Source organism: Bradyrhizobium cytisi, from assembly GCF_008123515.1.
Classification (GTDB): domain Bacteria; phylum Pseudomonadota; class Alphaproteobacteria; order Rhizobiales; family Xanthobacteraceae; genus Bradyrhizobium; species Bradyrhizobium cytisi.
Genome location: NZ_VSSR01000023.1, coordinates 1 through 56410 on the forward strand (window position 1 = coordinate 1; position 56410 = coordinate 56410).

The window sequence follows — 56410 nt, forward strand, 5'->3', positions numbered from 1 at the left end:
AGATGTGTATAAGAGACAGCTATCCGATCTTCAACTTCAAGGGCTTCAAGTACAACCCCGATCTGCTTCAGCTCGTCACCCTGCCGCTCGTCGTGCTCGCTTATCTCAACGCGTTCGAGAAGCGGAGCTGGCAGTCCGGACTCTGGCTCGGGCTTGCCGGCGCGCTGGCGCTGATGACGAAATACTGGGTGCTGACCATGATCGGCGCCATTGGGCTCGCCGCACTGATCCATCCGGAGCGCATGAGATTCCTGCTGTCGCCGGCGCCCTGGGTCGCGATCGTGACGCTGGCGGTGGCGATGATCCCGCACATCGTCTGGCTTGCAGATGCGCATTTCGTGCCGCTGACCTATGCCGGCGACACCTACAGCATCGAGGATGCGGGCCAGGTACGGCAGCTCGTGTTCGGCTATGTCCTGCACAACGCCGCGCTGCTGGCTCTTCCCGTGGCGCTCGCCGCATTCGCGATGGCGCTGGTGCCGCCGTGGTTCTCGCTGCTCATGCGCGCTCCCTTGCGCATCGTCACGCGGGCCTGGGCGCGTGGCGCCAATGTGGGCGTCAATGCTTCCCAGGCGCTGAACATCTGGATCATCCAGATCATCGTCGCGGCCGGTCCGCCGCTCGGCGCGCTCGCGTTCAGCATTTACATCAAGACCGATTGGGGCATCTCGCTGTTCTTCCTGGTGCCGCTTGCACTGGTCGCGATTCCGGCGCTGCGGGTCCAGAGCGCCGTGCTGTTCAACATCGTAGCGATCTGGCTCGTGCTCAGCGTCGCGACGCTCGTCGCTTCACCCTGGATCGCCGCACGCGAGATGGCGGTGAATTCGGACAACACGGCGACCTATGGCGCACGCTCGGAGCTCGCGCGCGAGCTGACGCAAGCCTGGCATTCGCGCTTCGTCTCGCGCTGGGCGATCGTCGCCGGCACGATGGAATCGATCCAGCCGATGGTGTTCTACAGCCCCGATCATCCGGCTGCGTTCACGCCGAACGAGGCGTGGGGGTCCGGGCTGACGACACTCGATGACGTCAAGAAATACGGTTTTGTCGGCGTGTTCGATCCGACCGATGGCCGCTTGCCGGCATTCGAAAAATGGGTGTCCGAGATCGCGCCGAACGCCGAGCGCATGGTGATGACGACGCGCCGCTTCACCCACGGCAAGGCCGGCCCGTCGATGACGTGGAACGTCTACATCGCCCCGCCGGCGAAGTGACCTTCAGGTCGCCTCTTCGTTGAACTTGCTCTCGACGAGTTCCGTGATCGCCGCAAGCGCGGCGTCGGCATCGGCGCCGGCGGCGGCGACCCGGATCGTCGTGCCCGGTCCTGCGGCGAGCATCATCAGGCCCATGATCGAGGTGCCGCCGACGGTCTCGCCGCCGCGCGTGACCCACACCTGCGCGTTGAAGCGCTCGACCGCCTGGACGAATTTCGCCGAGGCGCGGGCGTGCAGGCCGCGCTTGTTGATAATCAGGAGCTCTTTGGAGATCGCGCCTGCGGGCACGCCCGTCCCAGCTTGTGGCGCGTCGTCGCTCATTTGCCGGCGAGCACTCGGCTAGCGATGGTGACGTATTTGCGGCCGGCTTCCTGGGCCATCGCGATCGCGTCGGGCAGCGGACGCTCCTCCCGCACCTTGGCAAGCTTCACCAGCATGGGCAGGTTGATGCCCGCGAGCACTTCGACCTTCGGCCGGCTCATGCAGGAAATCGCGAGGTTCGACGGGGTGCCGCCGAACATGTCGGTGAGGATCGCAACGCCGTCGCCGGAATCGACGCGGTTAACCGCCTCGATGATGTCGCTTCGGCACAGATCGGAATCATCTTCGGCACCGATCGTAATCGCTTCGATTTGCTTTTGTGGGCCCATGACATGTTCAAGCGCTGCCTTGAATTCGTCGGCAAGGCGCCCGTGGGTCACAAGTACTAGACCAATCATCGGAAAACTCCCGCGGGCGCTTTTGGTGCACCGCACGAACGCGCCACTTTGACCATCCAGAGCCCCTGCGCAAGAGGGGATGTTGCGTATCTCCCTGAATCTAGACGGATGGATGAGGGGAGCTGCGCCGGTCTATTCGGTCGCCAGTGTGGGGTTCATATGGTTACCATTTCCCTTCAAACAATCGTCTCAAGGGTTAGCCGCACGTTAACTCTTGGTAGTAGTCAAGGCCGCGACAACCAAGGGGAGGGGCGAATAGCCGCGCCTGACCGGGATTCGCGGTATTTCGACACCCAAAATGGTGGTTTTCAGCGATTCCGGCGGCGGCAGGCGTTCGGCATCGTCAGCGTCCAGATCGACCACGAGGCCGACCGTCGCATGCTCCACGAAGTCGCAGCCGCGGATTCCCAGTCCCCGGATCTCGATCAGCCCGGCCAGAATCGGAGCGGGACGGACCACAATTTCCTGGCCGACTGTCGCCAGATGGACACGGTCATCGCCGACCAGGACGGCGCTTTCGACCACGCCCGAGCGTCCAGCCATGATCAAATCGAAGGCAAGGCGCGATTTGCCGGCCCCCGAGGGGCCGCGGATCAGCACCGCCAGGGGGCCGACCTTGACCGCGGAGGCGTGAACGCTCGGCCCGCCGTCGCTCATAGCGCCGGCAGCCTCACCACGAAGCGCGCGCCGGCAATTGTCGGCGCCCCGTCTTCATCAGCGGGGCCGGCGCGATTCTCCGCCCAGATGCGCCCGCCATGGGCGTCGATGATCTGCTTGGAGATCGACAGTCCGAGGCCGGAATTTTGGCCAAATCCCTGATGCGGCCGGTCGGTGTAGAAGCGCTCGAAGATGCGCTCCAGCGCGTCGTCGCGGATGCCGGGGCCGTCGTCGTCGACCACGATCTCGATCTCGCCGCGGACACGGCGGCAGGTCAAGCGCACCTTGCTGCCGGCTTCCGAGAAGGACTGCGCGTTGGAGAGCAGGTTGGAGACCACCTGCCCGAGCCGCGAATCATGGCCAGTGACCGCGAAAATGTCGGTCGGGCTGCGGCCCTCGAAGCGTGCCTCGACCGCGACGTCGTGGCCGAGCTTGGTTTCATTGGCGACCGCAACCAGCGTGCCCAGGAGCCGCCTGAGATCGACCGGGATCGCATCCTGCCGCTGCAATTCGGCATCGAGCCGGCTCGCATCGGAGATGTCGGAGATCAGGCGGTCGAGCCGCTTGACGTCGTGCTCGATCACCTCGAGCAGGCGGGCGCGGCTGTTCTCGTTGCGCGCCAGCGGCATCGTCTCGACCGCGGAGCGCAGCGAGGTCAGCGGGTTCTTCAGCTCGTGGGCGACGTCGGCGGCGAACATCTCGATCGCCTCGATCCGCTTGTAGAGCGCGTTAGTCATGTCGCGCAGCGCGCCGGAGAGATGGCCGATCTCGTCGCGGCGGCGGGTGAAGTCGGGAATCTCGACGCGAGTCTTGATGCGGCGGCGGACCCGCTCGGCGCTGTCGGCGAGCCGGCGCACAGGACCTGCGATCGTGCTCGCGAGCAGCAGCGACAGCATGATCATGACCGCGGCGGCAACGCCGCCGACTTTCAGGATCGCCAGGCGCTCGGCCGTGACCATCTGATCGATTTCGTCGCCCTGGGTCGACAGCATCAGCGCGCCATGGATGGCGCGTGAGCGCTGCACGGGGACCGCAACCGAGACAATCACCTCGCCGCGCGAATTGACCCGCACCATCGAGCGCTTCTGACCCTGGAGCGCATCGGCCACCTCCACATAGCCCTTGCCGTTTTCGCGCCCGAGCTCGCGATAGAGCGGCAGGTCGCCGCGATTCAGCCAGGTGCGCACCGCGACCATGCCGCGCTCGACCAGGCCCGGCTTTTCCGACAACGGCGGCAGTGGAATGCCCCGCACGCTATCGAGATCGCGGCTGTCGAGCAGCGCGGATCCATTGGGATCGAAAATCCGCGCGCGGGTCTTGGTCGGCGAGATCAGCGTGCTCAACACCGGCGCCACGCGCTCGGGATTGATCGGAAAATCCAGCGAATCGTCCACTCCGCCGTAGCTCTCACCCAGTTTCAGGTCGAGCAGCCGCTCGGGATCGACGGTGATCGCGTTGGTTTGCACCGTCGCCGAGGCGCCGATGGCGCCGGCGATGATTTCGGCCTGCACCAGCAGGCTTTGCGCGCGCGCGTCGATAAGGCCGGCGCGGAACTGCGACAGATACAGGATGCTCGCGACCAGGGCGACAAGCCCCGCGAGGTTGAGCGAGACGATGCGGCGGGTCAGGCTCGAGAAGGACAGCGCAAAGAAGAACTGGCCGGCTCGCTTGAGCCAGTTCAGCGGCCCCCAGCCTCGCGCGACCAGCTTGTCCTCATGCTCCGAGGCGCCGTGGGCGGTAACGTCCTCGGCGTTCGAACTCCGATCAGGCTGCGTTCGGTCAAGCAATGCTTACGCCCGCGTTAGGACAGCTTTTGCGACGGTTCCCGCATCCTAGAGCATGATCCGGAAAAGTGTGCAGCGGTTTTCCGAAAGATCATGCTCAAACGATAACCTGAAGCGCGATCACATCGCGCTTTAGAGCCATCCCGGTTCCGATGGAATCAGAACCGGGCTTGAACTCTGCACTTTGTGAAGGCGCGTGCGCCTCAGGCTTCCTTGAAGCGGTAGCCGACGCCGTAGAGCGTCTCGATCATCTCGAAATCGTTGTCGACCACCTTGAACTTCTTGCGCAGCCGCTTGATGTGGCTGTCGATGGTGCGGTCGTCGACATAGACCTGGTCGTCATAGGCGGCGTCCATCAGCGCGTTGCGGCTCTTGACCACGCCGGGCCGTGTCGCCAGCGCCTGGAGGATCAGGAACTCGGTGACGGTCAGCGTCACCGGCTCGTTTTTCCAGGTGCAGGTATGCCGTTCCGGATCCATGCGCAGCAGGCCGCGGTCGAGTGCCTTGGCGTCGTTCTCCTTCGGCGCGACGGTCGGATCCTTCGGCGCCGAGCGGCGCAGCACCGCCTTGACGCGTTCGACTAAGAGACGCTGCGAGAACGGTTTGCGGATGAAATCGTCCGCGCCCATCTTGAGGCCGAACAGCTCGTCGATCTCCTCGTCCTTGGAGGTCAGGAAGATCACCGGCAGGTCGGACTTCTGCCTGAGGCGGCGCAGCGTCTCCATGCCGTCCATGCGCGGCATCTTGATGTCGAGGATGGCAAGATCGGGCTGGGTGGTGCGGAAACCGTCCAGCGCGGAGGCGCCGTCGGTGTAAGTCATGATGCGGTAGCCTTCGGCTTCCAGCGCGATCGAGACGGATGTGAGAATGTTGCGGTCGTCGTCGACCAAAGCGATTGTGGGCATGAGCCTCTCTGCTTTCTGCTTTCCGTTTGGGTCGTGGCTTAAACGGCGAGCAATCCAGTGATGCGCCGCATACATGGGTCCCGAACTTGGAATTCGAACTTTGTCACCGAGCAATGCAAGCTGGGCTGAAGTGTGACCAAGTTCCGCGAAACACGGCAGATTCGCCGCATGTCGACCCATACCCCGGCCCTCGTTTACCCGAAAAAAGGCCCTCCTTGCAACCACCTGAGCCGAGAAAGCCGATGCAACCGACCCCCGATTTCGACCCCGGAATGCTCGCCAAATCGCTGCTGAGGCGGTCGCGGCAGGGCGCACTTGCAACGTTGATGGCGGGCAGCGGCGATCCCTATTGTTCCCTGGTCAATCTGGCGAGCCATCCCGACGGTTCCCCGATCCTGCTGATCTCGGGATTGGCCGTGCACACCAGGAATATCATGGCGGATAGCCGGGTCTCGCTGATGCTGGACCAGCGCGCGGCGGGCGATCCGCTGGAAGGCGCCCGGATCATGCTGTCTGGCCGGGCCGAACAGGCCGACGCCGAGAAGGATCTTCTCCAGCGGCGGTATCTCAATGCCCATCCGTCGGCGGAAGTCTTTGTGTCGTTTAAGGATTTTTCGTTCGTCCGGATCCAGCCCACGGCAGCCCATCTGGTCGCCGGCTTTGGCCGGATCGTCGACCTCAAGCCCGGGCAATTCCTTACGGACCTCTCCGGCGCCGAGGAATTGTTGGCGAGCGAGGAAGGCGCGGTCGAGCACATGAATGCCGACCACCGCGACGCCATGGGCCTCTACGCCACAAAGCTCCTCGGTGCGGTCGAGGGCGACTGGCGCTGCACCGGCTGCGACCCTGAGGGCCTCGACATGCAGGATGGCCAGACTGCGCTGCGGCTGGACTTTCCGGAGCGGGTCACTGATGGCACAGCGCTGCGCAAGATGCTGGTCCGTTTGGCCGGCGAAGCGCGGGCAAAGACGAAGTAGCCACAAATTGAACGCCGCTGCCCATCGCCGCGACCCAAGACCGTGATGGTCTTAAGTCTCGCAGCGAGAGGGTTCATGACGCGTTGTCGTTTGGTATGGGTTGCGGGTTTGGCGCTCGCGATCACCGCATCGCTGGCCGCGCCTGGCCTCGCCCAGAAGGGCAATCTCGCCGCGGAGAGTGCCAGGATCAACGAACTCACCAAGGCCGGCAGATATTCGGAAGCGCTTCCTTTGGCGCAGGCGATGGTCGCGAGCCTGGAGAAGAGCGACAACGGTCGCGAACTTGCGGCCGCCTTGAACAATCTCGGTCAGGTCTATGCCGGTCAGGGCCGGGACGACCTCGCCGAGCCGCTCTACAAGCGTTCGATCGCATTGATGGAGCAGTCGCTCGGTCTGGACAACGCATTGGTCGCGGCTGAATTGACCAATCTCGCCGCGCTGTATCAGCGGCAGAGCCGCTTGGAAGAGGCCGAGCCGCTGTTCAAGCGCGCGCTGGCGGTCCGGGAGACGAGCCTGTCACGCGAGCATCCCGATGTCGGCCAGGCTCTCAACAATCTGGCCACGCTCTATGTCAGGCAGCAGCGCCAGGCCGAAGCCGAACCGCTGCTTCAGCGCGCGCTCGCGATCTACCAGAAGGCTGCCGGGCCCGAGCATCCTGCGGTCGCCACGGTCCTGAACAACATTGGCCAGGTCGATCGCGATCTCGGCCGCGACGCCGACGCCGAAGCGCCGATCAAGCGTTCGCTCGCGATCCGCGAAAAAGCGCTGGGACCGGATCATCCCGACGTCGCGCGCTCGCTCAACAATCTCGCCGGCCTCTACGAGCACGAGCAGCGCTATGCCGATGCCGAACCGCTGTATCGCCGCGCGCTCGCCATCCGCGAGCGTGCGCTTGGCCCGGATCATCCTGACGTCGCGACCTCCACCAGCAATCTCGCTTATTTCCTCTTTGTGTCCGGGCGGACCGCGGACGCGTTGCCGCTCGCGGAAAAAACGCTTGCGAACAGCCGCGCGCAGCTGCGCGTGGTGCTGCCGATCCTGTTTGCGGCGCGCCAGCAATCGCTGCTGCCGCAAGACAAGGGGCTGGACGAGGCGCTCGCCGCAATCCAGCGCGGCACGCAATCCTCCGCTGCATCGGCCGTGAGCAAGCTCGCGGTGCGGCTCGCCGCCGGCAGCGACCGGCTCGCCGAGCTGGTGCGCAAGGACCAGGATCTCGCAGCCGAATCCGAGGCGCTGGACAAGGCGATCATCGCGGCCGTGTCGAAGCCCTCCGCGCAGCGCGATGTTGCCTCCGAGCAGCGCAGTCGCGCGCGGATCGCAGCCATCACAGGCGAGCGCGCCGTCTTGCAGAAGACGCTCGCCATTGAATTCCCCGACTACGCCTCGCTATCCAACCCGCTGCCGCTGACGGTCAAGGACGTCCAGCCCCTGCTGTCGGCCGATGAGGCGATGGTGCTCTATTCCGCCGTCGACAACCGCAGCTACGTCATTGCCATCACGCGCGAGGGCGCCGACTGGAAGGAAATTCCGCTTGGCGCAGACGCGCTGGCGCAGAAGGTCACGTCTTTCCGCCGAGGTCTCGATGTCGGCAAGGCGCGCGATGGCTCCGGCAAATCAGGCTTGTTCGACCTCGCGCTCGCCAACGAACTCTATGTGACGCTGCTCGGCCCGGTCGAGGCGCTGACCAGGGACAAGCGCAGCCTGCTCACTGTGCCGTCGGGCGCGCTCACTGCGCTGCCGTTTCATCTGCTCGTCACGGAGCCGCCGCAAGCTGCGATCCCCGAGACGCTCGAAGGCTATCGCAGCGCCGCCTGGCTGCTGCGCCGTCAGGCTGTCTCGGTGCTGCCATCGGTGGCCAGCCTGAAATCGCTGCGCGCTTTTGCGCGCAAGGATCAGGCCGTCAAGCCGATGACCGGCTTTGGCGATCCCGTGTTCAATCCCGCCGAGGGTGGGCTCGGCGATCGTCGCGCTGCGAGCGGCAAGGTTGCCGCGCGCAGCATCGTGACATCAGCCTATACCGATTTCTGGCGCGGCGCCGGCGTCGATCGCGCGCGGCTTGCGCAGGCGCTGCCGCAACTGCCCGATACTGCGGACGAGCTGAGTGCCGTGGCGAAAGATGTCGGTGCGACTGATGCCGACATTCATCTCGGCCGCGATGCCAGCGAAGCGACGCTCAAGCGTGCACCGCTTGCTCAATACAGCATCATTTACTTTGCGACCCACGGCCTCGTCGCCGGCGACATCAAGGGCGTGGGCGAGCCATCGCTTGCGCTCTCGATTCCCGACCAGCCCTCGGAGCTCGACGATGGTCTGCTCACGGCGAGCGAAGTTGCCCAGCTCAAGCTCAATGCCGATTGGGTCGTGCTATCGGCCTGCAACACGATCGCCGGCGACAAGCCGGGCGCCGAGGCCCTGTCGGGACTGGCGCGCGCCTTCTTCTATGCCGGCGCACGCGCGCTCCTGGTTTCGCACTGGGCCGTGGATTCGGAGGCTGCTACCCGCTTGACCATTTCGACCTTCGATCTGCTCAAGAACGAACCAAAAATCGGCAGAGCCGAAGCTCTGCGGCGCGCGATGTTAACGTACGTTGATGACGCCTCGTCGCCCCGCAATGCCTACCCCGCGATGTGGGGGCCGTTCGCGCTGATCGGCGAAGGTGCGGTACGATAGACCGGCGCAGGATTGTGCGTCGCAAAACATTCGACAACGCCGAAACAGGCATTTGGTTGCGCGATCATTTGCGATTCTTTGGCACGGCTGCTCAGGGCTGACATGCGCGACGTTTGGCGCGGTCCTTGAATAAACCAAATCCTGCGGGATCAGCTTGGCAACGTCGGCGTTCATCAGTATTACGTCGTCCAACCGAGGCCGGACGGCTTGTAATTCACGGTGACCGCGATGGCGCCAAGGTTAGGTCGCGCTATGTGTCGCGGGTTCTAGGAGGACTTTTCGTGCAAGAGACGGGTGTGCGCAACGGTGCTTTTGGCGCCGACAAATTCGGCTTAAACAATCTCAAGCAGGTTCACTGGAACCTGGGCGCACCACAGCTCTATCAATACTCGCTCTCAGCGGGCGAGGCGGTGCTGTCCGCGGATGGCGCACTCTGCGCCGACACCGGCGAGTTCACCGGCCGCAGCCCAAAGGACAAGTTCACGGTACGTGACACCACCACCGACAAGAAAATGTGGTGGGCCGGCAACCAGTCGATCACCGCGGAGCAGTTCGAGACGCTGTATCAGGACTTCCTCAAGCACGCCGAAGGCAAGAGCCTGTTTGCGCAGGACCTCTATGGCGGCGCCGATCCGGCCTACCGGATCAAGACCCGCGTCTTCACCGAGCTCGCCTGGCACTCGCTGTTCATCCGCACGCTGCTGATCCGCCCCGAGGCGGTCGAGCTGTCGAGCTTCACGCCCGAGCTCACCATCATCGACATGCCGAGCTTCCGCGCCGATCCGAAGCGCCATGGCTGCAAGTCGGAGAACGTCGTCGCGATCGACTTTGCCCGCAAGATCGTGCTGATCGGCGGCTCCTACTATGCCGGCGAGATGAAGAAGTCGGTCTTCACCACGCTCAACTATTATCTGCCCGAGCGCGGCGTGATGCCGATGCACTGCTCGGCGAACGTCGGCGCCAACGGCGACACCGCGATCTTCTTTGGCCTGTCCGGCACCGGCAAGACCACGCTGTCGGCCGATCCGAACCGTACGCTGATCGGCGACGACGAGCACGGCTGGGGTCCGAATGGCGTCTTCAATTTCGAGGGCGGCTGCTACGCCAAGTGCATCAAGCTCTCGCAGGAAGCCGAGCCCGAGATCTACGCGGCGTCGACCCGCTTCGGTGCGGTGCTAGAGAACTGCGTGCTCGACGTGGACACCCGCGTCGTCGATTTCGACGACGGCTCCAAGACCGAGAACACCCGCTCGGCCTATCCGCTCGACTTCATCCCGAACGCCTCGCGCACCGGCCGTGCGCCGCAGCCGAAGAACGTGGTGATGCTCGCCGCTGACGCCTTCGGCGTGCTGCCGCCGATCGCCAAGCTGTCGCCGGCGCAGGCGATGTACCACTTCCTCTCCGGCTACACCGCCAAGGTCGCCGGTACCGAGCGCGGTCTGGGTAACGAACCTCAGCCGGAATTTTCGACCTGCTTCGGCTCGCCCTTCCTGCCGCTCGACCCCAGCGTCTATGGCAACATGCTGCGTGACCTGATTGCCCAGCACAATGTCGACTGCTGGCTGGTCAACACCGGCTGGACCGGCGGCAAGTACGGCACGGGCTCGCGCATGCCGATCAAGGTGACGCGCGCGTTGCTCACGGCCGCGCTCGACGGCTCGCTTCGCAATGTCGAATTCCGTACCGACAAATATTTCGGCTTCGCGGTCCCGACCGCGCTGCCGGGCGTGCCGAGCGAGATCCTCAACCCGGTCAACACCTGGAAGGACAAGGACGAGTTCGACAAGACTGCGCGTGCGCTGGTCGGCATGTTCCAGAAGAACTTTGCCAAGTTCGAGGCCCAGGTCGACGCCGAAGTGCGCGCGGCCGCTCCGGACGTAAAGCTCGCGGCGGAGTAATCTCGCATCGATTGAAACGCAAAAGGGTGGCCGTGAGGCTCGCCTTTTTTCGCGAGATATCTCCACCGTCATTGCGAGCGCAGCGAAGCAATCCAGGATCCCTCCGCGGAGACAGTCTGGATTGCTTCGCTGCGCTCGCAATGACGAGTTTGTGGAAGCGCCTACGCCTTGAAATACGCAATTTGCGTCGTGGTCGCCAGCAGCCTGCCGTTCGGCGACCACAGCTCGGCGTTCTGGTCGGCGTAGCTCTTGTGCATGATCTTCGAGTCGGCGGTCGCAAGCACACGTGTGATGCCCTCGGCCGCGAGCTCTTCGCTGTCAGTGTGGAAATAGGTCGTCAGCGACACCGTGCCGAACGGCACGAGCTCGCGCCTTGCGTGGAAGATGCGGCCGAAGAAGGCATCCGACATCGACATCAGCGACAGCATGTCGAGCCTGCGCGGCTCGCGATCGCTGATCCAGATTTTCGAATAGGTGCTGGCGAGCTCCACCTGCGGCGGTCCGATCCGCATCTCGCCCTCGACGAAGCGGAATTCGTACTGGTTGGCCCAGGACGCCGAGATTGTTGGAAACGGCAATGTCTGCTCGAATGGCTTTGCGTCCGGGTACTGTGCCACCTTGTGCTCCCAGGACGGCCGGCGCTCGGCGAACACTGCCGTGGCAAGCGTTGCGACCTCGCCGCCGCCCTGCGACAGTTCGACGCTCCAGTGTTGGCTGGAGCGGTTGGCCTTCACCAGCCGGATGTCGAGATCGAACGGGCCCTTGGCGATCGGCGCGCAGTAATTGACGGTCAGCGCCAGCGGATCGCCGGCGGCTTGCGGATGCTCGATCAGCGCACGCAGGATCGTCGCGGCGGTGGCGCCGCCGAACGGTCCGACGAAGGCCCAGTAGTCGTCACTGGTGTGCCCCTGCCAGCTCGAGTCCCCGGCAGTGATGCGGGTGGCGTCGTCGAAGGGATGCGGGAGCTTGGCGTGCATTGTCATGTCCGGGGTTCAATGACGGACGTCATATCACGTCCGTGGCCGGCTTGTGCAATTACCTCTGGGGTAGCCGATTTCACGGTGCAGACAAATCAGCTCGCCGCATCACGCAATTCCTCTGCCGTCTGAAACGGCGGCGTGACCGGATTGACCGGCACGTTCCAGATTTCCTCGGCATATTCGCGGATGGTGCGGTCGGAGGAGAACCACGCCATGCGCGCGACGTTGAGGATAGAAGCACGGGTCCAGGCCGGCGCCACCAGCCAGCGCGCGTCGACGCTGCGCTGCGCCTCGTAGTAGGAATCGAAATCGGCGCTGACCATGTAGTGGTCGAGATAGCGCAGCGCATGCGCGATGGATTCGAAACGGCCGGGATCGCCGGGCGAGAACTCGCCGGTGCCGATCGCGTTGATGGCGCGCTGGAGCTTTGGCGAATTCCGGATCACGTCGGAGGCGTCCAGCCCCTGCTTGCGCTTGATCATCACATCGCCGGCCTCCATGCCGAAGATCGCGATGTTCTCCACGCCGACCTGGTCGCGGATCTCGATATTGGCGCCGTCCAGCGTGCCGATGGTGATGGCGCCGTTGAGTGCCAACTTCATGTTGCCGGTGCCGGAGGCCTCCATGCCGGCGGTCGAGATCTGCTCGGACAGGTCGGCCGCGGGAATGATCACTTCGGCAAGGCTGACATTGTAGTCGGGCAGGAAGACGACCTTCAGCTTGCCGCCGATCGCGGGATCGTTGTTGACGATTTCGGCGACGTCGTTGATCAGCTTGATGATCAGCTTGGCGTAGCGGTAGCTCGCCGCTGCCTTGCCGGCAAAGATCTTCACTCGCGGCACCCAATTGCCGTTGGGATCGTCCTTGATCGACTGATATAGCGCGACCGTCTCGATGACGTTGAGCAGCTGGCGCTTGTATTCGTGAATGCGCTTGATCTGCACGTCGAACAGCGCGTTCGGGTCGACCTTGATGCCGAGCCGCTCGCCGATCAAGCGCGCCAGTGCCGTCTTGTTGTGAAGCTTGACGGCGCGGAATTTCCGCTGGAATTCGACATCGCTGGCGCGCGCCTCGATCAGCGAGAGCTGGGTCGGATCGTCGAGCACGGCCTCGCCGCAGGTCTCGCGCAGGAGATCGGTCAGCTTGGGGTTGGCCAGCATCAGCCAGCGACGGAAGGTGATGCCGTTGGTCTTGTTGGTGATGCGGCCGGGATAGAGATGGTTGAGATCGTGGAACACGGTCTCGCGCATCAGGTCCGAATGCATCGCCGAGACGCCGTTGATGCGGTGCGAGCCGACGAAGGCGAGCTGGCCCATGCGCACGCGGCGGCCGCTCTTCTCGTCGATCAGCGAGACCGAGGCGCGGAAGTCGATGTCGCCGGGGGCGCGTGCTTCGGCGAGCGCCAGATGCTGCACGTTGATGCGATAGATGATCTCGAGATGGCGCGGCAGCAGCTTCTCGAACAGCTCGACCGGCCAGGTCTCCAGCGCTTCCGGCAGCAGCGTGTGGTTGGTATACGACAGCGTTGCGACAGTGATCTTCCAGGCCTCGTCCCAGCGGAAATTGTGGAGGTCGACGAGGATGCGCATCAGCTCGGTGACGGCGAGGCTCGGATGGGTGTCGTTGAGCTGCACCGCGACCTTGGACGACAGGCTGCGCAGCTGGCCGTCGGATGCGAGATGCCGCTTGATGAGGTCCTGCAGCGACGCCGAGACGAAGAAATATTCCTGCCTCAGGCGCAGCTCGCGCCCCGCCGGGCTTTCGTCGTTCGGATAGAGGAATTTGCAGATCGCTTCCGCGCGCGACTGCTCGGCGCTGGCGCTGACATAGTCGCCTTTGTTGAAGGCGTCGAGCTTGAGCGGATCGGGCGAGCGTGCCGACCACAGCCGCAGTGCATTGACGTGCTGACCGCGCCAGCCGACGATCGGGGTGTCATAGGCGATCGCCTGCACGGTCTCGCCCGAATGCCAGATCGCGCGGTCGCGGCCCTTGTCGTCGACATGCTCGACGCCGCCGCCGAAATTGATGTCGTAGATCACTTCCGGCCGCTGCAGTTCCCAAGGGTTGCCGAAGCCGAGCCATTCGTCCGGATATTCCTGCTGCCAGCCCTGATTGATGATCTGGCGGAACAGGCCGTAATCGTAGCGGATGCCGTAGCCGATCGCGGGGATCGACAGCGTCGCCATGCTCTCCATGAAGCAGGCGGCGAGGCGCCCGAGGCCGCCATTGCCGAGCGCCGCATCCGGCTCGCATTTGCGCAGCTCAGGCAACGACACGCCGAGATCGCCGAGCGCGACCTCGAAGATCTTGAGCAGCCCCATATTGTTGAGCGCATCGGTGAAGAGGCGGCCGATCAGGAATTCGAGCGAGAGATAATAGACGCGCTTGCGGCCCGCGTCGTAGCTGCGCTTCTCGGCCGAGAGCCAGCGATGCACGATGCGGTCGCGCAGTGCGAGCGCTGCGGCCTGGTACCAGTCATGCCTGGTCGCCATGCCCGCATCCTTGCCGATGGCAAGGCGGAGCTTCGCCAGGATCGCGCCCTTGATCTCCGATAACGCGAGTTCGTCGATGGGCTGACCGGGGGCGGCGAAATTTGGCTGGAACGATTGATCTTGCAAGGCCGTCACTTCCTGGTCGCGAGAACACCACTGAACCCTACGCGTCTTGCCCCTGCACCGGAACCATCTCTGGCGCGGCCGTGCACTGCGCTGGCGCAAAATTATGCAAGGAACGGGCCGCTTTGGGAACCCGGAGCAGCACGGAGGAACGCCGATTTGGTGCTACATTGACCACAGATTCAGCCATCAGTGTGGAGGAGACGCCCCATGAGACTGCTGATCGAAATCGCCGCTGCAGCGCTTCTTGTCATCTGCATCGCCACTTCGAGCGCTGCCTTCGCCGCCGGCAAGCGCAGCGCCGACGGTCTCAGCTGCGGCTTTGCCGTTCCGCAAAATGCAACTCCCGCCGTGCGTTGCGCCGCCATCAAGCACCAATGCGGTGGGAAGTTTTATGCGAGTGCGTGTGGGGATCGGTTGATGTCGGCGGTGAATTGAGGACGGCTTGTGCAACGAAAACGATGTCGTCCCGGCGAAGGCCGGGACCCATAACCACAGCTGTCAGAGAAGGCGCGAGAGATCGCGCCAATCCGGATTATCCCGCTCAATCAAGCGAATCTTCCAGTCACGCTGCCATTCCTTCAGCGCTTTCTCGCGTGCGATCGCTTCGGACGGCGATGCATACGTCTCGACGTAGACCAGCCGTGTCACGCCATACTTCTTCACGAACTTCGAGCCACGTCCCGAACGATGTAATGCAAGTCGGTTGCTGATGTTGTTGCAGACGCCGATGTACAGCGTGCCGTAGCGCCGGCTCGCGAGAATGTAGACGTAGTATGCGGCTGGTGCATTCATTGCTGGGCACCCATTTCTGAAAACGTCTGGCAGTCGTGGTTATGGGTCCCGGCCTTCGCCGGGACGACGTTGCTCCGCCCTCATTGTTCATCAGAACAAATTAAGAACACTTTAGCAAGTCTTTGATATATCATTGTGATTCGGCGCATTGCCGACACAAGATCTAGGGTCTGACAGCCGTCGCGAGGACTACATGTCCACCATTGCCTTCGATCAATTTGCCCTCACCCGGATCGCCGATTTCGCGCGGTCGCTGTCGCGGCTGCACCAGGCGGCGCGGCGCTATGCCGTCGACGACGACTGGTTCGACCGCGAGTTCAACGCGGTGTGCCAGTCGATCTGGGGCTACACCATCGACGACATCAGCGACGATCTGTTCGCGCCCGAGGATCATCATTTCCTCGACACGCTGGACGAATCGCATGCGCGCATCTTCGCGGCCGAGCAGGGCTACGACCTCGTCAGCGAGACGGGTATGCTGACCGACTGGTGGGGCTTTTGCTGGATGATCCTGGCCGAGAAGCGCGGCCTGCTGACGGTCGAAAACCGTGCTGCCGCGCGCGCGGCGATCGAGGAGAAATATCTGGCGGCGCCGAATGTGATCGGGGTGATCATCGGGAGATAGCGCAGCAATGACGGCTTGGTTTGAAGCCGGGCTCTAATCCAATCCCGCCCGCTTCGCCGATTTCGCTGGCGTCTTCGGCGCCGTCACATCCGGCAGCGTCTCGCGCACGATCTCGGCTGCCGGCGCATCTGCCGCCACCGTCTCAGCGCGAACCGGCGCCACCTTCATCTCGCCGAGCCGGGCGCGGACCTGCGCGGTGAGGCCGGGATAGGAGGCGACGGGGGTGAACTCGGCGGTCTGTTCCATGCCGAGGCGGACGCCGGTATAGGCGACCAGGCCGTCGCTCGTGGCGATGACGTCACCGGCTTTCAGTGACGAGTCCAGCGTCAGGTCGACCGGAGCGAGCCCCGCTGGCTCGCGGCCATTGCAGGTGCAGTCCGCGCGCAACGCCTTGCGGTAGGCGAACGCGTTCTCGCTGTCGGCGTAGCGCTCGCCGGTCTGCGAATAGGCGCCGTCGATCGAGGAGCCGAAGAAGATCTTTGTGGTGCTGGCAGGACAGAAGGCCTGACACATCTGTGCCGGCGAGGCGAGGCCGCGCATCAGCGGAAAATATTTGCCGTCGCAGCTGCGCACGCAGAAGGCCGGGCCGGAGCCCCCGGCCGCCGCCGAGCGGGTTGGCGGCACATATTGCGGCTGAACGGCGGGGTTCTGCTGACTAGAGAAGGGATCGACGTAGGAGTTCGCCTGCGGCACGTCGCGCTGCGGGCGCTGCTGGGCTCCGCCGAAGAAGAAGTCGAACAGGCCTTCGGCCGAAACCGGGGCCGGAGCTGCAAGCAGCGGTGCTGCAACGGTGGCGGCCACTAGCATCGCGCGACGCCGCCGGCGCGCATGGGACAATTCTGTACGCAACGCTTACTCCACCCGACGCTACCGAACCGGCCGGGACCTCTCGGGTCTCAGCACATGATTCACCATAAAGCGGGATGGTAAATGAGCGGTTGAGGGGGCCGTGGCCTCTCGTCAAGCCTTCAAAAATTCCGACGCTGTGTACAGCGAGCGGAACGGCAGGCCGGCCGCACCAAATGTGTCGGTGGCGCCTTCCTCGCGGTCAACCATGGTCAGAACCAGCACCACTTCGGCGCCGGTCTCGCGCACGGATTCCACAGCCTTCATCGCCGAGCCGCCGGTCGTCGTGACGTCCTCGACGATCACGACGCGCTTGCCGTCGAGCGTCTCGCCCTTCGGCAGGCCTTCGATCGCGAGCTTGGCGCCATGCTCCTTCGGCTTCTTGCGCACGAAGAAGGCCGCGATCGGATGGCCCTTGATCCAGGAGATCTGCGCCAGCGCCCCGGCCAGCGGCACCGCGCCCATCTCGAGCCCGCCGATGAAATCGAGCTGGTCGTCCTTCAGCGTCTCATAGGTGAGCTCGGCGAGCAGCGTCGCGCCCTCGGGGTCGAGCATGGTCGGCTTGAGGTTGAAATAGAAATCGCTCTTGCGGCCCGACGCGAGCGTCACCTCGCCCCGGCCGAAGGAGCGGCGGCGAATGATTTCGAACAGGCGGGCGCGGGAGGCTGATTTCGACACGGCGGTCCCTCGGAAGCGTTTTGAGAGTGGCGGAATCTATCCGCGACGGCTGCGACATTCCAGAGGGAGCGTCCCCAGTCAACAGGGATCGGCCATCCCGGTCCGCCGGTTGTGGGGGTGCAACTTTCTGGAGTAGGTGGATGCTCGAGACCTCGGGCAAGAAGCTGGGCCAAGGAAACAGGCAAATGACCATCGAGCTGCACACCTGGAACACGCCGAACGGCCGAAAAATCTCGGTCGCGCTGGAGGAAATGGGCCTGCCCTACAAAGTGATCCCGGTGAACATCACCAAGGGCGAGCAGATGGCGCCGGGGTTCCTCAAGCTCTCGCCGAACAACAAGATTCCTGCGATCCGCGACCCCGAGGGCCCCGAGGGCAAGCCCGTCAGCATCTTCGAGTCCGGCGCGATCCTGCTCTATCTCGGCGAGAAGACCGGCAAATTCCTGCCGAAATCGCTCGCAGGCCGCATCCCCGTCTACGAATGGCTGATGTGGCAGATGGGCGGTTTCGGGCCGATGCCGGGTCAGGTGCACCATTTCATCGCGCTCGAGAACGAGCAGGACCGCGCCTACGGGTTGAAGCGCTTCATGGCCGAGACCCGCCGGCTCTACGGCGTGCTGGACCGCCGCCTCGACGGCCACGATTTCGTCGCCGGCGATCTCTCGGTCGCCGATTTCGCCATTTTGGGCTGGGCCTGGCGGCATCCGCGCCACAAGGTCGAGCTCGCCGACTTCCCCAACGTCAAGCGCTGGTACGACGCCTTGATGGCGCGCCCGGCGGTGAAGCGGGGCATGGACGCGAAGCTGGATTGAGCTGGAGGCTGTCGTCACCCGCGAAGGCGGGTGACCCAGTATTCCAGAGACGGTTGAGTTAGAGCCGAGAAGCCGCGGCGTACTGGATGCCCCGCCTTCGCGGAGCATGACAGCGTTGCGCTCACACCTTCCGTGCCTCGACCGCCATCCTGACCGCAAGCCCGGCGAGCACCGTGCCCATCAGCCAACGCTGCACCAGCATCCAGCTTGGCCGGTTCGCCAGGAATAGTGCGATCGATCCGGCCGCAAGCGCAATGATCGCATTGACGCTGACGCTGAGCGCGATCTGGATCGCGCCCAGCACCACAGACTGCGTCAGCACGCTGCCGGCCGCGGGATCGATGAACTGCGGCAGCAGCGCCAGATACAGCATCGCGATCTTCGGATTGAGCAAATTGGTGACGAGCCCCATCGCAAATAATTTGCGCGGGCTGTCGATTGCGAGCTTCTTCACCTGGAACGGCGAGCGCCCGCCCGGCTTCACGGCCTGCCAGGCGAGCCACAACATGTAGCCGGCGCCGGCGAAGCGCAGCGCGTCATAGGCGAAGGGAATCGCGAGCAGCAGCGCTGTGATGCCGAACGCCGCGCACAGCATGTAGAACACGAAGCCGAGCGCGACGCCGCCGAGCGAGACGATGCCGGCCGCCGGCCCCTGCGTGATCGAGCGCGAGATCAGATAGATCATGTTCGGTCCGGGCGTAAGCACGAGACCGAGGCAGACGAGGGCGAAGCCGAGCAGGGCGGAGGTGTGGGGCATGAGTGAACCGATGCAGGGGATGCACCGGTTCTAATATGCGAAGCGCGGCGGAGCCATCGCGCAATTGTACGGAGGACAATTGAGTGGAAGCGTCTCGCCTCAGCGTCGTCCCGGCCTTCGCCGGAAGACATGGTGCTTGTGGCGCAAACGGGGCGAGGTAAGAAAAGATCAGTGCGCCTCGTCCCAGTTCGTGGCCGCGCGCGCGTCGACATGCAGCGGCACCGACAGCAGCACGGCCGGGAACGGCGCGTCCTGCATGACGTGCTGCACGACGGGGAGCGTCTTTTCGACCTCCGCATCCGGCACCTCGAAGATCAGTTCGTCGTGCACCTGCAAGAGCATCTGCGCCGAGAGCTTCTTCTCGGCCAGTGCGTCCTCCACGCGCGTCATGGCGCGGCGGATGATGTCGGCGGCGGTGCCCTGAAGCCGCGCGTTGATCGCGGCACGTTCGTTGAAGGCGCGCACCGAGGCGTTGGAGGCCTTGATGTCGGGGTAGTGGCACTTGCGGCCGAACAGCGTGGTGACGTAGCCGTGGCTCCGGCAGAAGTCGCGCGTCTCGTCCATATAGGCGCGGATGCCTGGGAAGCGCTCGAAGTACTTCTTGATGTAGGCTGAGGCTTCCTCGCGCGCGATGCCGAGCTGGTTGGCGAGGCCGAACGCCGAGATGCCGTAGATGATGCCGAAATTGATCGCCTTGGCGCGGCGCCGAATCTCGCTCGGCATGCCCTTGATCGGCACGCCGAACATTTCCGACGCGGTCATGGCGTGAATGTCGAGCTCATCGCGGAACGCCTGCTTCAGCACGGGAATGTCGGCGATCTCCGCCAGCAGCCGCAGCTCGATCTGCGAATAGTCGGCGGAGACGAGCTTGTGTCCGGGCGTCGCGATGAAGGCGCGGCGAATCTTGCGGCCGTCCTCGGTGCGCACCGGTATGTTCTGCAGGTTCGGCTCGTTCGAGGACAGCCGGCCTGTCGTGGTTGCGGCCAGTGCGTAGGTCGTGTGCACGCGATGGGTCTGCGGATTGACATAGGTCGGCAGCGCGTCGGTGTAGGTCGATTTCAGCTTCGAAACCTGGCGCCACTCCAGAATCTTCTTCGGAAAATCGTGGCCCTGCTCGGCGAGCTCATCCAGCACCTGCGCGGTGGTCGACCAGGCGCCCGTCTTGGTCTTGGTGCCGCCCGGTAGTCCCATCTTGCCGAACAGGATGTCGCCGATCTGCTTGGGGCTGCCGACATTGACCGGCTCGCCCGCGATCTCCTGGATTTCGGCCTCGACGCGCGCGGCGGTCTGGGCGAATTCGCCGGACAGACGCGACAGCACCTGGCGGTCGATCGAGATGCCGCGCCGCTCCATGCGTGCGAGCACGGAGACCAGCGGCCGCTCCAGCGTCTCGTAGACCGTGGTCATGTGCTCGGCGACGAGGCGCGGCTTCAGCACGCGCCAGACGCGCAACGTCATGTCGGCATCTTCCGCAGACAGCGGCGCGGCCTTGTCGATCGGCACCTGGTCGAAGGTGATCTTGCCCTTGCCGCTGCCGAGCAGCTCGCTCTCTTTCAGCATGGCGAGGCCGAACCAGCGCTCGGACAGCTGCTCCAGCGCATGCGAGCCGCGACCGGCATCGAGCACGTAGGAGATCAGTTGGGCATCGTCGATGTTACGCAGCGTGATGCCGTGCTGCGCCAGCATCACGGCAGTGAATTTGACGTCGAAGCCGATCTTGAGAATGCCTGATGATTCCAGCACCGGCCGCAGCGCCTGGATGGCATCGGCGTGCTTGACCTGATCCGGCGCGAGGCCGGCGTCGAACAGGCCGGCGCCGCCGCCGGATTGCTTGTGCGCGAGCGGCACGTAGCAGGCATCGTTCGGCCCCAGCGCGAGCGCGATGCCGCAGAGATCGGCCTGCATCGGATCGATCGAATTTCCTCGGATCTCGATCGCGACATAGCCGGTATCATGGATGCGCGCGATGAAGGCGTTCAATTCCGCGAGCGTCTTGATGGCCCGGTACTTGCTGCGGTCGACCGGAAGCTTGCGCAAAGCCTCTTCGCGCGCGACTGCGAGAGAAATCGGCGCGCCCTTCGGGCTCGCGGCCTTGTCCTCCTTGGTGGCCGATGCGCTGCGCTGGCCCGACGGAACCTGCGCCGGCGTGCCGGCTCCTGGTGCCGGTACGACGTCCGAAGGCGGCAGCGGCGAGAAAACGCTGGCCCCGCTGGCATAGCCGGGATCGGGATCGACGTTGGCCGGATCAATCTGCGAATAGTCGGCGACGCGACGCGTCAGCGTGGAGAACTCCATCGCCTTCAGGAAGGCAACCAGCTTGCGCGCATCCGGCTCGTGGACGGCGAGATCGTCCAGCGGCACCTCCAGCTCGACCCTGTCGTCGAGCAGCACGAGCTGCCGCGAGATCCGGGCCTTCTCGGCATTCTCGATCAGCGCCTCGCGCCGCTTCGGCTGCTTGATCTCGGTAGCGCGGAACAGGAGTTGCTCGAGATTGCCGTATTCCACGATCAGCTGCGCCGCCGTCTTGATGCCGATGCCGGGGACTCCAGGCACGTTGTCGGTGGAATCGCCGGCCAGCGCCTGCACTTCGACCACCTTCTCCGGCGGCACGCCGAATTTCTCGATCACCTCGGGAATGCCGATGCGGCGATCCTTCATGGTGTCGTACATCGTGACGCAGTCGGTCACGAGCTGCATCAGGTCCTTGTCGGAGGACACGATGGTCGCAGTTGCGCCGCGCTCGCATGCCTCTCGCACATAGGTCGCGATCAGGTCGTCGGCCTCGAAGCCGCTCTGTTCCAGGCAGGGCAGGTCGAAAGCGCGCACGGCCTCACGGATCAGCGCGAATTGCGGGATCAGATCGTCCGGCGCCGGCGGCCGGTGCGCCTTGTATTCGGGATAGATCTTGTTGCGGAAGGTGACTTCCGACTTGTCGAAGATGATCGCAAGATGCGTCGGCCGGTTGTCCTCGGGCATCTCGCGGAGCAGCTTCCACAGCATATTGCAGAAGCCGAGAACGGCATTGACCTGCAAGCCGTCGGACTTGCGGTTGAGCGGCGGCAGCGCGTGATAAGCGCGAAAGATGTAGGAGGAACCGTCCACCAGGAAGACGTGGTCGCCCTTTCCTGCCGCCTTCGCCGCGACCGGTTTGGCAGCAGCTGTCGTAGCAGCGGGTTGGGTGTCAGCTTTGGCGGAGGTCTTCGGGGAGGTTTTTGGCATGGCCGCAATGTATGAATTTTTACGGACTTTGACAGCCTTGGGTGGGGGATTTTTGGGCCGTTGGCGCCAATATCCCCCACCGTCATTCTCCACATCCTCACTGTCATTCCCCGCGAAGGCGGGGAATCCAGTACGTGGTGGCCTGTCGGTATACGACTGCTGTCTCTGGAATACTGGATGCCCCGCCTTCGCGGGGCATGACAGTTACTCCGCCGCCTGCAACACCGGTCCCGCCTTCTTCGGCACGATCCAGAACGCATCGGGCCGCTCGAACAGGAAATCGGCGTGCAGCCGCAACGCAACTTGCCAGATCGCGAGCGACCCCAGGACGCCGACGATGGTGACGATCAGCGACACCGTGCCGATGCTGGAGATGATTCCGGTGTGCAGGAGTAACGTGCGCGTCGCAGCCATCGGCAGGAAGAAGGCGAGATAGATCACGATCGAATGCTCGCCGCAGAAGCGCAAGAAGTTGCACCAATGCGCGCGCGCCAGCAGCGTGCCGATCGTAATGACGGCACATGCGCCGGCGAAGCCGAGCATGAGTGACGCGATCTTCCATTCGCTGGCGCCGAGCGCGACGAGGCCGGTATTGACCAGTGCCCAGGTCGCGAGCGCTGCCAGCGCCAGCGCGGGGTGGCTGCGCGCGCGGTCCGACAGCGCGAACACGTAAGGCGCGAACAGATACCCCGAATAGAAATAGATGAAGCGCGCACAGAACTCGTCGATCGCAGTCCAGCCGGTTGTGATGCGCGCCGTCTCCAGCGCGGCGGCAACAAGCCAGATCGCGAGCGGCGGGATTGGTCGTGTCAGTTTTGTGACGACGAAGAAGATCGGCAGCAGGTAGATGAACCAGAGCGTGCCGAACGGTTCGATGAAGGATTCGACATAGAGCAGGCCAGCGTCGCGCCAGCTGGTTTCGGCCGCAAAAGCAGGGGCCTTGAAGCCGAACTGGATTGTCACCCAGACGACATAGAAATAGGCGAAATGCACCACCTTGCGGTCGAGATAGGTCCGCCAGTCCCGATCGATCACCCGCGGCAGGAACAGGCCCGAAATCAGGAAGAAGTCCGGCATCCGGAACGGCTTTGCGAAGGCCACAACGACATGCATGAAACCGGTCTCGCCGGCGGCGAGCTCGACCCCCAGCACCGAATGCATCATCACGACCATGACGATGCAGATGCCCTTGGCATAGTCGACCCAGTCGACACGCGCGGCAGCCGGGCTTCTTGTGCCCTCGCTCGCGGCGATTGTGCCTGATGATGCCATGGTGTCTCGTTTCGAGGCGTGCTTTGCCCGATCCTGTGTGGGCGTGGGGCAGTGTGGGGCCTGGTGGTTTCCGACTTCTTTACCGGTACAAATCGCGTGCCGGTTTCTGAGCGCAGGCTCTTCCTTCCCGACGGGAAAATGTTAAACCGCCCCCGGATTGGGGTTTCGTTAACCAAGCTGGAACAGGGATTTTCATGCGCATCGCGATGATCGGCACGGGGTATGTCGGACTGGTGTCCGGAGCCTGCTTTGCGGATTTCGGTCACGACGTCACCTGCGTCGACAAGGACGAGAAGAAGATCGCTAGCCTTCATCGCGGCGAGATCCCGATCTACGAGCCGGGCCTCGACGAGCTGGTCGCGACCAATGTGAAGGCCAAGCGGCTCGACTTCACCACCGACCTGTCGAAGCCGGTTGCGGATGCCGATGCCGTGTTCATCGCGGTCGGCACCCCCTCGCGTCGCGGCGACGGCCACGCCGATCTCTCCTACGTCTACGCCGCCGCGAAAGAGATCGCGCGGTCGCTGTCCGGCTTCACCGTCGTGGTGACCAAGTCGACCGTGCCGGTCGGCACCGGTGACGAGGTCGAGCGCATCATCCGCGAGGCCAATCCGCTAGCCGACGTCGTCGTCGCCTCCAATCCTGAGTTCCTGCGCGAGGGCGCCGCGATCCGCGACTTCAAGTTCCCCGATCGCGTCGTGGTCGGCACCTCCGACGAGCGCGGCCGCAAGGTGATGGGCGACATCTATCGTCCGCTGTCGCTGAACCAGGCGCCGTTGATGTTCACGGAACGCCGCACGGCCGAGATGATCAAATACGCTGCCAATGCGTTCCTCGCGACCAAGATCACCTTCATCAACGAGATCGCCGATCTCTCGGAAAAGGTCGGCGCCAACGTTCAGGAGGTCGCACGCGGCATTGGCCTGGACAACCGCATCGGAACCAAGTTCTTGCACGCCGGTCCCGGCTTCGGCGGCTCCTGCTTCCCGAAGGACACCAAGGCGCTGATCAAGATCGCGCAGGATTACGACGTGAGCTTGCGCATCGTCGAATCCGTGCTGGCGGTCAACGAGAACCGCAAGCGCGCGATGGCGCGGAAAGTAAGCCAGGCGCTCGGCGGCTCGCTGCGCGGCAAGACCATCGCCGTGCTCGGTCTCACCTTCAAGCCCGACACCGACGACATGCGCGATGCGCCGTCGATCCCGCTCGTCACCGGCCTGATCGACATGGGTGCGAAGGTGAAGGCGTTCGACCCCGTCGGCATGGAGCAGGCCAAGGGCGAGCTGCCCAGCATCACCTATTGCGAGGACGCGTATTCCTGCGCGCAAGGTGCCGATGCGCTGGTCGTCGTCACCGAATGGGTGCAATTCCGTGGTCTCGATCTCGACCGGCTGAAGAGCGTCATGGCGCAGCCCGTCGTCGTCGACCTCCGCAACATCTTCAGCCCCGAAGACATGGCTGCCGCCGGCTTCACCTATGAGAGCATCGGCCGGCCATCCGTGCAGGGCTGATACTACATATGATTGTCATACCCCGCGAAGGCGGGGTATCCAGTACGGCGAGATCTTCGGAATGGCCGGGATCCGACATGACTGGATCGTCCGCCCCAGCGCGCAGTTGCGCACACGGCGGACGATGACGGACCGAGACTTTTGCCCCGCAACTTCGACACGCCCCTCCCAATCGATGCCGTGCTCGACGACCTCTCGCGCACGCTGGAGGCGCACAACGCGGCCGTGCTGGTGGCGCCGCCGGGCGCCGGCAAGACCACGCGGGTGCCGCTGGCGTTGCTCGATGCGCCCTGGGCCAAGGGCAAGAAGATCATCGTGCTGGAGCCGCGGCGCATTGCGGCCCGCGCCAGCGCCGATCGCATGGCCAAGTCGCTTGGCGAGCGCGCCGGCGAAACGGTCGGCTACCGTGTCCGCTTCGGCTCGAAGATCTCGCGAGCCACACGCATCGAGGTCGTGACCGAAGGCATTTTCACGCGCCAGATCCTCGACGATCCCGAGCTCTCGGGCGTTGCCGCCGTCCTTTTCGATGAATTCCACGAACGCTCACTCGACGCCGACATGGGTCTTGCGCTGGCGCGGGACGCGCAGCTCGGCCTGCGCGAGGATCTGCGTATCCTGGTAATGTCGGCCACGCTCGACGGCGCGCGCGTCGCGAAGCTGCTTGGCGAGGCGCCCGTCGTCGAGAGCGAGGGCCGCGCCTTTCCGGTGGAGACCCGCTATCTCGGCCGCAGGGCCGATGCGCCGATCGAGCGGCAGATGGCGGACGCGATTGCATCCGCGCTGCGCGCTGATGGCGGCTCGGTGCTCGCCTTCCTGCCGGGCGCCGCCGAAATCCGCCGCACCCAGAATTTCCTCGGTGAGCGCGTGCAGGATGCCAGCATCGAGATCGTGCCGCTGTTCGGCGCGCTCGATGCGGCCGTGCAGGACCGCGCCATCGCGCCGGCGCCGAAGGGCACGCGCAAGGTAGTGCTCGCGACCTCGATCGCCGAGACTTCGCTCACGATCGAAGGCGTGCGCATCGTCGTCGATTCCGGTCTCGCGCGCGTGCCGCGCTACGAGCCCGACATCGGCCTGACCCGGCTCGAGACCGTGCGCGCTGCGCGTGCCGCAGTCGACCAGCGCCGCGGCCGCGCCGGCCGTACCGAGCCCGGCGTGTGCTACAGGCTTTGGGACGAGCCGCAGACGGCCTCGCTTGCGCCCTATACGCAGCCGGAAATCCTCAGCGCCGATCTCTCCTCGCTGGTGCTCGATCTCGCGCAATGGGGCGTCGCCGACCCTGCGGCACTGTCGTTCCTCGACCCACCGCCTGCGCCGGCTTGGAAGGAAGCCAAGAGTCTGCTCTCCGAGCTCAATGCGCTCGATGGCGACGGCCGCATCACGGCGGAGGGCAAGAGCCTGCGCGCGCTGGCGCTGCCGCCGCGGCTGGCGCGCATGATCGTGGATTCGCATCGCGCCGGCGCGGGTGAAGAAGCCGCCGAGATCGCGGCCATTCTCACCGAGCGTGGGCTCGGCGGCGACAGCGCCGACCTCGAGCACCGGCGCGACCAGTTCCGCCGCGACCGTTCGCCGCGGGCGGCAAGCGCGCGCGACCTGGCGCGGCGCTGGGCCTCGCAGGTCGCAGCGTCCGAAAAGGCGGGCCCTCAGGAGGATCTCTCGACCGGCCTGATGCTCGCCTATGCCTTCCCGGATCGCGTCGCGCGCAACCGCGGCAACGGCAGTTTCGTGCTCGCCAACGGCCGTGGCGCCGCGGTGGAGCAGACGTCCTCGCTCGCCCGCGCGCCCTATATCGCGATCGGCGAGATGACGGGGACGGCTGCGAGCGGCCGCATCCTGCTCGCCGCGCAGATCGCCGAGGACGACATCGAGCAGCATTTCGCCGAGCATATCGACACGGCCGACGAGATCATCTTCGACCGCGGCGCGATGGCGTTGCGCGCGCGACGCAAACGCGTGCTGCATGCGATCACGCTGTCCGAGGCCACGCTTGCCGTGTCGCCCTCGGAAGACACCGCGCGCATCTTTGCCGACGGGCTGATCGCCGCCGGTCTCGACCGGCTGCCCTGGTCGAAGGCCGCCAAGCAATGGCGCGACCGCGTGATGTTCTTGCGCAAGGCCGAGGGCGAAAGCTGGCCCGATCTCTCCGACGACGGCTTGATCGCGCGGCGTGACGACTGGCTGGTGCCGGCGCTCTACGACAAGATCGCGCTGAAGGACATCTCCGCCGGCGATCTCTCCGATGCGTTGATGGCGCTATTGCCGTGGGAGATGCGCGCGCGGCTCGACCGCGAGGCGCCGACCCATTTCGAGGCGCCGACGGGCAGCGTGCTCGCGATCGACTACGAGGCTGAGCAGGGGCCGACCATCGCGGTGCGCCTCCAGGAATTGTTTGGCCTCAACGCCCATCCGTCGATTGCGGCCGGCAAGGTGCCACTGGTGCTGGAACTGCTGTCGCCGGCGCAGCGCCCGGTGCAGGTGACGCGCGATCTCCCCGGTTTTTGGCGCGGCAGTTACGCCGCAGTTCGCTCCGATCTGCGCGGCCGCTATCCGCGCCATCCCTGGCCCGAAGATCCGGCAAGCGCGCTGCCGACCCGGCGGGTCAAGCCGCGCGGGACGTGAGAAATCACTCCCCGCCATTAACCGTACGCTCATCCTTTTCGTCAAAATGACACCGGCTCTGCCGTGGCTGCGCTCGCGGACGGGCGCGCCGCGTGGTGAACTCGAGCTCTCGGCTCGGAAATGGTGTGATGCGTAACATTATGATCATCGCGGCCATCATGATCGGCCTCGGCACCTTCATGGCGCAGATGGCGGACAGGATGAGCTCGGCGTCCGCCACGTCAACGCCGCATACGACGGTTGCGGTCGCGACCACGGCGCCGGCCGGCGGCCGCAGCCTCAACATTCCCCGCGATGGCCGTGGCCACTTCCAGGCCGACGGCCGCATCGACGGCCAGCGCATCGGCTTCATGGTCGACACCGGCGCCTCCGTGGTGGCGCTGAACGAGACCTCGGCCGCGCGCTTCGGTCTGCGTCCCTCGCGCAGCGACTACAACGCCACCGTCTCCACCGCCAACGGCACCATCAAGGCCGCGCGCACCCGCATCGCCATGCTGGACGTCGGCGGCCTGATCGTACGCGACGTCGATGCCATGGTGCTGCCGGACGAGGCGTTGTCCGAGAACCTGCTCGGCCTCTCCTTCCTGTCCCGCCTGAAGCGCTTTGAGTATGCGAACGGTCAGATGGTGCTGGAGCAGTAGGTCCGGGCGGATGGCTGTCGGACGAATTCAATATTGCCCTGAGCGAGCCTGCTGCAGGTAACGTCTTTCCGTTACCAAACTGCCGCAATTATCGGCCATAAGCCTTCATTCCCGCCTTCCGCTGCGGCCCGGCATTCGCTAAGGCTGCACCAATTCCTGCCTTTTTCATGAGACCGTCTCAATGTTTCCCAAGCCGAAATCCGTCTTGTTGCCCAACACTTACGCCTTCGAATCCGAGCCGATGGTCAAGCCCACCGGTTTTCGCGAGTACGACGCGCGCTGGTTGTTTCAGAAGGAAATCAACCTCATGGGCGTGCAGGCGCTCGGCATGGGGCTGGGCGCGCTGATCGCGGAACTCGGCGTCAAGCAGGAGATCGTGACCGGGCATGATTTCCGCGGCTATTCGGCCTCGATCAAATACGCGTTGATCTCCGGCCTGATGGCGGCCGGGTGCAGAGTGCACGACATCGGCCTTGCGGTGACGCCGATGGCCTATTTCGCGCAGTTCGATCTCGACGTGCCCTGCGTCGCCATGGTCACGGCCTCGCACAACGACAATGGCTGGACCGGCGTGAAGATGGGTGCCAACCGCCCGCTGACTTTCGGCCCCGACGAGATGACGCGGCTGAAGGAGATCGTGCTCAATGCCGATTTCAAGAACAAGGCCGGCGGCTCCTACCAGTTCCACGAGAATTATCCGGCGCGCTACATCGCCGACCTCACCAGCCGGGCGAAGCTCAAGCGCAAGCTCAAGGTCGTCGCAGCCTGCGGCAATGGCACCGCCGGCGCGTTCGCGCCGCAGGTGCTGGACGCTATCGGCTGCGAGGTGATCCCGCTCGACACCGAGCTCGACCATACCTTCCCGAAATACAATCCGAATCCGGAAGACATGGAGATGCTGCACGCGATCCGCGATGCGGTGCTGCATCACAAGGCCGATGTCGGCCTCGGCTTCGACGGCGACGGCGACCGCTGCGGTGTCGTCGACAACACCGGCGAGGAGATCTTTGCCGACAAGGTTGGCGTGATGCTGGCGCGCGACATGTCGGCGATCCACAAGGATGCGCAGTTCATTGTCGACGTGAAGTCGACCGGCCTGTTCATCACCGATCCCGTCTTGCAGAAGCAGGGCGCCAAGACCGCCTACTGGAAGACCGGCCATTCCTACATGAAGCGCCGCACCAACGAGACGGGCGCGCTTGCGGGCTTCGAGAAGTCCGGCCATTTCTTCTTCAACAAGCCGTATGGACGCGGCTATGACGACGGCCTGGTGTCGGCGATCGCGATCTGCGACATGCTCGACCGTGCGCCCGGCAAGTCGATGGCCGATCTGAAGAACGCGCTGCCGAAGACGTGGTCGTCGCCGACCATGTCGCCGCATTGCGCCGACGAAGTGAAGTACGGCGTCATCGACCAGGTGGTGAAGCACTTCGAAGGCTTACAGGCCAAGGGCGCCAAGATCGGTGGCCAGTCGATCCGCGACCTCGTCACCGTCAACGGCGTGCGCGTCACGGTCGAGGACGGCAGCTGGGGCCTGGTGCGGGCGTCCTCCAACAAGCCGGAGCTCGTGGTCGTGGTCGAGAGCCCGGTCTCCGAGCAGCGCATGCACGACATGTTCGAGATGGTGAACAGCGTGCTGCGCACGCATCCCGAAGTCGGCGAGTACAATCAGAAGATCTGAGCGGCGGGGCGCGCGTTCGACACTGTCATCGCCCGGTCAAGCCGGGCGATGACGACCTCCGTGCGGCGAGAGCAAACTTTAAGCCGCGACCACGGCCGGGATCGGCAGTGCCGTGACCGACTTGATCTTCTCCATCGCGAAGCGCGAGGTGACGTTCTTCAGCGGCACGGCGCTGATCAGCTTCTTGTAGAAGATGTCATAGGCCTGCATGTCCGCGACCACGACGCGCAGCATGTAATCGACGTCGCCGGCCATCCGGTAGAATTCCATCACCTCGGGCATGGCGCTGACCGCTTCGGCGAATTTCTTGAGCCAGGCGTCGGAATGATCGGAGCTCTCCACCGACACGAACACGGAGATGCCGAGCCCGATCTTGTTCTGATCGACCAGCGCCACCCGCTTCAGGATCACGCCGTCGGCCTCCAGGCGCTGGATGCGCTTCCAGCAGGGGGTCGAGGACAGCCCGACGCGGTCGCCGATTTCGGCAACGGACAGGGAGGCATCGTCCTGGAGAACCATCAGAATCTTGCGATCGATGGCGTCGAGGCGGCGGCTGGTCTCGGGGAGTTGGACAGCGAGGTCAGTCATTTTGAAGAACTTTGTTCCATTTCAGGGGCTGATTTCACTGATATAGAGAAAATCCTTCCACAGCAAGTCCATATTCTCGGCGTGTCCGTGGAATCGCTCTAGCGCTCGCTTCGCAAAAACTCTTCAACTTCAATGCGTTGCGGGGCGACGAGGCCACCGCCATGGCGCGTGCATTTCAGCGCGGCGGCCGCCGCGGCGAATCGCAGCGCCTCTCGCACGCCGCCGCCCTCGGCAAGCCGAAGCGTGAAGGTGCCGTGGAAGACGTCGCCAGCGCCCAGCGTATCGACGGCCTCAACCGGGAAGGCCGGCGTCTCCTCCAGCGTGCCCGCCGCGTTCAGCCAGATCGTGCCGCGTGGGCCGCGGGTGGCGGCGAGCAAGGCGGACGTCAGCCCGGCCAGCCGCTTCAAGGCCTCGCCGTCGTCAGCGACGCCGGCGGTTTCCTGGACCTGCTTGCTGGAGAACAGCAGATGCGAGGCGGCCGTAAGCAGGCCGTCAGCCGGCGCCATCGCGCGGTCGACGCCGACGATGACCGGAATACCGCGCCGGCGCGCCTCCGTGCAGAGATCGATGCAGAAGGCGCCGCAGCGGCTTTCGACGAGGACAGCCTGACAACCGGCGAGGAGCTCGTCGGCATCCGATAGCTTCACGGTCCACAGCGCGGGATCGCGATAGATCGTCAGCGTTCGTTCGCCGGTCGCGTCGATGATGATCGCAGAGACGGGCGTGGCCACGCCCGGCATGCGCACGATATGCCTGATGTCGATGCCCTCGGCGGTCATCCGCTCGAGGATGAAGCTGCTCGACGTCTCCCGTGCATCGCCCATCGGCCCGGCAAACGCGACACTGCCGCCGAGCCGCGCCATCGCGATGGCGGCATTGAGCGCATTGCCGCCGCAGATCTCGGCAAGATGCGTGGCGTTGGCCTTGCTGCCGTGCTCCGGCACGGCCTCGACCCGAAAGGTGAGGTCGCGCACGGGAATGCCGATGCAGAGGATGCGCGGCGCGATCCCTGATGCAGCCATCGGCGATCAGCTCTTGTTGTGCACCCAGCGGCCGAGCAGATGATGCGCGATGGCGAAAGGGTGCGGGCCGGCGAGCCCGTCGGGATGCGTCCGCGTCAGCATCAGCGCCGCCTCCTCGCGCGTGAACCAGCGCGCGTCTTCCAGTTCGGAACGATCGACGACGACGTCCTCGTTCAAGGCCCGCGCGCTGCAACCGATCATCAGGGATGACGGATAGGGCCAGGGCTGGGTCATGTAATATTGCACGTCGGTGCAGCGGATGCCTGATTCCTCGAGGATCTCGCGGCGCACCGCGTCCTCGATGGTCTCGGCGGCCTCGACGAAACCGGCGAGACAGGAATACATGCCCGGCGGAAACTGCTTCTGACGGCCGAGCAGGCATTTTTCGCCTGACGCGACCAGCATGATCACGACCGGATCGGTGCGCGGAAAGTGCTCGGCCTTGCAGGCCGGGCACTCGCGCTTCCAGCCGCCTTCCTTCATCGCACTGCGCGTGCCGCAATTGGCGCAATAGCCGTGGCGCTGGTGCCAGCTCACCATCGACTTCGCCATCGCGATCGCCGACAGCTCCTCGGGCGGGATTGCGCCTTGCATCGCCATGCCGCGCAGCTCGGTGACGGTAAAGTCCTCGCGGCCGATCAGCTTCTCGGCGGCGGCCTGAGCGAGGCCCATGCCGAAGATCGCCGCGCCGTCACGCAGCCCTAAGAAGATCGTGCCGGGATTGGCCCCGCTTTTCAGCGCCTCGTCGATTCCCAGCAGCGCGCGCGTCTTGTCGCCGTCGCGCTTCACCAGCAGCGAGTCGCGGTAGATGACATAGGCGCGCGACGACGGCTTCTGCTCCATTGCGAACAGTTTTTCGTCATCGCGGCGCAGATGCGCGGCGCGATCGAGGACGTTGGTGACGAAGGCCGGTTGCCCCAGCGGAAACGAGTCGAATGCTGACATTTCTTGTTCTTTCAACCCAACCAGATTTTTCGGCGAAGCGCGCTGATGAAATTCTGTACTTCAGTGGCGTCATGCGCCAGGGGCGGCATCACGCCCCAGACCGGCCGTGGCCAGGCGGCGTCACCGGTGCGGCGTGCAATGATATGAACGTGAAGCTGCGGCACGAGATTGCCGAGCGCTGCGACGTTGAGCTTGTCGCATTTGGTGATCTCCTTCAGCGCGCGCGAGACGCGGGAGATCTCGGTCATCAGCTGTGCCTGCTGGACCTCGTCGAGATCGATGATCTCGACCGCGTCGGCGCGCCGCGGCACCAGCAGCAGCCAGGGATAATGCGCGTCCTTGATAACGAGCACTTTCGACAGCGGCAAATCACCGATGTCGATGGTGTCCTCTTTCAGGCGGGAGTGCAGCGACCAGGCGGGATCTGACATATGCGTTTCCGGAATGCCCGATGGGAGCGGGCGCGTCTGGTTGGACCATACGATACGGGGTCAGTCGAGGGAAGGTTGAGGCTCCGCAGGTCCCACATGCTCTGTTGTCGTCTCGGCGAAGCAGGCTGTGTGAGAAGTCGCGGCTATTGCGCCGGGTAGGCCGGGGCGGATGCGCGGTAAGAATCCCTGTCCAACGACTGAAGAGCCGTATGCGGGAGAACCGCCCGTAAGGTTCGGAGGGGGACGCCAAAAGCCTTCCTTACCCCTGTCAAGTGGAGCTTGAGGCGGTTTGAACCCTACGCGCTGAAGCTCTTACGCCACCTGATGCACGTCGATCACCACGCGGTCGGCATGTCGCGCTGCTGAGCCGACAAAAATGTGCTCCATCAGCCAGCGATACTTCTCGTGTCCCGTCTCGAACTTCGGGACCGTGCGGAAATAGATCAGCTTGGGATCGACCGGCTCGCCGCGCTTGAGCTTTTGCAGCAGGTCGACCGGGCCGAAGCGCATGCCCTTGTTCTCGACATAGACGACGGCGCCGTCGTCGGTCTCGAAGGCGTATTTGGCTTCGAGATCGATCAGCTCGGTGGGGCGGATGGTCTGGAAGTCGGCGCCGAACGGGAGCACCTTGCCGGTGATCGCACCCTTCACCTCGCCGCCGATGATCGGAATGATGCGGCGGACGCCGATGCCGGTTTCGCCGGCGGTGATGACGTCGCCGATTTCAGCGGTGATGGTGAAGACGTATTTCGTCTCGAGCGTCGGTGTGGTCATCGCTTCACCTTCAATGCGCCATCATGCGCGTCGGCAACCAGGTCGCCAGCAACGGGAACGCGATCAAAATCACCAGACGCACCAAGTCGGTCGCCACGAACGGGATCACGCCCTTGAAGATGGTGGAGAATGAGACGTCCTTCACCACGCTCTTGATGACAAAGACGTTCATGCCGACCGGCGGATGGATCAGGCCGAGCTCGACGGTCATGACGATGATGACGCCGAACCAGATCGGATCGAAGCCGAGATGCGTGATGACCGGGAAGATGATCGGCACGGTCAGGATGATCATCGCCATGGCATCCATCAGGCAGCCGAGCACGAGATACATCACCATGATCAGCGCCAGCACGCCGTAGGGGCCCAGGCCCAGGCCGGTGAGGAATTCCGTCACCTTTTGCGGCGTCTGCGTCACCGTGAGGAAATAGCCGAAGATCAGCGCGCCGATCAGTACGGTGAACACGGCCGCCGCCGTGCGCGTCGCCTGGAGCAGCGAGGCCAGAATCTTCTCCCGATCGAGCCGGCCCGTAAGCACGCCGATGATGAAGGCACCGGTGGCCCCGACGCCGCCGGCTTCCGTCGGCGTGAAGCGCGGCAGGAACGGCAGGCCGTAAAGGCCACCGATCACGAACACGAACAACAGCACCGGCGCCCAGATGTCCTTCAGGCCGGCAAAGCGCTCTCGCCAGGGCAGCACTTTGCCCTTGGGCAGGAAGTCGGGGCGGAAATAGCCGATCAGGAAGATCGTGATCATGTACATGGTCATCGCCAGCAGGCCCGGAATGATGCCGGCGATGAAGAGTTTTCCGATGTCCTGCTCGGTGATGATGCCGTAAACCGCGAGCACGGTGGAGGGCGGCAGCATCGCACCCAGCGTGCCGCCGGCCGCGATCACGCCGGTAGCAAAGGACTGCGGATAGCCGAAGCGGCGCATCTCGGGGTAGGCGACCGCGGAGAACGTCGCGGCGGTTGCGACCGACGAGCCGCAGATCGCGGCAAAGCCGCCGCAGGCGCCGACGGTGGCAATGCCGAGGCCGCCGCGCAAGTGCCCGACAAAGCCGTTGGCGGCGCGGAACAACTCGCGGCTCATGCCGGAATTGCTGACGAAGGAGCCCATCAGCAGAAACATCGGGATGACACCGAAAGTGTAGTCGGTGACCGTGCGCATCGAGGTCTGGCCGACCAGCTTCAGCGCCGGCGTTGCGCCGACCAGATAGGAGAAGCCGGAGACGCCGACGAGGCCCATCGCCATGCCGACGGGTACGCGCAGCAGCATCAGCGCGAACAGGGAAACGAAGCCGAGAACGGCGACGGCATCGGTGCTCATGATTACTCCGTCGCCTTCAGCTTGGGGTCGTGCATGTCTTCGGGATGGAAGATCAATCGGTAAGTGCGGATCGCGATCAGCAGCACGGCCGAGACGTCGCCGATCCAGGCGATCGCGAAGAACGGCCATGTCGGCATGTGCATGTCGAAGGTCTGGACGTTGTCCTTGTAGGTGCCGCGCACCTTGTCGAACAATGTCCACGTCTGAACCGTGACCACGAACAGCAGCACCAACGTTGCGAACACGTCGATCCAGCGCTGGTAGCGCGGGCCGACATTGCCCCAGACCAGGTCGACGGTGATGTGCGTGCCGCGATAGGAGGTCGCGGCGATGCCCCAGAAAATGAGGATGCCAAGCAGCATGCGGCCGATGTCGAAACTGTCGGGAATCGAATAGTTCAGCGTGTTGCGCAGCAGCACCGACAGGAAGATGTCGAGCGCGACGATGCCGACGAACGCGGCAGCGATCCATTCGATCGAGTCGATGACGCGATCCATCCAGCGCTTCATGGGTGGAGGGTCCTCAAATTTGCAGGAAAGCGGCGGCGGGAGGATTCCCGCCGCCGCTCTGTTTCGGTGAAAACTACTCCGTCAGCGCGTTGTATTTCTTCAGCGAGGCCTTCAAATCCGCCAGCGCGGCGTCGGGATCGACGCCGGCCTTCTTGGCGCCATCACCCCAGGTCTTGACCAGCGGCTCGGCCGCCTTCTTCCAGGCGGCGGTCTGATCCGCTGTCAGCTTGTAGACCTCGTGACCTTCTTCCGCCTTCACCTTGTCGATGCCGGCATCCTCGAACTTGCCCCAGTGCTCGCCGACAACGCCCGCCATCTCGGTCGAGCAGTTCTTGTCGATCGCGGCCTTCTGCTTGTCGGACATCGCGTCGTACTTGTCCTTGTTCATCACGAACACGAAGGTCGTCGTATAGAGCGGGGCCTCCATATGGTACTTCGTCACCTTGTCGATGCCGAACAGCACCAGCGAGCCCCAGGGGAACGTCACGCCGTCGGCGACGCCGCGCTCGATGATGTCGCGCACTTCAGGTGCCGACGATTGCACGTTGGTGCCGCCGAGCGCGGTGACGAAGTTCGCCATGGTGGCGTGAGCCGGGCGGATCTTCATGCCCTTCACGTCCTCCGGCATCACGATCTTCTTGGTGCGGGAGTGGAAGGAGGAGGGCGAGTGGACGAAGGCGAGGCAGTATTTGACGTCCTTCATCTCCTTCTCGGCATATTTGCGGTACCAGGCGTCAAGCCCCATCGAGCCGCCCTTGGCGTCCGAGATCAGGAACGGCAATTCGCCGGCACCGACGATCGGAAAGCGGCCGGGCTGGTAGCCGGGATTGACGTAGGTGACGTCGGCAATGCCGTCGCGCGCCATGTCGTAATGGTCAAAAGCCTTGCCGAGCTGCTGGGCCGGAAACACCTTGCCCTTGATGGTGCCGCCTGAGTCCTTCTCGACCGCGGCCGCCCAGTCTTCCAGCGATTTCTGCAGCGGATGCGAGGCCGGCACCCAATGCGAGATCTTCAGGTCGAAGGTCTTGTCCTGCGCGAACGCAGGCGTCACGCTTGCTGCCAGCAGCAAAGCCAGACAGGCTTTCCTCATCGGTCGTGTCTCCCTCTTTTCGACGGCGGGCTGCGCTGGCCCAGCCTCATTAATTAACATGTTATCTAATTGGCTGGCGCGTTCAAGCCGGAACTGCCGCCGCGTCATTTACGTCAGCCATATTGCATGGATTTCTCGCCGTTAGCGGCGACAAGCACTCCCTTTTGCCCAACCGTTATATGATATAATTATCGCGCGTGGACGACCGCGACAAGCGCGCCGCGACCAAAGCCTACAGGATCGGAAGGAGCAAGTATTGCGGACAAAAGTCGCAATCATCGGGGCCGGGCCGGCAGGATTGTTGCTTGGGCAACTTCTGCATCGATACGGCATCGACAATTTCATTCTGGAGCGGCAAAGCCCGGATTACGTGCTCGGCCGGATCCGCGCCGGCCTCCTGGAGGGGGGAACTGTCGGGCTGCTCGACCAGATCGGCGCGGGCGCGCGGGCGCATGCCGAAGGCCTCGTGCATGAAGGCATCGAGCTCGCCTTCGCCGGCCGCCGTCATCGCATCGACATGAAGGGCGCGACCGGCAAGACGGTCATGATCTACGGCCAGACCGAAGTCACGCTCGACCTGATGAATGCGCGGAACGCCGCCGGTCTCACTACCGTCTACGAAGCCAGGGATGTGCAGCCGCACGATTTCGACGGAAGTCACCCGCGCGTAACCTGGGTCAAGGACGGCATCACCCACACGCTCGATTGCGACTTCATCGCCGGCTGCGACGGCTTTCACGGTGTTAGCCGCGCCAGTGCCCCGGCCTCGGCGATCGAGGAGTTCGAGCGGGTCTATCCGTTCGGCTGGCTCGGCATTTTGTCCGAGACGCCGCCGGTCAGCCACGAGCTGATCTATTCCAACCATGCACGGGGCTTTGCGCTCTGCACCATGCGCTCGATGAAACGCAGCCGGCATTACCTGCAGTGTTCGCTCGACGACCATGTCGATCAATGGCGGGACGATCGCTTCTGGGACGAATTGAAGCGCCGGCTCGACCAGGAGGCCGCCGACAATCTGATCACAGGCCCGTCGATCGAGAAGAGCATCGCGCCGCTGCGCAGCTTCGTCGCCGAGCCGATGCGCTTCGGCAGGATGTTCCTGTGCGGCGATGCCGCCCACATCGTGCCACCGACGGGCGCCAAGGGGCTGAACCTGGCGGCAAGCGATGCGCATTATCTGTCGAGCGCGCTCCACGAATTTTACGACGAGAAATCCAGCGCCGGCATCGACGCTTATTCGGCGAAGGCCTTGGCGCGGGTCTGGAAGGCAGTGCGCTTCTCCTGGTGGATGACCTCGATGCTGCACAAATTCCCCGACACCGGCACCATCGGCGCGCGCATCCAGCTCGCCGAGCTCGATTACGTCACGCAGTCGCAGGCCGCGATGACGTCGCTGTCGGAGAATTATGTGGGATTGCCGTTTTAGGCGGCGGAGACGGTGGGCACGCTTCGCTTTGCCCACCCTACAGGATCTTCGCTCGCGACGGCGAGCATCATTTAAAACACCCGCGCAAATCTCGTTTAAAACTTTGTAGGCGGTGAAACTGTCATCCACATCGCGTTCAATGGCGGCAATCCACCAACGGACGCGAGACACGCATGACCGACAGCGCCATCCCCGACGGCTTTGAGCCGTTGTCCCGCGAGAGCCCGCTCACAGAACCGTGGAAGCCGCTCTACGCGAAGAAAACCGACAAGGCCGTCATTATCGGCCTTCGTCTGGCAAGGCCGCACACAAACGGCCGTGGCTTGATCCATGGCGGCCTGATTGCCGCGCTCGCCGACAATGCCATGGGCTACAGCTGCGCGCAGGTGACGAACTGGACCACCTCGTTCGTGACGGTCTCGCTGTCGATCGATTTCGTCGGCTCCGCCGAGATCGGCCAATGGTGTTCGATCGAGAGCGATGTCATCAAGACGGGTAAGACGATCTGCTTCGCGCAGTGCCTGATCAAAGCCGACGGCGTCGTGATCGCGCGGGCCAGCGGGACATTCCGGGTGGTGCCGAAGAAGGCGTAAGATCTATCCAAACCTCCACGCCGTCGTCTCCACCACGAGATCGATGAACGCGCGCACCTTGGCCGAGAGCAGGCGCGAGGTCGGGTAGACGATGTGGATCGGCAGCGCCGGCTGCTCGTACTTCGCCAGCACGATTTTCAACCGCCCGCGCTTCAGGCCCTCGGCAGCCTGATAGGCCAGCACGCGCGTGATGCCGCCGCCGACCTCGGCATATTGCAGGGCGGCGTCGGCGCTGTTGCTGATGAAGCGGGGGGATGGCGTCACCTCGATGTCGCGGCCGTCATGCGCAAAGCGCCACGCCGTCGTGGGACCGAACCGGATGGTCTGATGCTCGGTCAGCGCCTCCGGCGTTTTCGGCTCGCCATGGCGCTTCAGATAGCCGGGCGTGGCCACGACGATCCGCCGCATCTCGCCGACCTGGCGCGCAACCAGTGAGGAGTCCGCGAGATGGCCGATGCGGACGGCCGCATCGACAGCGTCCTCGACGAGGTTGACGAGATTATCCGAGAGCCTGAGTTCGCAGGCAACCTCGGGGTAGCGCTTGAGATAGTCGGTCATGACCGGGCCGACGTGCAGCCGGCCGAAGCCGACCGGCGCCGATACTACCAGCCGTCCGCTCGGCCGGTTGCGCTCCTCCCGCGCCGAGCCGTCGGCTTCCTCGACATCGGCAAGGATTCGCCGGGCGCGCTCCAGATAGCGCGTGCCGACGTCGGTCAGCGTCACTTGCCGCGTGGTCCGTTGCAGCAACCTTGCGCCAAGATGATCCTCCAGCGCCGCGATCAGCCGCGTCACCGCCGAGGGCGATAGCCGCAGCTTGCGCGCCGCGGGCGCAAAGCCGCGCAGATCGGCAACGGTGACGAAGACATGCATGGCTTCGAGGCGGTCCATGGGCATTATTGCATATATTGCAACGATGAAGTGTCAAGCAGGCTGATTGTTTTGAACGCCGGAGGAGCCATTTTTAATGCCGGAAAGACGCGGAGATGCGCCGGAATTTTCAGGAGATGTTTCCATGACCGCAGCCCACACCTATGCTAGCGACGTCGCCTTTACCCATGCGGTCAAGGCGATCCAGACGCGCAAGGGCTCCCGCGAGGCCTATGGCCGCGTCGAGCAGCGCGGCTGGCGCACCGAGGTCGATGAAAACCTCGAGGCCTTCCTGGCCGATGCCAACAGCTTCTATTTTGCCACCGCCTCGGCTGACGGCCAGCCCTATATCCAGCACCGCGGCGGCCCGAAGGGGTTTCTCAAGGTGCTGGACAAGCAGACGCTCGCCTTCGCCGATTATGCCGGCAATCAGCAATACCTGACCCAGGGCAATCTCTCCGAGAATGCCAAGGCCTACATCTTCGTGATGGACTACGCCCATCGCCGCCGGGTGAAGATCTGGGGGGAGGCGCGGGTGGTCGAGGATGACGATGCGCTGACGGACGTGCTGATGCCGAAGGGTTATCGCGCCCGGCCCGAGCAGGTGATCGTGTTCAAGATCGCGGCCTGGGACACCAACTGCCCGCAGCACATTCCGCAGAAGTTCGACGCGGCGGATGTCGCGGCGGCATTGGCTGCGAGAGACCAGCGGATTGCAGAGCTCGAGGCGCAGGTTGCGGCGCTGAAGGGGCGGGCAACGGCAGAGGAGAGCTAATCGTCGACGTCGTCCTGCGTGCGGCCGAACAGGTGCACGATGCCCGGCGTCGCGATCGTCACGAACACGAAGCGCGAGAGGTGATGAGCGCCGACGAAGATCGGGTCGATGTGCAGCGTCAGCGCCAGCGCCAGCATCGCGTCCATCGCGCCGGGCGCAAACGCAACGACGACGTCGGAGAATTTCACCTGCGTGGTGAGTGCGATGATGCCGACGAAGATCGAGGAGACGGCGATCGCCACGGCGAACGAGCCTAGGGCGGCGTTGATGTGGCCGGTGAGGGTCTTGATTCGCATCCGGGCAAAGCGACTGCCGATCAGCGCGCCGATGCCGACCAGCGCGACGCCGCGCACCCAGTTCGGCAGGCCGCCCTCGACCCAGCCCGCGCCATGCAGCACGCTGGAGCCGATCATCGCGCCGAACATCCAGCTCGCCGGAAACTTGATCAGCCGCAGCACGAGCGATGCCGCCAGCGAAGCGGCGACCAATTCCAGAAGATCGAGCGGCGAGGCAATCGCCGTCGTCAGCGAGGGTGCCACGGAGGGTGCGACACCCGCGATCGCCAGCACCATCGGCAGTGCTGCGGTGAGGATGATCACGCGCATGGTCTGCACCACTGCGATGCCCGGCAGGTCGGCCCCGCGCTCGACCGCCAATATCGTGATCTGTGACAGCGCGCCCGGGCTGCCGGCGAGGAAGGCAGAGGTGCGGTCCCAGCCATGAATCCGCTGGAGGTAATAGCTCGAGCCGAAGGTCGAGCAGAAGGTCGCGAGCGCCAACAGCCCGATGGTGAGAGGGTAGGCGCTGACCTGCTGGATCAGATGGCGCGAAACCACCGAGCCGAGCGAAATGCCGAGCAGCACCAGCACGGTCTGGGTCAGGAGTGGCGGCACCGAAAGCTGGCGTCCGGCAATCGCAGCGATCCCGACTGCGATCATCGAGCCCGAGATCAACCCGCCCGGAAGGCCCGCGGCCAGGAAGGCCAGACCGCCGGCGGCACCGATGACAAGCGTCTCCGCAGTGCTCAAAACCTTGGCACGGCTCGGCCACTCGAACGACAGGGAGGCGGTGATTTGCTTCACGCCGTCTTATGGCAAATCGGCGAGAGGTGCACAATTGCAGGCTCGTCATGCCGCAATGCGTGCGCCTCTCGCCAGGGGCGAAGGGAGGATTGTGATGGATTTACTTCTTGTCGGCGGCTGCCGGCGCGGCCATGCCGCCCTTGGCGGTCTTGATGCAATCGGAGCGGAATTTCTTGCGCTCCTTGCCATGCAGGCCCTTGGCGTCTGCCTGCTTGGAGCATTCGAGCGATTCGGCCGAATGCTCCTTCGGCGCCTTCTTGTCGGTGGTGGTGGCGGCATCGGTCTTTGCGGCCGGCGCGGCGGTCTGCGCGAAGGCAGTGGCGGTCGCGAACAGGGAGGCGATCGCGACGACGGCGAGACGGGAGGCGAGGGTCATGATGGGCTCTTCTTGCGAGAGTTGCGGAGGAGCGCGAACGTCGGCCCGCCTTGCTGAACGCCACATGAATAACCCTGTACGGCGCGATCACTATATTTTAGCGCCGAGCAGCGTCACTTCCTTGTCGGATGTCCGGAGCACGCTAGGATAGCAGTCCTCGTTTTGCTTTCCTGAGGGAGACCAAGGATGACTATTCAAGCCAAATTACTGTGTGCGATTGCGGTGTCGGGCGTTGCCGCGCTGATGGTGAGCGCGCCGGCGCAGGCGCTGACGTCGCAAGAGTGCAGCGCGAAATATCAGGCCGCCAAGAAGGACGGCTCGCTCGGCACCATGAAGTGGAATGACTTCCGCAAGGCCCAGTGCGGCGCCGATGCAACGCCCGCGGCCGCGCCGACCGCGGCCGCCCCGGCTGCGCCTCCGCCTGCTGCCGAGCCGAAGCAGGCCAAGAAGGAGGCAGCCCCCGCTGCTGCTCCGGCGCCGACCCTACCGGCCGGCCCTGCGATCTTCCCGAACGCGGTCGATGCAAAATACGCCAAGGAGAGCGCCGGCAAGGCCCGCCTCCATACCTGCGTCGACCAGTACAACGCCAACAAGACCACCAACGGCAATGGCGGCATGAAGTGGATCGAGAAGGGCGGCGGCTACTACAGCGAATGCAACAAGAAGCTGAAGGGCGCCGCCTGAGCTTCGATGTGATGCGATGGCCGGAGCAAAGCTCCGGCCATTTTGCTTAGTCCAACAGTTTCTCGGCCGATTTCGCCACGAGCTGTGACCGCTTGCGCGGGCCACGCTCGACGAACAAGAGGCTTTGGCCGAAGATGAAGCAATAGAACAGGAAAGCCTGCGCCTCGGCCTCCTCGGCCTCGAGGCCGGTCGCGCGATAGAGCTCGGCAACGTGCCTGAGCCGCGCCGCATCCACGCTCGCCACCGCCGCCGCAGCGCTCTCGTCGGAGCGGGCCCACTGCCGGATCGCGAGCTCGACCGCCATGCCCTCCGGATTGAGCCGCTCGGAATAGAGCTGGATCACCGCCCTCAGCCGCTCGCGGGGCTCTTGCCCATCCAGGCTGGTCTGCTGTGCAATTGATGCCGAGCGTCCCTCGCGCCAGTGCATCAGCATAGCCTCGAGCAGCGCCGCGCGGTCGGCGAAGCGGCGGTAGAAGCCGCCTTTGGTAACGCCCAAATTCTTGGCGAGCACTTCGACCCGCACCCCCTCGACACCAGCGCGGGCGAGCTCGGTAAACCCTGCCTCGACCCAGACATCGCTCTTGCCGTCGTTCATGAAGGAAGCCTCACCGGTTCTTGATACGGTGCCGTATTGCTAACGCGTCCCGTGTCTGATACGCTACCGTATCAACAATCAAAAACGGCTGGGAAATGCCATGGCTGCGTTCGAGCCGAAAAATCCTGGCTATCGTGCGGCGGCGGTCGCGATGTTCGAGGGGCAGCCGGCGATGCGCACACTCGGTATCGTGATCGTCCGCTTCGCGCCGGGCGAGGTCGAGCTGGCCATGCTGCATTCGCCTGAATTCACGCAGCAGAACGGTTTTGTCCATGCCGGTATCATCACTGCGGGGCTCGACAACGCCTGTGGCGTCGCCGCCCTCACGCTGATGCCGTCCGAAGCCGATATCCTCACGGTCGAGTTCAAGACCACGCTGCTCGCCCCTGCCCGCGGCGAGCGATTTGTGTTCAAGGCCGAGGTGGTCAAGCCTGGCCGTACCTTGACTTTCTGTGAGGCGAAGGCGTTTGCAGAGCACGAGGGCAAAACCACGCTGATCGCCACCATGACCGGAACGCTGATGGCGATGCTGCCCCGTATTGCAGCTTCGCACGAACCGCGCGCGTCCCGGGCTTAGCGGCAATTGACAAGCCGTGCGACGCATTCCTTGATGCGTCATGCTTGCGAGTCTCAGCCTCATTCTGCTCTGCCAATTGATCGGCGAGGCCGTGGTCCGCGGCCTCGCCCTGCCGCTGCCGGGACCCGTGCTTGGCCTGGTGCTGCTTCTCGTCCTGCTGCTCGCACGCGACCGCTTTGCACGGCTCGCGCGCGGACCGCTGCGAAACGACGGCGTGGAGACCGCAAGCAAGGGCCTGCTGGCTCATCTGTCGCTGCTGTTCGTGCCCGCCGGCGTCGGTGTCGTGCAGAAGCTTGATCTGCTCGCCTCCCACGGCATCGCGATCGTCCTGGTGCTCGCGCTCTCGGTGGTCCTCACCTTGCTCGCGACCGTCCTGACCTTCCGCCTGATCAGCCGCCTGTTGAAGCAACAGGACGCCCGATGAAGGACAATCCGTTCTCGCTCTGGGTCTATCTCTCGCAATCTCCGCTGCTCTGGCTGACGGTGACGCTGATGGTCTATGCGACCACGGATGCGGTGTCGCTGGCGACGCGACGCCATCCGCTTGCCAATCCCGTGCTGCATGCGATGTGGATCATCGGCGCGTTCCTGCTCGCGACCGGTACGTCCTACACCACCTATTTCGCCGGCGCCCAATTCGTACACTTCCTGCTTGGGCCCGCCACCGTCGCACTCGCCGTGCCGCTCTACGAGAACCGCAAGCGGGTGGTTAGCTCCATCGTGCCAATGCTGGTGGCGCTGGTTGCAGGTTCGGTGACGGCCGTGGTGTCGGTCGTGTTGCTGGCCGAATTTGCCGGCCTGCCGCGCGACGTGGTGCTGTCGCTGGCGCCGAAATCGGTCACCGCCGGCGTTGCCATGGGCATCGCCGAATCCCTGCACGCGGATCCTTCGCTGGCGGCGGTTGCGGTCATCCTCACCGGCATCATGGGCGCGATCATTGTTTCGCCGCTCATGAACCGCACCGGCGTGACCGATTTCCGCGCCCGCGGCTTTGCTGCCGGCCTTGCCGCGCACGGCATAGGTACGGCACGCGCGTTCCAGGTCGACGAGATCGCCGGCGTCTTCTCCGGCATCGCCATGAGCCTCAATGCTCTGGTGACCTCGTTCCTGGTCCCCATGGTGGTGACCCTGCTGGTGCGATGACATCGTCCTCGCCACACTCTATATGGGGCGTAACACTTCCCGGTCCGGAGCCGTAATTGCGGTGATGGGACCGAAACGGGACGAGATATGGCTGGATTCAGGACTAAGGGCCTTGGGCTGAGCCGCCGCGCGGCGCTGACGCTGATCGGGGCAGGCACTTTCGCGGCTGGCGGTATGACCTTGGCGCGCGCAGGCACTGGTGATGACGAAGTGCTCACCGAAGCCAAGGTGCTGCGCGATCCGGACGTGCCCGTTGCCGGCAATCCCGATGGCAACATCAGCATCATCGAGTGGTCCGACTACAATTGTCCCTATTGCCGAAAGCTCGAGCCCGAATTGCGCCAGGTCATCCAGGACGACGGCAAGGTAAGGCTGGTCTTGAAAGACTGGCCGATCCTCGGGCCCGTCTCGGTGACGGCTGCCCGGATCGCGCTCGCCGCGAAATTCCAGGACAAATACCACCAGGCCCATGACGCCATGATGGGCGTCAGCTCGCGCCTGACCGAGTCGCGCATCAACGAGTTGCTCGCGGCCGCCGGCGTCGACATGGACCGCCTCAAGCGCGACCTCATCGCGCGCTCCAAGGACATCGACGCGATCCTCAAGCGCAACAACGACCAGGCTGAAGCCTTCGGCTTCCGCGGCACGCCGTCCTTTATTGTCGGCAAGTACCGCGTGCCTGGTGTGCTCAGCATGGCCGAGTTCGAGCAGGTCATCGCCGACGCCCGCAAAGCCAAGATGAACTGACGCGCAAGCGGCCGATCGCAGCCAGCACAAAGGCGCCGCCGCGGATCGCGACGGCGCCTTGTTCATATTCGGTCGATCGAGATTACTTCGACGAGATCCTGACCCAGTCCTTATGCGCGCGGTCGCGTAGCGCGTCCCAGTCGGCCTTCGCGACATCCCAGTTCACGATGGTGCGATTGGCAGTCGCGACCTCGCCATTGGCGACTGACGACGTCTGCATGGAGTCATAGACATACACGCCGCAGCCGAGCAGCAGCGCACCCAAAATCATTCCGAAAAAAGTCTGCATGGCGAACCTCCGGTGTCGGGCGGATAACGTCGGGCCCGGAGTGATGGTTCCGCGACAGTGCGGCGCGGTTAAGGACGCTTCGTTCATCACCCGTTCAGCCATTGCAGCAGCTCAGCGTTGATCTCGCGCGGATAGGTATGACTGAGGTCGTCGATCTCGCGGTATGTGACATCGGCGCCGGCGGCGGTGAGTGCCGCTTGCGTCTGCCGTGCGGTCTGCACCGGAAACATCCAGTCGAGCTTGCCGTGGGTGATGAAGATCGGCAGGCCCCGTAGTCGCGTGGCGTCGGTGATCTCCGCCATCAGCGGATGGAAGGTCGCCGACACCGGCGCGAGGTGGGTGAATGGCGAAGCACCGTCGAGACCGCTGACATAGCTGAAGGTGCCGCCGTCGCTCATGCCGGTCAGCAGCAGGCGCGAGGCGTCGATGCTCCAGCGACCGCGCACGGTTTCGAGGATGCGCATGAGATTGGGCGTGTCGCCGTCGTCGCCCGTCAGCGCCCAGGTCGAGCCGGTCGCTGTCGGCGCCACCAGGATCGCGCCAAGACTGCGGGCATCGCGCAACCAGCTCCACAGAAAGCCGCGTCCGTTGCCGCTGCCGCCATGCAGCGCCATCACCAGAGGCCAGCTGCGATCGGGCGTGTAATATTCGGGAACATAGACCGAGAAGCCGCCGCGGCTGCCGGGCTCGTTGTGATCGTGAAAGATGCCGGTGTCCTCGCTGGCGCCGACTTCCAGCCGCGCCAGCAGCTCACCATTCTCGCGACTGGCGCTGTTGAGGAAGAAGTTGCTCACTGGCGGAAATTGCAGCGATAGCGGATACAGCGCCTCCTGTGCGCGCGGCACATGGCGCAACGCGCGGAACACCGCGACGAGATCGCCGTTGCCGCGCTCGACATCGCGGATGGCGGCGAAGGCGGCGAGCGTCTCGTTGCAGGCACGATCGAGCCGCTCGCGCAGTCCGGCGAATTGCTCCGGCCACGCGCCGATTGCTGCATGTGCCGACCGAAGCGCATCGTCCGGCGCGCCGATGGCGTTCATCACCGTGGCGAAGGCCGGCGGATGCAGATGCCGCTGGAAGAAGCCGAGCGCCTCCAGCGCGTTGAGCAACGGCGGCAGCATGGCCACGATGTCGTCCACCACGGCCTCGGTCATTGCCGCTTCCCTTGCTCGGATCAGTGCAGCTTCGGCGCTTTCAGAAGCTTGAAGCGGTCGGTCGACGTCACGGTGACGTCGAAGGTGACGCCTTCATGATGCACGGTGAGCGGCACGTCGACGCCGGCGGCGCCGAGACTCCACATCTTCTTGTAGAACGCCGTTTGGCTCGTGACCTTGTCGCCATCCACCGCAAGAATGATGTCGTCGGTCTTGAGTTCCGCGCGCGCGGCGGGACTGTTGGCGGAGATCCCGATCACCACCACGCGGTTGTCGATCTCGGTCGAATAGAGTCCGAGCCAGGGCCGTGCCGGCTTGTTGACGCGGCCGAACTTGCGGAGATCATCGAGGATCGGCTTCAACAGGTCGATCGGCACGATCATGTTGACGTGCTCGGCCTTGCCGTCGCGTTCTCGCTCGAGCTGGAGCGAGCCGATGCCGATCAGCTCGCCGCGCGCGTTGATCAATCCGGTGCCACCCCAATTCGGATGGGCGGGATAGGTGAACAAGGCCTCGTCGAGCAGATACTCCCAGTAGCCGGCGAATTCCTGCTTGGCGACGATCTGGCTTGCGACCGATCGCGTCCGTCCCCCGGCGCCACCGACCACGACGCGGTCGCCGAGCCGGGTCTCCGCCGACGAGCCGAGCGGCAGCGGCTCGATGTCGAGCCGGCCGAGCGCCTGTACCAGGCCGAAGCCGGTGACGGCATCGAAGCCGAGCACATGCCCCTCCACCACGCGCCCGTCGCCGAGGTGAAGCCAAACGGATTCCGCTTCGGTAATGAGATAGCCGATGGTGAGCACCAGCCCGTCGTCGATGACGACGCCGTTGCCGGCGCGCTCGGTACCGAGCGTTTCGGCGCTGAAGGCATCCGGCGGGATGATGGCGTGCAGGCCAATGACGGAGGCGAGCGCACGGTCGAGATCGAAGCCGTAATCGCTCGCACGCGGTTGATTGGCCGGCGGCACTCTCCATTCGGTCAAGGCGGGCATGGAGTTCTCCTGGCTGAGAGCATCGCTCCGCCGTGGCAGCGGAACGACGCACGAAGCAAGCATAATTTAGGCCGGAGGAGGCCGTCTTGAAAGACTTGACGGCAACTATTCCAGATGCCGCGCCGCCGATTTCCGAAGATGACAGAAATTGTTCGCCCGAATTCGGCCGACAGCCGCCCAATCCGGCATCGGTCGCATGGCTGGTGTCCCGCGGGATGCTAGGCGGAGTTCAATGAAGCTGCTAACCATTGCGGCTTCGTTTGACCAAGAGATCACGGACCAAACCATGGACAATCGCAGCGACATCTGGCGTGGCATCGACACGATCAAGGGACGTTTCATCGACCTCAGCGACAAGGTCTGGGGCATGCCCGAAGTCTGCTACACCGAAGCGCGTTCCGCCGCCGAGCATCTCACCGAGCTGCGCCACCAGGGTTTCCGTATCACAGAGAAGGTGGCGGGCATTCCGACTGCTGTGATGGGCGAATGGGGCGAGGGCGGTCCGGTCATCGCCTTCATGGGCGAATATGACGCGTTGCCAGGCCTCAGCCAGGAGGCCGGCGTTGCCGAGCACCGTCCGGTCGAGACCGGCGGTCACGGCCATGGCTGCGGTCACAATCTGCTCGGTTCCGCGGCGCTGCTCGCTGCCACGGCCGTCAAGGACTGGCTCGCCGAGAACAAGGTGCCCGGCCGCGTGCGCTACTACGGCTGCCCGGCGGAAGAGGGCGGCGCGGCCAAGGCCTTCATGGTGCGCTCCGGCGCGTTCGAGGATGCCGACATCGCCATCACCTGGCATCCGCATAGTTTTTGGGAAGTCGCGGTGACGCCGTCGCTCGCCAACACCCGCGCCGACTTCATCTTCACCGGCCGCACATCGCATGCCGCGGCTTCGCCCCATCTCGGCCGCTCCGCGCTCGACGCGGTGGAGCTGATGAATGTCGGCGTGAACTACATGCGCGAGCACATGCCCAGCGATGCACGCGTGCATTACGCGCTGCTCGACACCGGCGGCATTGCGCCCAACGTGGTGCAGGCGCATGCCCGCGTGCGCTATTCCATTCGCGCCCGTGATCTCCCCGGCATGAACGAGCTGGTCGGGCGCGTGAACAAGATTGCCCAGGGTGCGGCTCTTATGACCGAGACCAAGATGGAGATGAAGATCATCTCCGCGGTCTCCAACATCCTGCCGAATACGCCGCTGGAGCAGGCGCTGCACCGTGTCATGGAAGAGCTCGGACCGCCGCATTTCGACGATGCGGACAAGAGCTTCGCGAGCCAGATCCGCGCGACGCTGACCGACAAGGACATTGCGTCCATCTATTACGCGATCGGCATGGAGCCGACCGATCGGCCGCTGGCGGACTTCCTGGTGCCGCTCGACGCCAAGCGCAACCCGTTGGTTGGCTCGACGGATGTCGGCGATGTGAGCTGGGTGGTGCCGACCGTGCAGGTTCACGCACCAACGGTTGCAATCGGCACGCCGTTCCACACCTGGCAGGTGGTCGCGCAGGGCAAGAGCCCGCATGCCCACAAGGCCATGGTGCAGGCGGCCAAGGCGATGGCTGGCCTCGGCATCAAGGCGTTGACGGAACCGGAACTGATCAAGGCTGCGAAGGCCGATCTTACGAAGCGGACGACCAAGACGCCTTATGTCTGCCCGCTACCGGACCACGTCGCGCCGCCGCTCGATATGTCCGTGGCGTAGAATTCCGTCTCGATACTTCGTCTGATCTCGCGAACAAATTTTTCGCAGTGCAACTTGGTTTCCGGCGGATTTTGACGCGGGAATGCCGAACCGTTGGGCTGCGGAAGGAAGTTTTGCTCAACGGACAGCCAGAAGACCGTTTGCACACACACGGTCGCAGTTGACGCGCGGCCTATTCAGTGTGCCATCTACCGCCAGCCAAAACCCGGCGGCCGCCCCGCGGCCGCCTGCATCCATACGGGAACCAGACGGGGGACAACCATGCTGGATAAAGAACTGCGTTCGATGATCGGTGACGTGAAGGACGGGCGGATGGATCGCCGTGCCTTCATCCAGCGCCTCGCTGCCGTCGGCCTCACCGCGCCCCTGGCAAACCAGATCCTCGCCATCGGCGGCGTCGCCATGGCCCAGAGCCCGTCTCCCTATCCTCCGACCAAGCGCGGCGGTGGTGGCCCGCTCAAGCTGCTGTGGTGGCAGGGACCGACGCTGCTCAATCCGCATTTCGCCACCGGCACCAAGGATCAGGACGGTTCGCGTCTCTTCTATGAGCCGCTCGCAAGCTGGGACGTCGACGGCCACCTCAATCCGATCCTTGCCGCCGAAATCCCGTCGATCAAGAATGGCGGCCTGTCCGCCGATGCGAAGACCGTGATCTGGAAGCTCAAGCCCGGCGTGAAATGGCACGACGGCAAGCCCGTCACGGCCGACGACCTCGTGTTCAACTGGGAATATGCCAGCGACCCCGCCACTGCGGCGGTTTCGAGCGGTCCCTATAGCGACCTCACTGTCGAGAAGATCGACGACCTCACCATCCGCATCACGTTCAAGAATCCGACGCCGTTCTGGGCCAACGCCTTCGTCGGTGCCTATGGCTGCATCATCCCGAAACATCTGTTCGCCGAATACAAGGGCGGCAAGTCGCGCGAGGCCCCGAACAATCTGAAGCCGGTCGGCACCGGTCCCTACAAGTTCGTCGAGTTCAAGCCGGGCGATCTGGTGCGCGGCGAGATCAATCTCGATTACCACATGGCCAACCGGCCGTTCTTCGACAGCATCGAAATGAAGGGCGGCGGTGACGCGGTCTCAGCGGCGCGTGCCGTGATTCAGACCGGCGAATATGATTTCGCCTGGAACATGCAGGTGGAGGACGAGGTCCTGCTGCGCCTGGAGAAGGGCGGCAAGGGCAAGACGCTCTATGCCGTCGGCGGCGACATCGAGTTCATCGCCATCAACTTCACCGATCCCAACACCGAGGTCGACGGCGAGCGTTCGTCGTTGAAGACCAAGCATCCGACCCTGTCGGACCCCGCGGTGCGCCAGGCGCTCGCGCTGCTGGTCGATCGCGACTCGATCAAGAAGGCGATCTACGGCCGCGCCGGCCGCGCCACCGCGAACTACCTTAATGGTCCCGACGACTTCGTGTCCAAGAACACCAAATGGGAATTCAGCGTCGAGAAGGCGATCGCGCTGCTCGAGAAGGCCGGCTGGAAGGCCGGCGCCGACGGCATCCGCGAGAAGGACGGCAAGAAACTGAAGTTCGTCTACCAGACCTCGATCAACGGTCCGCGCCAGAAGACCCAGGCGATCGTCAAGCAGGCCTGCCAGAAGGCCGGCATCGACGTCGAGCTGAAATCGGTCGTCGCCTCGGTGTTCTTCTCCTCCGACGTCGCCAACCCCGACACCTATTCCAAGTTCTACGCCGACATCGAGATGTTCCAGATCCCGATGACGCAGCCCGATCCGGGCCTCCATATGCGCCGCTACCATTCGCGCAACCTGGCCACCAAGGAGAACAAGTGGCAGGGGCAGAACTTCCCGCGCTGGGTCAACAAGGATTTCGATGCCGCGGTTGACGCCGCCGACACCGAGACCGATCCGGTCAAGCGAGCTGCGCTCTACATCAAGTGCAATGATCTGATGTGGCAGGACACCGTCGTCATTCCTGTGATGCACCGTCTCGCGGTGGAGGCTGCGAGCAACACGCTTCGTCCGGCGCTGTCAGGCTGGGCCAACCAAACCGACAATCTGCAGGACTGGTACCGAGAGGGCTGAGGACGGACGTTGAGGCGGATTATTCGCGCATGAGTCAATACGTCCTGCGTCGTCTGATGATCGCGATTCCGAGCCTGCTCGGAATCTCGCTCGTGCTGTTCGTCGTCCTGGCGCTCGCGCCGGGCGATCCCTTCAGCGAGCTTGCGACCAATCCGAACGTGCCGCCCGAAGTGCAACAGGCGCTTCGGGCCAGGTTCGGCCTCGACGATCCGATCTATCTCCGCTATTTGCACTGGCTCAACGCCATGCTGCACGGCGACTGGGGCTTCTCCTTTGTCAGCCGGATGAACGTGGACACGCTCATCCTCCAGCGCCTGCCGGCCACGCTCTACGTGATCGGCTCGGCGCAGATCCTGGCGCTGCTGATTGCGATTCCCGTCGGCGTTTATGCGGCGACGAAGCCCTATTCGCTGTTCGACCAGATCGCGAACACGCTCGCTTTCGTCGGCTTCTCGCTGCCGACCTTCTTCACCGGCATCCTGTTCATCCTGATCTTCTCGGTCACGCTGGATTGGCTGCCCTTCGTCTACACCACCGACATCAAGGCCACGGGCATCCATTATGTGCTCGAAATGATCCGGCAGGCGATCATGCCGGTGGCGGTGCTGGGGCTGTTCCAGGCGGCGTCGATGACGCGCTTCGTGCGCTCGGCGATGCTCGACGTGATCCGGCTCGACTACGTCACCACGGCGCGCGCCAAGGGCCTCGGGCAGGCCAATGTCATCGTCAAGCATGTGATGCGCAACGCCATGATTCCGGTGGTCACGCTGATCGCGCTGCAGATGCCTGCGGTGTTCGGCGGCGCCATCGTCACCGAGCAGATCTTCCGCATTCCCGGCATCGGTTCGCTGCTGATCTCCTCCATTCTCTCCAATGACACCCCGGTCGTGATGGCCGTGACCTTCGTGTTCGCCTGTCTGGTGGTGCTCTTCAATCTCATCGCGGATGTGCTGTATGGCTGGCTTGACCCTCGCATCTCCCTCCGCTGAGCGGGGCGTCTACTCGCCCTGGCGCGAGACGTGGCGGCGCTTCAGCCGGCACAAGCTCGCCGTCGTCAGCGCGTTTCTGCTTCTCATCCTGATTCTTGCGGTGGTGATCGGTCCCTTCATCTGGCGTGTTTCGATCAACGACATCGATATCGTGGCGGGCATGCAAGGCCCGTCGCTGGCTCATCCGTTCGGCACCGACGATCTCGGTCAGGATATTCTGGCGCGCATGATTTATGGCGGCCGCATCTCGCTCGCGGTTGGGCTCGCCGCGATGCTGGTGTCGGTGTTCATCGGCACGCTGGTCGGCGCGCTCGCCGGCATGTCGCGCGGCGCGCTCGGGCACGGATTGATGTGGCTCACCGACCTCTTTCTGTCGCTGCCGCAGCTGCCGCTGCTCCTCCTGCTGATTTATCTGTTCCGCGACGGGTTGAAGCAGGTGTTCGGCCCCGAGGGCGGCATTTTCATCCTGATCGTCCTCGTGATCGGCGGTTTGCGCTGGATGCCGGTGGCGCGCCTGGTGCGTGCGCAGTTCCTGTCGATCCGCGAGAAGGAGTTCGTCGAGGCCGCGCGTGCACTCGGTGCGAGCCCGGTGCGGCAGGTGGTGAAGCACATCCTGCCCAATGCGCTTGGTCCGGTGATCATCGCCGGCACCATCGACGTTGCCGCCGCGATCATCGCGGAATCGACGCTGTCCTTCCTCGGCCTCGGCTTTCCGCCGGATACCCCGACCTGGGGCCGGCTGCTGTACGATGCCAAGGACTTCCTCGACATCGGCCCGCACTGGGCCTTGTTTCCGGGCGGCGCGATCTTCATCACGGTGGTCGCCATCAACTTCATCGGCGACGGTCTGCGTGACGCGCTCGATGCGCGACGGGTGATCTGATGGCGCCGCTGCTCGAGATCAAAGGTCTCAAGACCCACTTCTCCACCGACGACGGCATCCTGCAGGCCGTCGATGGCGTCGACATCACCATCAACAGGGGCGAGACGCTCTGCGTCGTCGGCGAGTCCGGTTGCGGCAAGACCGTCACCGCGATGTCGATCCTGAAGCTGATCGCGATGCCGCCGGGCCGCATCGCGGCCGGCGAGATCATCTTCGAGGGCCGGGATCTGGTGCCGCTGACGAGCAACCAGCTCGACGAGATCCGGGCCAAGGAGATCGGCTTCATCTTCCAGGAGCCGATGACCTCGCTCAATCCGGTGCTGACGGTCGGCGAGCAGATCGCCGAGAGCCTGCGCCGCCACGAGAACGTCACGAGGAAGCAGGCACTCGAGCGCACCATCGAGATGCTGAAGCTGGTCCAGATCCCCAACGCCGAAGGCCGCGTGCACAATTATCCGCACCAGTTCTCGGGCGGCATGCGCCAGCGCGTGATGATCGCGATGGCACTGGCCTGCAAGCCCAAGCTGATCATCGCCGACGAGCCGACCACCGCGCTCGACGTCACCATCCAGGCGCAGATCCTCGACCTGCTCCAGGACATGAAAGAGCGCTTCGGCATGGCGGTGATGCTGATCACCCATGCCATGGGTGTCGTCGCCGAGACGGCGCAGCGTGTCGTCGTGATGTATGCCGGCAAGGTGGTGGAGGAGGCGGATGTCGACGCTCTCTTCGCCGATCCGCGCCATCCCTACACGCAGGGCCTGATCCGCTCGATCCCGCGCATCGATCTCGACAGCGAGCACAAGACGCGGCTCGAGGCGATCGGCGGCTCGGTGCCGATCCTGATCAATCCGCCGGTCGGCTGCCGCTTCGCGCCGCGCTGCAAGTTTGCCATGGACGTCTGCACCGAGAAGGAGCCGCTGCTGCGCCAGATCGCGCCCGGCCATCGCATGGCTTGCCATCTGGGAGATGTGCAGTTGGGAGACGCGGCAGGAGCACTGGCATGAGCGAATCCCTGCTCCGCGTCAGCGGCCTGAAGAAATATTTCCCCGTGCTTGGCGGGCTGTTGTCGCGCCAGGTCGGCACCGTCTATGCGGTCGACGGCGTGTCGTTCTCGGTCAATCGCGGCGAGACGCTCGGTCTCGTCGGCGAATCCGGTTGCGGCAAGTCGACGACCGGGCGTTGCGTGCTGCGCCTGATCGAGCCGACCGATGGTGAGGTCGTGTTCGACGGCCAGGACGTCGGCAAGCTAGGCGGCAACGACCTGCGCGCGATGCGGCGGAACATGCAGCTCGTGTTCCAGGATCCGTTCGCCTCGCTCAATCCGCGCATGACGGTCGGCGCCATTCTCGGCGAAGCCCTCGTTATTCATAAGCTCGGGTCGTCGGCCAAGGAGCGTGAGGATCGCGTCGCAAGCCTGCTCGTGAAGGTCGGCCTCAAGGCCGAGCACATGCGCCGCTACCCGCACGAATTCTCCGGCGGCCAGCGCCAGCGCATCGTGATCGCGCGTGCGCTCGCGGTCGAACCGAAGCTGATCGTCTGCGACGAGCCGGTGTCCGCGCTCGACGTCTCGATTCAGGCGCAGGTCATCAACCTCCTGGAAGATCTCCAGGCCGAGTTGAACCTCACCTATCTCTTCGTCGCGCACGACCTTTCGGTGGTCGAGCACATTTCGGACCGCGTCGCGGTGATGTATCTCGGCCGCATCGTCGAGCTGGCGAAGGCGAGCGACCTCTATCGCAATCCGCAGCATCCCTACACCAAGGCGCTGCTCTCCGCCGTTCCGGTGCCCGATCCCAAGCTCAAGCGCAACCGCATCCGTCTCAAGGGCGACGTGCCGAGCCCGATGAAGCCGCCGGCAGGCTGTCACTTCCACACCCGTTGCCCGATCGCCCAGCCACGCTGCGCGGAAAGCGCGCCGGAACTGAAGGAAGGCGCAGGCGGGCACTTCGTGGCGTGCCATCTGGCCTGAGGTGCGCGGTGCATAGGTCGTCGGAGGCCTTGATCCCAAGGGACCGGCCGGCGTAGGGGAGCGCATGAGCCAGGTACAGGATGTAACTCTCGGCGCGGTTGATACGGACCGTGCGACGGATGCGGAAGCGCGCAGGGCGCTGTGGGGATCGGCGCTCGGCTATGCCATGGATGGGTTCGACCTCCTCATCCTCGGCTTCATGCTGACGGCGATTTCGAAAGACCTTCATTTCACCCAGCCGCAGGCGGCCTCGCTGGTGACGGGAACGCTGGTCGGCGCGGTCGTTGGCGGCTTGGTCTTTGGCATGTTGTCGGACCGGGTCGGCCGCGTGCGGGTTCTGACCTGGAGCATCGTCCTGTTCGCGGTTTTCACCGGCCTGTGTGCGCTGGCCCAGGGCTATTGGGACCTGCTGACCTACCGGGCCATCGCCGGCATCGGCCTCGGCGGCGAATTCGGCATTGGCATGGCCCTGGTGGCCGAGGCCTGGCCCGCGAGCAAGCGGGCGCGGGCAACGTCCTATGTTGGGCTTGGCTGGCAGTTCGGCGTGCTGACGGCGGCGCTGGTGACGCCGGTGCTGTTGCCGATCATTGGCTGGCGCGGGATGTTTGCACTCGGCGTGTTTCCGGCGGTGGTCGCTTACGTCATCCGGCGCAAGCTGCACGAACCGGACGTCTTCATCGCGCACAAGGCGAATGCGGCGAATACCGGCTCGTCACTTCACGCGCTCGTCGCCGATGCGGAGACGATCCGGATCGGCATCGGCATGATCATTCTCTGCTCGGTGCAGAATTTCGGCTATTACGGCATCATGATCTGGCTGCCGAACTATCTCTCGACGCGGTTCGGCTACGGCCTGACACAATCGGCGCTCTGGACATCAGTCACCATCGCCGGCATGGCGCTCGGCATCTTCCTGTTCGGTCATGCGGCTGATCGTTTCGGCCGCCG

The 56410-nt window shown here is 64.2% G+C and carries 53 protein-coding genes and 1 pseudogene (1 of these 54 cut by a window edge); 26 read left to right on the plus strand and 28 right to left on the minus strand.

Annotated features, from left to right (window positions below):
* The coding region (locus tag FXB38_RS14920) for a glycosyltransferase family 39 protein (RefSeq protein ID WP_148751613.1) at nt 1-1214 on the plus strand (1214 nt) is incomplete at its 5' end.
* A 3-nt stretch (nt 1215-1217) separates the two neighbouring features.
* Here FXB38_RS14920 and FXB38_RS14925 read toward each other — a convergent pair.
* From FXB38_RS14925 to FXB38_RS14945, 5 genes and pseudogenes are all read right to left on the minus strand, one after another.
* Nucleotides 1218-1535, minus strand: a complete 318-nt coding sequence (locus FXB38_RS14925) for an HPr family phosphocarrier protein (protein WP_148751614.1) — start codon at nt 1533-1535, stop codon at nt 1218-1220.
* Nucleotides 1532-1933: a PTS sugar transporter subunit IIA gene (locus FXB38_RS14930; protein ID WP_007597752.1), complete on the minus strand. Its 402-nt coding sequence runs from the start codon at nt 1931-1933 to the stop codon at nt 1532-1534. Before FXB38_RS14930 ends, FXB38_RS14925 begins: the two co-directional genes overlap by 4 nt.
* Before the next feature lie 189 nt (nt 1934-2122).
* Nucleotides 2123-2590 (minus strand): annotated as a pseudogene (locus tag FXB38_RS14935) (HPr kinase/phosphorylase).
* Nucleotides 2587-4377, minus strand: a complete 1791-nt coding sequence (locus FXB38_RS14940; RefSeq protein ID WP_148751616.1) for a sensor histidine kinase — start codon at nt 4375-4377, stop codon at nt 2587-2589. Before FXB38_RS14940 ends, FXB38_RS14935 begins: the two are co-directional and overlap by 4 nt.
* A gap of 200 nt (nt 4378-4577) precedes the next feature.
* Nucleotides 4578-5279: a response regulator transcription factor gene (locus FXB38_RS14945; RefSeq protein ID WP_027535781.1), complete on the minus strand. Its 702-nt coding sequence runs from the start codon at nt 5277-5279 to the stop codon at nt 4578-4580.
* 242 nt (nt 5280-5521) lie between these two features.
* Between FXB38_RS14945 and FXB38_RS14950 the strand changes: the two genes are divergently transcribed.
* The 3 genes from FXB38_RS14950 (at nt 5522) to FXB38_RS14960 (ending at nt 10824) form a co-directional block, all read left to right on the plus strand.
* Nucleotides 5522-6256, plus strand: a complete 735-nt coding sequence (locus tag FXB38_RS14950) for a HugZ family pyridoxamine 5'-phosphate oxidase (RefSeq protein WP_148751617.1) — start codon at nt 5522-5524, stop codon at nt 6254-6256.
* Nucleotides 6257-6331: 75 nt separating this feature from the next.
* Entirely contained in the window at nt 6332-8926 is a 2595-nt protein-coding gene (locus FXB38_RS14955; RefSeq protein WP_187434886.1) for a CHAT domain-containing protein, read from the plus strand.
* Between the two features lie 281 nt (nt 8927-9207).
* A complete protein-coding gene (locus FXB38_RS14960; RefSeq protein ID WP_148751618.1) occupies nt 9208-10824 on the plus strand; it encodes a phosphoenolpyruvate carboxykinase in 1617 nt (538 codons plus the stop codon).
* A 161-nt stretch (nt 10825-10985) separates the two neighbouring features.
* Here FXB38_RS14960 and FXB38_RS14965 read toward each other — a convergent pair whose 3' ends face one another.
* Together FXB38_RS14965 and FXB38_RS14970 are read right to left on the minus strand one after the other, a co-directional pair.
* Entirely contained in the window at nt 10986-11801 is an 816-nt protein-coding gene (locus FXB38_RS14965; RefSeq protein ID WP_148751619.1) for an acyl-CoA thioesterase, read from the minus strand.
* 95 nt (nt 11802-11896) lie between these two features.
* Nucleotides 11897-14422, minus strand: coding sequence for a glycogen/starch/alpha-glucan phosphorylase (locus FXB38_RS14970; protein WP_187434887.1), 2526 nt, complete (start codon nt 14420-14422; stop codon nt 11897-11899).
* Between the two features lie 207 nt (nt 14423-14629).
* On the opposite strand from FXB38_RS14970, the gene FXB38_RS14975 reads away from it, so the two are divergent.
* Entirely contained in the window at nt 14630-14857 is a 228-nt protein-coding gene (locus FXB38_RS14975) for a hypothetical protein (protein WP_148751621.1), read from the plus strand.
* A gap of 63 nt (nt 14858-14920) precedes the next feature.
* Here the strand turns inward: FXB38_RS14975 and FXB38_RS14980 are convergent, their stop codons facing one another.
* Nucleotides 14921-15214 carry a GIY-YIG nuclease family protein gene (locus FXB38_RS14980; protein WP_148751622.1) on the minus strand — a complete coding sequence of 98 codons (294 nt, stop codon included), beginning with the start codon at nt 15212-15214 and terminating at the stop codon, nt 14921-14923.
* A 193-nt stretch (nt 15215-15407) separates the two neighbouring features.
* Between FXB38_RS14980 and FXB38_RS14985 the strand changes: the two genes are divergently transcribed.
* Complete coding sequence (locus FXB38_RS14985; RefSeq protein ID WP_148751623.1) at nt 15408-15839, plus strand: hypothetical protein; 432 nt, start codon at nt 15408-15410, stop codon at nt 15837-15839.
* A gap of 33 nt (nt 15840-15872) precedes the next feature.
* Here FXB38_RS14985 and FXB38_RS14990 read toward each other — a convergent pair whose 3' ends face one another.
* Both FXB38_RS14990 and pyrE read right to left on the minus strand, forming a co-directional pair.
* Nucleotides 15873-16646 (minus strand): DUF2865 domain-containing protein, encoded by a 774-nt coding sequence (locus FXB38_RS14990; protein ID WP_187434908.1) that lies wholly within the window; start codon nt 16644-16646, stop codon nt 15873-15875.
* A 153-nt stretch (nt 16647-16799) separates the two neighbouring features.
* A complete protein-coding gene (pyrE, locus tag FXB38_RS14995) occupies nt 16800-17363 on the minus strand; it encodes an orotate phosphoribosyltransferase (RefSeq protein WP_148751624.1) in 564 nt (187 codons plus the stop codon).
* 185 nt (nt 17364-17548) lie between these two features.
* On the opposite strand from pyrE, the gene FXB38_RS15000 reads away from it, so the two are divergent.
* Complete coding sequence (locus tag FXB38_RS15000; protein ID WP_148751813.1) at nt 17549-18175, plus strand: glutathione S-transferase family protein; 627 nt, start codon at nt 17549-17551, stop codon at nt 18173-18175.
* A 121-nt stretch (nt 18176-18296) separates the two neighbouring features.
* Here the strand turns inward: FXB38_RS15000 and FXB38_RS15005 are convergent, their stop codons facing one another.
* The 3 genes from FXB38_RS15005 to FXB38_RS15015 form a co-directional block, all read right to left on the minus strand.
* Entirely contained in the window at nt 18297-18932 is a 636-nt protein-coding gene (locus FXB38_RS15005; RefSeq protein WP_148751625.1) for a LysE family translocator, read from the minus strand.
* A gap of 168 nt (nt 18933-19100) precedes the next feature.
* On the minus strand, nt 19101-22151 hold the full coding sequence (gene polA, locus FXB38_RS15010; protein WP_148751626.1) for a DNA polymerase I: 3051 nt from the start codon (nt 22149-22151) through the stop codon (nt 19101-19103).
* A gap of 204 nt (nt 22152-22355) precedes the next feature.
* Nucleotides 22356-23423, minus strand: a complete 1068-nt coding sequence (locus FXB38_RS15015) for an acyltransferase family protein (RefSeq protein ID WP_148751627.1) — start codon at nt 23421-23423, stop codon at nt 22356-22358.
* Between the two features lie 194 nt (nt 23424-23617).
* Here FXB38_RS15015 and FXB38_RS15020 point away from each other — a divergent pair, with 194 nt between their 5' ends.
* The 4 genes from FXB38_RS15020 (at nt 23618) to FXB38_RS15035 (ending at nt 29872) form a co-directional block, all read left to right on the plus strand.
* Nucleotides 23618-24934, plus strand: a complete 1317-nt coding sequence (locus FXB38_RS15020) for a UDP-glucose dehydrogenase family protein (protein WP_148751628.1) — start codon at nt 23618-23620, stop codon at nt 24932-24934.
* Nucleotides 24935-25075: 141 nt separating this feature from the next.
* Nucleotides 25076-27550: an ATP-dependent helicase HrpB gene (gene hrpB, locus FXB38_RS15025; protein WP_187434888.1), complete on the plus strand. Its 2475-nt coding sequence runs from the start codon at nt 25076-25078 to the stop codon at nt 27548-27550.
* Between the two features lie 128 nt (nt 27551-27678).
* A complete protein-coding gene (locus tag FXB38_RS15030; RefSeq protein WP_187434889.1) occupies nt 27679-28191 on the plus strand; it encodes a TIGR02281 family clan AA aspartic protease in 513 nt (170 codons plus the stop codon).
* Nucleotides 28192-28372: 181 nt separating this feature from the next.
* Nucleotides 28373-29872, plus strand: a complete 1500-nt coding sequence (locus FXB38_RS15035; protein ID WP_148751630.1) for a phosphomannomutase/phosphoglucomutase — start codon at nt 28373-28375, stop codon at nt 29870-29872.
* Nucleotides 29873-29950: 78 nt separating this feature from the next.
* Here the strand turns inward: FXB38_RS15035 and FXB38_RS15040 are convergent, their stop codons facing one another.
* The 8 genes from FXB38_RS15040 to FXB38_RS15075 all read right to left on the minus strand — a co-directional run bounded on the left by FXB38_RS15040 (nt 29951) and on the right by FXB38_RS15075 (nt 36561).
* Entirely contained in the window at nt 29951-30460 is a 510-nt protein-coding gene (locus tag FXB38_RS15040) for an Lrp/AsnC family transcriptional regulator (RefSeq protein WP_148751631.1), read from the minus strand.
* A 98-nt stretch (nt 30461-30558) separates the two neighbouring features.
* Nucleotides 30559-31482, minus strand: coding sequence for a sugar kinase (locus FXB38_RS15045; protein WP_148751633.1), 924 nt, complete (start codon nt 31480-31482; stop codon nt 30559-30561).
* A 6-nt stretch (nt 31483-31488) separates the two neighbouring features.
* Nucleotides 31489-32427 (minus strand): NAD(+) diphosphatase, encoded by a 939-nt coding sequence (nudC, locus tag FXB38_RS15050; RefSeq protein ID WP_148751634.1) that lies wholly within the window; start codon nt 32425-32427, stop codon nt 31489-31491.
* 11 nt (nt 32428-32438) lie between these two features.
* Nucleotides 32439-32858, minus strand: coding sequence for an HIT domain-containing protein (locus FXB38_RS15055; RefSeq protein WP_148751635.1), 420 nt, complete (start codon nt 32856-32858; stop codon nt 32439-32441).
* A 312-nt stretch (nt 32859-33170) separates the two neighbouring features.
* A complete protein-coding gene (locus FXB38_RS15060; RefSeq protein WP_148751636.1) occupies nt 33171-33632 on the minus strand; it encodes a DUF3237 domain-containing protein in 462 nt (153 codons plus the stop codon).
* 10 nt (nt 33633-33642) lie between these two features.
* Nucleotides 33643-34962: a TRAP transporter large permease gene (locus FXB38_RS15065; RefSeq protein ID WP_148751637.1), complete on the minus strand. Its 1320-nt coding sequence runs from the start codon at nt 34960-34962 to the stop codon at nt 33643-33645.
* Between the two features lie 2 nt (nt 34963-34964).
* Nucleotides 34965-35471 (minus strand): TRAP transporter small permease, encoded by a 507-nt coding sequence (locus FXB38_RS15070; RefSeq protein ID WP_148751638.1) that lies wholly within the window; start codon nt 35469-35471, stop codon nt 34965-34967.
* Between the two features lie 73 nt (nt 35472-35544).
* On the minus strand, nt 35545-36561 hold the full coding sequence (locus FXB38_RS15075) for a TRAP transporter substrate-binding protein (RefSeq protein WP_148751640.1): 1017 nt from the start codon (nt 36559-36561) through the stop codon (nt 35545-35547).
* A 256-nt stretch (nt 36562-36817) separates the two neighbouring features.
* Here FXB38_RS15075 and pobA point away from each other — a divergent pair, with 256 nt between their 5' ends.
* Entirely contained in the window at nt 36818-37987 is a 1170-nt protein-coding gene (pobA, locus tag FXB38_RS15080) for a 4-hydroxybenzoate 3-monooxygenase (RefSeq protein WP_148751641.1), read from the plus strand.
* A gap of 173 nt (nt 37988-38160) precedes the next feature.
* Nucleotides 38161-38580, plus strand: a complete 420-nt coding sequence (locus FXB38_RS15085; RefSeq protein WP_148751642.1) for a PaaI family thioesterase — start codon at nt 38161-38163, stop codon at nt 38578-38580.
* A gap of 3 nt (nt 38581-38583) precedes the next feature.
* Here the strand turns inward: FXB38_RS15085 and FXB38_RS15090 are convergent, their stop codons facing one another.
* Entirely contained in the window at nt 38584-39468 is an 885-nt protein-coding gene (locus tag FXB38_RS15090; RefSeq protein ID WP_148751643.1) for a LysR family transcriptional regulator, read from the minus strand.
* A 124-nt stretch (nt 39469-39592) separates the two neighbouring features.
* On the opposite strand from FXB38_RS15090, the gene FXB38_RS15095 reads away from it, so the two are divergent.
* The gene (locus FXB38_RS15095; RefSeq protein ID WP_148751644.1) at nt 39593-40222 is read left to right on the plus strand and encodes a pyridoxamine 5'-phosphate oxidase family protein; all 630 of its coding nucleotides are present in this window, start codon (nt 39593-39595) and stop codon (nt 40220-40222) included.
* On the opposite strand, the gene FXB38_RS15100 is transcribed toward FXB38_RS15095, so the two are convergent.
* Both FXB38_RS15100 and FXB38_RS15105 read right to left on the minus strand, forming a co-directional pair.
* The gene (locus tag FXB38_RS15100; RefSeq protein WP_148751645.1) at nt 40219-41304 is read right to left on the minus strand and encodes an AbrB family transcriptional regulator; all 1086 of its coding nucleotides are present in this window, start codon (nt 41302-41304) and stop codon (nt 40219-40221) included. The genes FXB38_RS15095 and FXB38_RS15100 overlap by 4 nt on opposite strands.
* Nucleotides 41305-41404: 100 nt before the next feature.
* Entirely contained in the window at nt 41405-41680 is a 276-nt protein-coding gene (locus tag FXB38_RS15105) for a PsiF family protein (protein ID WP_148751647.1), read from the minus strand.
* A gap of 186 nt (nt 41681-41866) precedes the next feature.
* On the opposite strand from FXB38_RS15105, the gene FXB38_RS15110 reads away from it, so the two are divergent.
* Nucleotides 41867-42364 carry a hypothetical protein gene (locus FXB38_RS15110; RefSeq protein WP_148751648.1) on the plus strand — a complete coding sequence of 166 codons (498 nt, stop codon included), beginning with the start codon at nt 41867-41869 and terminating at the stop codon, nt 42362-42364.
* A 46-nt stretch (nt 42365-42410) separates the two neighbouring features.
* On the opposite strand, the gene FXB38_RS15115 is transcribed toward FXB38_RS15110, so the two are convergent.
* The gene (locus FXB38_RS15115; protein WP_148751649.1) at nt 42411-42959 is read right to left on the minus strand and encodes a TetR/AcrR family transcriptional regulator; all 549 of its coding nucleotides are present in this window, start codon (nt 42957-42959) and stop codon (nt 42411-42413) included.
* A 100-nt stretch (nt 42960-43059) separates the two neighbouring features.
* Here FXB38_RS15115 and FXB38_RS15120 point away from each other — a divergent pair, with 100 nt between their 5' ends.
* From FXB38_RS15120 to FXB38_RS15135, 4 genes are all read left to right on the plus strand, one after another.
* Nucleotides 43060-43536, plus strand: coding sequence for a PaaI family thioesterase (locus FXB38_RS15120; RefSeq protein WP_148751651.1), 477 nt, complete (start codon nt 43060-43062; stop codon nt 43534-43536).
* A gap of 40 nt (nt 43537-43576) precedes the next feature.
* Nucleotides 43577-43960 carry a CidA/LrgA family protein gene (locus tag FXB38_RS15125; protein WP_148751652.1) on the plus strand — a complete coding sequence of 128 codons (384 nt, stop codon included), beginning with the start codon at nt 43577-43579 and terminating at the stop codon, nt 43958-43960.
* Entirely contained in the window at nt 43957-44679 is a 723-nt protein-coding gene (locus FXB38_RS15130) for an LrgB family protein (protein ID WP_148751654.1), read from the plus strand. The genes FXB38_RS15125 and FXB38_RS15130 overlap by 4 nt, the downstream gene beginning before the upstream one ends.
* A gap of 87 nt (nt 44680-44766) precedes the next feature.
* Complete coding sequence (locus FXB38_RS15135) at nt 44767-45426, plus strand: DsbA family protein (RefSeq protein WP_148751655.1); 660 nt, start codon at nt 44767-44769, stop codon at nt 45424-45426.
* A gap of 82 nt (nt 45427-45508) precedes the next feature.
* On the opposite strand, the gene FXB38_RS15140 is transcribed toward FXB38_RS15135, so the two are convergent.
* The 3 genes from FXB38_RS15140 to FXB38_RS15150 form a co-directional block, all read right to left on the minus strand.
* Nucleotides 45509-45715 (minus strand): hypothetical protein, encoded by a 207-nt coding sequence (locus tag FXB38_RS15140; RefSeq protein WP_148751656.1) that lies wholly within the window; start codon nt 45713-45715, stop codon nt 45509-45511.
* Between the two features lie 86 nt (nt 45716-45801).
* Entirely contained in the window at nt 45802-46869 is a 1068-nt protein-coding gene (locus tag FXB38_RS15145) for a carboxylesterase family protein (RefSeq protein ID WP_148751657.1), read from the minus strand.
* A 20-nt stretch (nt 46870-46889) separates the two neighbouring features.
* Nucleotides 46890-47861, minus strand: coding sequence for a S1C family serine protease (locus FXB38_RS15150; protein WP_148751658.1), 972 nt, complete (start codon nt 47859-47861; stop codon nt 46890-46892).
* Nucleotides 47862-48147: 286 nt separating this feature from the next.
* On the opposite strand from FXB38_RS15150, the gene FXB38_RS15155 reads away from it, so the two are divergent.
* The 7 genes from FXB38_RS15155 to FXB38_RS15185 all read left to right on the plus strand — a co-directional run.
* Entirely contained in the window at nt 48148-49566 is a 1419-nt protein-coding gene (locus tag FXB38_RS15155; RefSeq protein WP_187434890.1) for a M20 family metallopeptidase, read from the plus strand.
* A gap of 261 nt (nt 49567-49827) precedes the next feature.
* On the plus strand, nt 49828-51618 hold the full coding sequence (locus FXB38_RS15160) for a peptide ABC transporter substrate-binding protein (protein ID WP_148751660.1): 1791 nt from the start codon (nt 49828-49830) through the stop codon (nt 51616-51618).
* A gap of 29 nt (nt 51619-51647) precedes the next feature.
* Nucleotides 51648-52607, plus strand: a complete 960-nt coding sequence (locus FXB38_RS15165; RefSeq protein ID WP_148751661.1) for an ABC transporter permease — start codon at nt 51648-51650, stop codon at nt 52605-52607.
* Nucleotides 52573-53490, plus strand: coding sequence for an ABC transporter permease (locus tag FXB38_RS15170; RefSeq protein ID WP_148751662.1), 918 nt, complete (start codon nt 52573-52575; stop codon nt 53488-53490). The genes FXB38_RS15165 and FXB38_RS15170 overlap by 35 nt, the downstream gene beginning before the upstream one ends.
* Nucleotides 53490-54497 (plus strand): ABC transporter ATP-binding protein, encoded by a 1008-nt coding sequence (locus FXB38_RS15175; protein WP_148751663.1) that lies wholly within the window; start codon nt 53490-53492, stop codon nt 54495-54497. Before FXB38_RS15170 ends, FXB38_RS15175 begins: the two co-directional genes overlap by 1 nt.
* Nucleotides 54494-55462, plus strand: coding sequence for an ABC transporter ATP-binding protein (locus FXB38_RS15180; protein WP_148751664.1), 969 nt, complete (start codon nt 54494-54496; stop codon nt 55460-55462). Before FXB38_RS15175 ends, FXB38_RS15180 begins: the two co-directional genes overlap by 4 nt.
* A 64-nt stretch (nt 55463-55526) precedes the next feature.
* Nucleotides 55527-56410: the 5' portion of an MFS transporter gene (locus tag FXB38_RS15185; RefSeq protein ID WP_246229907.1), read on the plus strand. It continues 361 nt past the right edge of the window; only the first 884 of its 1245 coding nucleotides appear in the window; the start codon lies at nt 55527-55529; its stop codon lies off the right edge, out of view.

Excerpts from the sequence above, each read along its gene's own strand:
- FXB38_RS15045 (WP_148751633.1), bottom strand. The coding sequence starts at position 31,482 with ATGGCTGCATCAGGGATCGCGCCGCGCATCCTCTGCATCGGCATTCCC.
- FXB38_RS15035 (WP_148751630.1), top strand. The coding sequence starts at position 28,373 with ATGTTTCCCAAGCCGAAATCCGTCTTGTTGCCCAACACTTACGCCTTC.
- FXB38_RS14980 (WP_148751622.1), bottom strand. The coding sequence starts at position 15,214 with ATGAATGCACCAGCCGCATACTACGTCTACATTCTCGCGAGCCGGCGC.
- FXB38_RS15060 (WP_148751636.1), bottom strand. The coding sequence starts at position 33,632 with ATGACCACACCGACGCTCGAGACGAAATACGTCTTCACCATCACCGCT.
- FXB38_RS15140 (WP_148751656.1), bottom strand. The coding sequence starts at position 45,715 with ATGCAGACTTTTTTCGGAATGATTTTGGGTGCGCTGCTGCTCGGCTGC.
- FXB38_RS15120 (WP_148751651.1), top strand. The coding sequence starts at position 43,060 with ATGGCTGCGTTCGAGCCGAAAAATCCTGGCTATCGTGCGGCGGCGGTC.
- FXB38_RS15040 (WP_148751631.1), bottom strand. The coding sequence starts at position 30,460 with ATGACTGACCTCGCTGTCCAACTCCCCGAGACCAGCCGCCGCCTCGAC.
- FXB38_RS15030 (WP_187434889.1), top strand. The coding sequence starts at position 27,679 with ATGCGTAACATTATGATCATCGCGGCCATCATGATCGGCCTCGGCACC.
- FXB38_RS15155 (WP_187434890.1), top strand. The coding sequence starts at position 48,148 with ATGGACAATCGCAGCGACATCTGGCGTGGCATCGACACGATCAAGGGA.
- FXB38_RS15105 (WP_148751647.1), bottom strand. The coding sequence starts at position 41,680 with ATGACCCTCGCCTCCCGTCTCGCCGTCGTCGCGATCGCCTCCCTGTTC.
- FXB38_RS15160 (WP_148751660.1), top strand. The coding sequence starts at position 49,828 with ATGCTGGATAAAGAACTGCGTTCGATGATCGGTGACGTGAAGGACGGG.
- FXB38_RS14975 (WP_148751621.1), top strand. The coding sequence starts at position 14,630 with ATGAGACTGCTGATCGAAATCGCCGCTGCAGCGCTTCTTGTCATCTGC.
- FXB38_RS15110 (WP_148751648.1), top strand. The coding sequence starts at position 41,867 with ATGACTATTCAAGCCAAATTACTGTGTGCGATTGCGGTGTCGGGCGTT.
- FXB38_RS14945 (WP_027535781.1), bottom strand. The coding sequence starts at position 5,279 with ATGCCCACAATCGCTTTGGTCGACGACGACCGCAACATTCTCACATCC.
- FXB38_RS15075 (WP_148751640.1), bottom strand. The coding sequence starts at position 36,561 with ATGAGGAAAGCCTGTCTGGCTTTGCTGCTGGCAGCAAGCGTGACGCCT.
- FXB38_RS14950 (WP_148751617.1), top strand. The coding sequence starts at position 5,522 with ATGCAACCGACCCCCGATTTCGACCCCGGAATGCTCGCCAAATCGCTG.
- FXB38_RS15065 (WP_148751637.1), bottom strand. The coding sequence starts at position 34,962 with ATGAGCACCGATGCCGTCGCCGTTCTCGGCTTCGTTTCCCTGTTCGCG.
- FXB38_RS15085 (WP_148751642.1), top strand. The coding sequence starts at position 38,161 with ATGACCGACAGCGCCATCCCCGACGGCTTTGAGCCGTTGTCCCGCGAG.
- FXB38_RS15095 (WP_148751644.1), top strand. The coding sequence starts at position 39,593 with ATGACCGCAGCCCACACCTATGCTAGCGACGTCGCCTTTACCCATGCG.
- FXB38_RS15020 (WP_148751628.1), top strand. The coding sequence starts at position 23,618 with ATGCGCATCGCGATGATCGGCACGGGGTATGTCGGACTGGTGTCCGGA.
- FXB38_RS15125 (WP_148751652.1), top strand. The coding sequence starts at position 43,577 with ATGCTTGCGAGTCTCAGCCTCATTCTGCTCTGCCAATTGATCGGCGAG.
- FXB38_RS15165 (WP_148751661.1), top strand. The coding sequence starts at position 51,648 with ATGAGTCAATACGTCCTGCGTCGTCTGATGATCGCGATTCCGAGCCTG.
- FXB38_RS14930 (WP_007597752.1), bottom strand. The coding sequence starts at position 1,933 with ATGATTGGTCTAGTACTTGTGACCCACGGGCGCCTTGCCGACGAATTC.
- FXB38_RS15145 (WP_148751657.1), bottom strand. The coding sequence starts at position 46,869 with ATGACCGAGGCCGTGGTGGACGACATCGTGGCCATGCTGCCGCCGTTG.
- FXB38_RS14925 (WP_148751614.1), bottom strand. The coding sequence starts at position 1,535 with ATGAGCGACGACGCGCCACAAGCTGGGACGGGCGTGCCCGCAGGCGCG.
- FXB38_RS15130 (WP_148751654.1), top strand. The coding sequence starts at position 43,957 with ATGAAGGACAATCCGTTCTCGCTCTGGGTCTATCTCTCGCAATCTCCG.
- FXB38_RS14990 (WP_187434908.1), bottom strand. The coding sequence starts at position 16,646 with ATGCTAGTGGCCGCCACCGTTGCAGCACCGCTGCTTGCAGCTCCGGCC.
- FXB38_RS15170 (WP_148751662.1), top strand. The coding sequence starts at position 52,573 with ATGGCTGGCTTGACCCTCGCATCTCCCTCCGCTGAGCGGGGCGTCTAC.
- FXB38_RS15150 (WP_148751658.1), bottom strand. The coding sequence starts at position 47,861 with ATGCCCGCCTTGACCGAATGGAGAGTGCCGCCGGCCAATCAACCGCGT.
- FXB38_RS15175 (WP_148751663.1), top strand. The coding sequence starts at position 53,490 with ATGGCGCCGCTGCTCGAGATCAAAGGTCTCAAGACCCACTTCTCCACC.
- FXB38_RS15115 (WP_148751649.1), bottom strand. The coding sequence starts at position 42,959 with ATGAACGACGGCAAGAGCGATGTCTGGGTCGAGGCAGGGTTTACCGAG.
- FXB38_RS15180 (WP_148751664.1), top strand. The coding sequence starts at position 54,494 with ATGAGCGAATCCCTGCTCCGCGTCAGCGGCCTGAAGAAATATTTCCCC.
- FXB38_RS15000 (WP_148751813.1), top strand. The coding sequence starts at position 17,549 with ATGACCATCGAGCTGCACACCTGGAACACGCCGAACGGCCGAAAAATC.
- FXB38_RS15055 (WP_148751635.1), bottom strand. The coding sequence starts at position 32,858 with ATGTCAGATCCCGCCTGGTCGCTGCACTCCCGCCTGAAAGAGGACACC.
- FXB38_RS15135 (WP_148751655.1), top strand. The coding sequence starts at position 44,767 with ATGGCTGGATTCAGGACTAAGGGCCTTGGGCTGAGCCGCCGCGCGGCG.
- FXB38_RS15015 (WP_148751627.1), bottom strand. The coding sequence starts at position 23,423 with ATGGCATCATCAGGCACAATCGCCGCGAGCGAGGGCACAAGAAGCCCG.
- FXB38_RS14965 (WP_148751619.1), bottom strand. The coding sequence starts at position 11,801 with ATGCACGCCAAGCTCCCGCATCCCTTCGACGACGCCACCCGCATCACT.
- FXB38_RS14955 (WP_187434886.1), top strand. The coding sequence starts at position 6,332 with ATGACGCGTTGTCGTTTGGTATGGGTTGCGGGTTTGGCGCTCGCGATC.
- polA (WP_148751626.1), bottom strand. The coding sequence starts at position 22,151 with ATGCCAAAAACCTCCCCGAAGACCTCCGCCAAAGCTGACACCCAACCC.
- FXB38_RS15005 (WP_148751625.1), bottom strand. The coding sequence starts at position 18,932 with ATGCCCCACACCTCCGCCCTGCTCGGCTTCGCCCTCGTCTGCCTCGGT.
- FXB38_RS15070 (WP_148751638.1), bottom strand. The coding sequence starts at position 35,471 with ATGAAGCGCTGGATGGATCGCGTCATCGACTCGATCGAATGGATCGCT.
- nudC (WP_148751634.1), bottom strand. The coding sequence starts at position 32,427 with ATGTCAGCATTCGACTCGTTTCCGCTGGGGCAACCGGCCTTCGTCACC.
- FXB38_RS14985 (WP_148751623.1), top strand. The coding sequence starts at position 15,408 with ATGTCCACCATTGCCTTCGATCAATTTGCCCTCACCCGGATCGCCGAT.
- FXB38_RS15090 (WP_148751643.1), bottom strand. The coding sequence starts at position 39,468 with ATGGACCGCCTCGAAGCCATGCATGTCTTCGTCACCGTTGCCGATCTG.